Origin of the sequence: Vagococcus elongatus, from assembly GCF_003987645.1 — a bacterium.
Taxonomy (GTDB): domain Bacteria; phylum Bacillota; class Bacilli; order Lactobacillales; family Vagococcaceae; genus Vagococcus_A; species Vagococcus_A elongatus.
Genome location: NZ_NGKA01000009.1, coordinates 57,672 through 112,762 on the forward strand (window position 1 = coordinate 57,672; position 55,091 = coordinate 112,762).

Annotated in this window: 68 protein-coding genes and 1 other annotated feature (1 of these 69 only partly in view); of the genes, 58 read left to right on the top strand and 10 right to left on the bottom strand. The window is 40.7% G+C overall.

Annotation, left to right across the window (positions count from 1 at the left end):
• Positions 1–185 carry the end of an FAD:protein FMN transferase gene (locus CBF29_RS07170; RefSeq protein WP_126808957.1) on the top strand. The gene continues 913 nt to the left of window position 1, outside the view, so the window shows 185 of its 1,098 coding nt (coding positions 914–1,098); the start codon falls outside the window, past its left edge; its stop codon occupies positions 183–185.
• A gap of 12 nt (positions 186–197) precedes the next feature.
• Entirely contained in the window at positions 198–1,145 is a 948-nt protein-coding gene (menA, locus tag CBF29_RS07175; protein ID WP_126808959.1) for a 1,4-dihydroxy-2-naphthoate polyprenyltransferase, read from the top strand.
• Between the two features lie 53 nt (positions 1,146–1,198).
• On the opposite strand, the gene CBF29_RS07180 is transcribed toward menA, so the two are convergent.
• From CBF29_RS07180 to CBF29_RS07195, 4 genes are all read right to left on the bottom strand, one after another.
• On the bottom strand, positions 1,199–2,170 hold the full coding sequence (locus tag CBF29_RS07180; protein ID WP_126808962.1) for a biotin--[acetyl-CoA-carboxylase] ligase: 972 nt from the start codon (positions 2,168–2,170) through the stop codon (positions 1,199–1,201).
• Positions 2,171–2,593: 423 nt separating this feature from the next.
• Positions 2,594–3,394 (bottom strand): ABC transporter ATP-binding protein, encoded by an 801-nt coding sequence (locus CBF29_RS07185; protein WP_126808966.1) that lies wholly within the window; start codon positions 3,392–3,394, stop codon positions 2,594–2,596.
• On the bottom strand, positions 3,395–4,330 hold the full coding sequence (locus CBF29_RS07190) for an ABC transporter permease (RefSeq protein ID WP_245987297.1): 936 nt from the start codon (positions 4,328–4,330) through the stop codon (positions 3,395–3,397).
• A 32-nt stretch (positions 4,331–4,362) separates the two neighbouring features.
• Positions 4,363–5,349 carry an ABC transporter substrate-binding protein gene (locus tag CBF29_RS07195; RefSeq protein ID WP_126808973.1) on the bottom strand — a complete coding sequence of 329 codons (987 nt, stop codon included), beginning with the start codon at positions 5,347–5,349 and terminating at the stop codon, positions 4,363–4,365.
• Positions 5,350–5,967: 618 nt separating this feature from the next.
• Here CBF29_RS07195 and CBF29_RS07200 point away from each other — a divergent pair.
• From CBF29_RS07200 to CBF29_RS07255, 12 genes are all read left to right on the top strand, one after another.
• Positions 5,968–6,660 (top strand): MerR family transcriptional regulator, encoded by a 693-nt coding sequence (locus CBF29_RS07200; RefSeq protein ID WP_211334258.1) that lies wholly within the window; start codon positions 5,968–5,970, stop codon positions 6,658–6,660.
• A 168-nt stretch (positions 6,661–6,828) separates the two neighbouring features.
• Complete coding sequence (locus tag CBF29_RS07205) at positions 6,829–7,848, top strand: LacI family DNA-binding transcriptional regulator (protein WP_126809146.1); 1,020 nt, start codon at positions 6,829–6,831, stop codon at positions 7,846–7,848.
• Positions 7,849–7,979: 131 nt separating this feature from the next.
• Complete coding sequence (locus tag CBF29_RS07210; RefSeq protein WP_126808976.1) at positions 7,980–9,281, top strand: pyrimidine-nucleoside phosphorylase; 1,302 nt, start codon at positions 7,980–7,982, stop codon at positions 9,279–9,281.
• Positions 9,282–9,310: 29 nt separating this feature from the next.
• Positions 9,311–9,706, top strand: a complete 396-nt coding sequence (locus CBF29_RS07215; RefSeq protein WP_126808980.1) for a cytidine deaminase — start codon at positions 9,311–9,313, stop codon at positions 9,704–9,706.
• Positions 9,707–9,782: 76 nt separating this feature from the next.
• A complete protein-coding gene (locus CBF29_RS07220; protein WP_126808982.1) occupies positions 9,783–10,877 on the top strand; it encodes a BMP family lipoprotein in 1,095 nt (364 codons plus the stop codon).
• A gap of 69 nt (positions 10,878–10,946) precedes the next feature.
• Positions 10,947–12,497, top strand: a complete 1,551-nt coding sequence (locus CBF29_RS07225; protein ID WP_425469891.1) for an ABC transporter ATP-binding protein — start codon at positions 10,947–10,949, stop codon at positions 12,495–12,497.
• Positions 12,487–13,545 (top strand): ABC transporter permease, encoded by a 1,059-nt coding sequence (locus CBF29_RS07230; RefSeq protein ID WP_170170019.1) that lies wholly within the window; start codon positions 12,487–12,489, stop codon positions 13,543–13,545. The genes CBF29_RS07225 and CBF29_RS07230 overlap by 11 nt, the downstream gene beginning before the upstream one ends.
• A 2-nt stretch (positions 13,546–13,547) precedes the next feature.
• Positions 13,548–14,510 (top strand): ABC transporter permease, encoded by a 963-nt coding sequence (locus CBF29_RS07235; protein ID WP_126808992.1) that lies wholly within the window; start codon positions 13,548–13,550, stop codon positions 14,508–14,510.
• Between the two features lie 97 nt (positions 14,511–14,607).
• Positions 14,608–15,780, top strand: a complete 1,173-nt coding sequence (deoB, locus tag CBF29_RS07240) for a phosphopentomutase (protein WP_126808995.1) — start codon at positions 14,608–14,610, stop codon at positions 15,778–15,780.
• Between the two features lie 16 nt (positions 15,781–15,796).
• Positions 15,797–16,618, top strand: a complete 822-nt coding sequence (locus CBF29_RS07245) for a purine-nucleoside phosphorylase (RefSeq protein WP_126808997.1) — start codon at positions 15,797–15,799, stop codon at positions 16,616–16,618.
• 19 nt (positions 16,619–16,637) lie between these two features.
• Positions 16,638–17,345, top strand: a complete 708-nt coding sequence (gene deoD, locus CBF29_RS07250) for a purine-nucleoside phosphorylase (RefSeq protein WP_126809000.1) — start codon at positions 16,638–16,640, stop codon at positions 17,343–17,345.
• A gap of 111 nt (positions 17,346–17,456) precedes the next feature.
• Positions 17,457–18,626, top strand: coding sequence for an iron-containing alcohol dehydrogenase (locus CBF29_RS07255; protein ID WP_126809002.1), 1,170 nt, complete (start codon positions 17,457–17,459; stop codon positions 18,624–18,626).
• Between the two features lie 106 nt (positions 18,627–18,732).
• On the opposite strand, the gene gpmA is transcribed toward CBF29_RS07255, so the two are convergent.
• Together gpmA and rpiA are read right to left on the bottom strand one after the other, a co-directional pair.
• Complete coding sequence (gpmA, locus tag CBF29_RS07260) at positions 18,733–19,419, bottom strand: 2,3-diphosphoglycerate-dependent phosphoglycerate mutase (RefSeq protein WP_126809005.1); 687 nt, start codon at positions 19,417–19,419, stop codon at positions 18,733–18,735.
• Positions 19,420–19,443: 24 nt separating this feature from the next.
• On the bottom strand, positions 19,444–20,121 hold the full coding sequence (gene rpiA / locus CBF29_RS07265) for a ribose-5-phosphate isomerase RpiA (protein ID WP_126809008.1): 678 nt from the start codon (positions 20,119–20,121) through the stop codon (positions 19,444–19,446).
• A 379-nt stretch (positions 20,122–20,500) separates the two neighbouring features.
• Between rpiA and rpsL the strand changes: the two genes are divergently transcribed.
• From rpsL to CBF29_RS07470, 40 genes are all read left to right on the top strand, one after another.
• Complete coding sequence (gene rpsL / locus CBF29_RS07275) at positions 20,501–20,920, top strand: 30S ribosomal protein S12 (protein ID WP_126809014.1); 420 nt, start codon at positions 20,501–20,503, stop codon at positions 20,918–20,920.
• A 59-nt stretch (positions 20,921–20,979) separates the two neighbouring features.
• Complete coding sequence (gene rpsG / locus CBF29_RS07280; RefSeq protein ID WP_126809018.1) at positions 20,980–21,450, top strand: 30S ribosomal protein S7; 471 nt, start codon at positions 20,980–20,982, stop codon at positions 21,448–21,450.
• Positions 21,451–21,550: 100 nt separating this feature from the next.
• Complete coding sequence (gene fusA, locus CBF29_RS07285) at positions 21,551–23,641, top strand: elongation factor G (protein WP_126809020.1); 2,091 nt, start codon at positions 21,551–21,553, stop codon at positions 23,639–23,641.
• A gap of 120 nt (positions 23,642–23,761) precedes the next feature.
• Positions 23,762–24,949, top strand: coding sequence for an elongation factor Tu (tuf, locus tag CBF29_RS07290; protein WP_126809024.1), 1,188 nt, complete (start codon positions 23,762–23,764; stop codon positions 24,947–24,949).
• Between the two features lie 632 nt (positions 24,950–25,581).
• Complete coding sequence (gene rpsJ / locus CBF29_RS07295) at positions 25,582–25,890, top strand: 30S ribosomal protein S10 (protein ID WP_126809027.1); 309 nt, start codon at positions 25,582–25,584, stop codon at positions 25,888–25,890.
• Positions 25,891–25,916: 26 nt separating this feature from the next.
• Complete coding sequence (gene rplC, locus CBF29_RS07300) at positions 25,917–26,549, top strand: 50S ribosomal protein L3 (RefSeq protein ID WP_126809030.1); 633 nt, start codon at positions 25,917–25,919, stop codon at positions 26,547–26,549.
• Between the two features lie 26 nt (positions 26,550–26,575).
• Entirely contained in the window at positions 26,576–27,199 is a 624-nt protein-coding gene (gene rplD, locus CBF29_RS07305; RefSeq protein WP_126809033.1) for a 50S ribosomal protein L4, read from the top strand.
• Entirely contained in the window at positions 27,199–27,486 is a 288-nt protein-coding gene (locus tag CBF29_RS07310; RefSeq protein ID WP_126809036.1) for a 50S ribosomal protein L23, read from the top strand. Before rplD ends, CBF29_RS07310 begins: the two co-directional genes overlap by 1 nt.
• 42 nt (positions 27,487–27,528) lie before the next feature.
• Positions 27,529–28,359 carry a 50S ribosomal protein L2 gene (gene rplB, locus CBF29_RS07315; RefSeq protein WP_126809040.1) on the top strand — a complete coding sequence of 277 codons (831 nt, stop codon included), beginning with the start codon at positions 27,529–27,531 and terminating at the stop codon, positions 28,357–28,359.
• 40 nt (positions 28,360–28,399) lie between these two features.
• Positions 28,400–28,678, top strand: a complete 279-nt coding sequence (gene rpsS, locus CBF29_RS07320) for a 30S ribosomal protein S19 (RefSeq protein ID WP_126809042.1) — start codon at positions 28,400–28,402, stop codon at positions 28,676–28,678.
• Positions 28,679–28,700: 22 nt separating this feature from the next.
• Positions 28,701–29,048 (top strand): 50S ribosomal protein L22, encoded by a 348-nt coding sequence (rplV, locus tag CBF29_RS07325; RefSeq protein WP_126809045.1) that lies wholly within the window; start codon positions 28,701–28,703, stop codon positions 29,046–29,048.
• 13 nt (positions 29,049–29,061) lie between these two features.
• Positions 29,062–29,718, top strand: a complete 657-nt coding sequence (gene rpsC, locus CBF29_RS07330) for a 30S ribosomal protein S3 (protein ID WP_126809048.1) — start codon at positions 29,062–29,064, stop codon at positions 29,716–29,718.
• 2 nt (positions 29,719–29,720) lie between these two features.
• Positions 29,721–30,155, top strand: a complete 435-nt coding sequence (gene rplP, locus CBF29_RS07335; RefSeq protein WP_126809052.1) for a 50S ribosomal protein L16 — start codon at positions 29,721–29,723, stop codon at positions 30,153–30,155.
• Positions 30,145–30,333, top strand: a complete 189-nt coding sequence (gene rpmC, locus CBF29_RS07340) for a 50S ribosomal protein L29 (RefSeq protein ID WP_126809054.1) — start codon at positions 30,145–30,147, stop codon at positions 30,331–30,333. The genes rplP and rpmC overlap by 11 nt, the downstream gene beginning before the upstream one ends.
• A gap of 21 nt (positions 30,334–30,354) precedes the next feature.
• Positions 30,355–30,618, top strand: a complete 264-nt coding sequence (rpsQ, locus tag CBF29_RS07345; RefSeq protein WP_126809057.1) for a 30S ribosomal protein S17 — start codon at positions 30,355–30,357, stop codon at positions 30,616–30,618.
• A 51-nt stretch (positions 30,619–30,669) separates the two neighbouring features.
• Positions 30,670–31,038 carry a 50S ribosomal protein L14 gene (rplN, locus tag CBF29_RS07350; RefSeq protein ID WP_126809060.1) on the top strand — a complete coding sequence of 123 codons (369 nt, stop codon included), beginning with the start codon at positions 30,670–30,672 and terminating at the stop codon, positions 31,036–31,038.
• Positions 31,039–31,070: 32 nt separating this feature from the next.
• Entirely contained in the window at positions 31,071–31,382 is a 312-nt protein-coding gene (rplX, locus tag CBF29_RS07355; protein WP_126809062.1) for a 50S ribosomal protein L24, read from the top strand.
• A gap of 28 nt (positions 31,383–31,410) precedes the next feature.
• A complete protein-coding gene (rplE, locus tag CBF29_RS07360) occupies positions 31,411–31,950 on the top strand; it encodes a 50S ribosomal protein L5 (RefSeq protein ID WP_126809065.1) in 540 nt (179 codons plus the stop codon).
• Positions 31,951–31,968: 18 nt separating this feature from the next.
• A complete protein-coding gene (locus tag CBF29_RS07365; protein ID WP_125943957.1) occupies positions 31,969–32,154 on the top strand; it encodes a type Z 30S ribosomal protein S14 in 186 nt (61 codons plus the stop codon).
• A gap of 96 nt (positions 32,155–32,250) precedes the next feature.
• The gene (gene rpsH, locus CBF29_RS07370; protein ID WP_126809069.1) at positions 32,251–32,649 is read left to right on the top strand and encodes a 30S ribosomal protein S8; all 399 of its coding nucleotides are present in this window, start codon (positions 32,251–32,253) and stop codon (positions 32,647–32,649) included.
• 29 nt (positions 32,650–32,678) lie between these two features.
• Entirely contained in the window at positions 32,679–33,215 is a 537-nt protein-coding gene (rplF, locus tag CBF29_RS07375; RefSeq protein ID WP_126809073.1) for a 50S ribosomal protein L6, read from the top strand.
• 36 nt (positions 33,216–33,251) lie between these two features.
• On the top strand, positions 33,252–33,608 hold the full coding sequence (rplR, locus tag CBF29_RS07380; protein WP_126809076.1) for a 50S ribosomal protein L18: 357 nt from the start codon (positions 33,252–33,254) through the stop codon (positions 33,606–33,608).
• Positions 33,609–33,628: 20 nt separating this feature from the next.
• Positions 33,629–34,129: a 30S ribosomal protein S5 gene (rpsE, locus tag CBF29_RS07385; protein WP_126809080.1), complete on the top strand. Its 501-nt coding sequence runs from the start codon at positions 33,629–33,631 to the stop codon at positions 34,127–34,129.
• A gap of 15 nt (positions 34,130–34,144) precedes the next feature.
• Positions 34,145–34,324: a 50S ribosomal protein L30 gene (gene rpmD / locus CBF29_RS07390; protein ID WP_126809082.1), complete on the top strand. Its 180-nt coding sequence runs from the start codon at positions 34,145–34,147 to the stop codon at positions 34,322–34,324.
• A 39-nt stretch (positions 34,325–34,363) separates the two neighbouring features.
• Positions 34,364–34,804: a 50S ribosomal protein L15 gene (gene rplO / locus CBF29_RS07395; RefSeq protein ID WP_126809085.1), complete on the top strand. Its 441-nt coding sequence runs from the start codon at positions 34,364–34,366 to the stop codon at positions 34,802–34,804.
• Positions 34,804–36,102, top strand: a complete 1,299-nt coding sequence (secY, locus tag CBF29_RS07400; RefSeq protein ID WP_126809087.1) for a preprotein translocase subunit SecY — start codon at positions 34,804–34,806, stop codon at positions 36,100–36,102. Before rplO ends, secY begins: the two co-directional genes overlap by 1 nt.
• Positions 36,103–36,166: 64 nt before the next feature.
• Entirely contained in the window at positions 36,167–36,817 is a 651-nt protein-coding gene (locus CBF29_RS07405; protein WP_126809091.1) for an adenylate kinase, read from the top strand.
• Between the two features lie 205 nt (positions 36,818–37,022).
• The gene (gene infA / locus CBF29_RS07410; protein ID WP_126809095.1) at positions 37,023–37,241 is read left to right on the top strand and encodes a translation initiation factor IF-1; all 219 of its coding nucleotides are present in this window, start codon (positions 37,023–37,025) and stop codon (positions 37,239–37,241) included.
• A gap of 32 nt (positions 37,242–37,273) precedes the next feature.
• Positions 37,274–37,387 (top strand): 50S ribosomal protein L36, encoded by a 114-nt coding sequence (rpmJ, locus tag CBF29_RS07415; protein ID WP_009488082.1) that lies wholly within the window; start codon positions 37,274–37,276, stop codon positions 37,385–37,387.
• 17 nt (positions 37,388–37,404) lie between these two features.
• Complete coding sequence (gene rpsM, locus CBF29_RS07420; protein WP_126809098.1) at positions 37,405–37,770, top strand: 30S ribosomal protein S13; 366 nt, start codon at positions 37,405–37,407, stop codon at positions 37,768–37,770.
• Between the two features lie 27 nt (positions 37,771–37,797).
• Complete coding sequence (gene rpsK, locus CBF29_RS07425; RefSeq protein ID WP_126809101.1) at positions 37,798–38,187, top strand: 30S ribosomal protein S11; 390 nt, start codon at positions 37,798–37,800, stop codon at positions 38,185–38,187.
• Between the two features lie 81 nt (positions 38,188–38,268).
• Positions 38,269–39,207, top strand: a complete 939-nt coding sequence (locus CBF29_RS07430) for a DNA-directed RNA polymerase subunit alpha (protein ID WP_126809104.1) — start codon at positions 38,269–38,271, stop codon at positions 39,205–39,207.
• A 91-nt stretch (positions 39,208–39,298) separates the two neighbouring features.
• Entirely contained in the window at positions 39,299–39,679 is a 381-nt protein-coding gene (gene rplQ / locus CBF29_RS07435) for a 50S ribosomal protein L17 (RefSeq protein ID WP_126809107.1), read from the top strand.
• Positions 39,680–40,142: 463 nt separating this feature from the next.
• A complete protein-coding gene (locus CBF29_RS07440) occupies positions 40,143–40,982 on the top strand; it encodes an energy-coupling factor ABC transporter ATP-binding protein (protein ID WP_126809110.1) in 840 nt (279 codons plus the stop codon).
• Positions 40,958–41,821: an energy-coupling factor ABC transporter ATP-binding protein gene (locus CBF29_RS07445; RefSeq protein WP_126809112.1), complete on the top strand. Its 864-nt coding sequence runs from the start codon at positions 40,958–40,960 to the stop codon at positions 41,819–41,821. The genes CBF29_RS07440 and CBF29_RS07445 overlap by 25 nt, the downstream gene beginning before the upstream one ends.
• Entirely contained in the window at positions 41,818–42,615 is a 798-nt protein-coding gene (locus CBF29_RS07450) for an energy-coupling factor transporter transmembrane component T family protein (RefSeq protein ID WP_126809115.1), read from the top strand. The genes CBF29_RS07445 and CBF29_RS07450 overlap by 4 nt, the downstream gene beginning before the upstream one ends.
• 116 nt (positions 42,616–42,731) lie before the next feature.
• Positions 42,732–43,505 (top strand): tRNA pseudouridine(38-40) synthase TruA, encoded by a 774-nt coding sequence (gene truA / locus CBF29_RS07455; protein WP_126809118.1) that lies wholly within the window; start codon positions 42,732–42,734, stop codon positions 43,503–43,505.
• Between the two features lie 136 nt (positions 43,506–43,641).
• Positions 43,642–44,070 (top strand): 50S ribosomal protein L13, encoded by a 429-nt coding sequence (rplM, locus tag CBF29_RS07460; protein WP_342775197.1) that lies wholly within the window; start codon positions 43,642–43,644, stop codon positions 44,068–44,070.
• A 13-nt stretch (positions 44,071–44,083) separates the two neighbouring features.
• Positions 44,084–44,476, top strand: coding sequence for a 30S ribosomal protein S9 (gene rpsI, locus CBF29_RS07465; RefSeq protein ID WP_126809124.1), 393 nt, complete (start codon positions 44,084–44,086; stop codon positions 44,474–44,476).
• A 412-nt stretch (positions 44,477–44,888) separates the two neighbouring features.
• The gene (locus CBF29_RS07470; RefSeq protein ID WP_126809127.1) at positions 44,889–45,941 is read left to right on the top strand and encodes a DUF6933 domain-containing protein; all 1,053 of its coding nucleotides are present in this window, start codon (positions 44,889–44,891) and stop codon (positions 45,939–45,941) included.
• 491 nt (positions 45,942–46,432) lie between these two features.
• Here the strand turns inward: CBF29_RS07470 and CBF29_RS07475 are convergent, their stop codons facing one another.
• The 3 genes from CBF29_RS07475 to CBF29_RS07485 are packed head-to-tail and all read right to left on the bottom strand — an operon-like array spanning position 46,433 to position 49,002.
• On the bottom strand, positions 46,433–47,092 hold the full coding sequence (locus CBF29_RS07475) for a methionine ABC transporter permease (RefSeq protein ID WP_126809129.1): 660 nt from the start codon (positions 47,090–47,092) through the stop codon (positions 46,433–46,435).
• Between the two features lie 12 nt (positions 47,093–47,104).
• On the bottom strand, positions 47,105–48,121 hold the full coding sequence (locus tag CBF29_RS07480; protein ID WP_126809131.1) for a methionine ABC transporter ATP-binding protein: 1,017 nt from the start codon (positions 48,119–48,121) through the stop codon (positions 47,105–47,107).
• A gap of 26 nt (positions 48,122–48,147) precedes the next feature.
• The gene (locus tag CBF29_RS07485) at positions 48,148–49,002 is read right to left on the bottom strand and encodes a MetQ/NlpA family ABC transporter substrate-binding protein (protein WP_126809133.1); all 855 of its coding nucleotides are present in this window, start codon (positions 49,000–49,002) and stop codon (positions 48,148–48,150) included.
• A gap of 54 nt (positions 49,003–49,056) precedes the next feature.
• Positions 49,057–49,307 (bottom strand) — a binding site (T-box leader).
• A gap of 423 nt (positions 49,308–49,730) precedes the next feature.
• Here CBF29_RS07485 and CBF29_RS07490 point away from each other — a divergent pair.
• The gene (locus CBF29_RS07490; RefSeq protein ID WP_126809136.1) at positions 49,731–50,735 is read left to right on the top strand and encodes a DUF1002 domain-containing protein; all 1,005 of its coding nucleotides are present in this window, start codon (positions 49,731–49,733) and stop codon (positions 50,733–50,735) included.
• Positions 50,736–51,214: 479 nt separating this feature from the next.
• Here CBF29_RS07490 and CBF29_RS14120 read toward each other — a convergent pair whose 3' ends face one another.
• The gene (locus CBF29_RS14120; RefSeq protein ID WP_126809138.1) at positions 51,215–52,474 is read right to left on the bottom strand and encodes an LPXTG cell wall anchor domain-containing protein; all 1,260 of its coding nucleotides are present in this window, start codon (positions 52,472–52,474) and stop codon (positions 51,215–51,217) included.
• Between the two features lie 1,026 nt (positions 52,475–53,500).
• On the opposite strand from CBF29_RS14120, the gene mnmH reads away from it, so the two are divergent.
• The 3 genes from mnmH to CBF29_RS14250 all read left to right on the top strand — a co-directional run.
• Positions 53,501–54,541, top strand: a complete 1,041-nt coding sequence (gene mnmH, locus CBF29_RS07500; RefSeq protein WP_126809140.1) for a tRNA 2-selenouridine(34) synthase MnmH — start codon at positions 53,501–53,503, stop codon at positions 54,539–54,541.
• 250 nt (positions 54,542–54,791) lie between these two features.
• On the top strand, positions 54,792–54,992 hold the full coding sequence (locus tag CBF29_RS07505) for a transposase (RefSeq protein WP_126809141.1): 201 nt from the start codon (positions 54,792–54,794) through the stop codon (positions 54,990–54,992).
• Between the two features lie 17 nt (positions 54,993–55,009).
• On the top strand, positions 55,010–55,091 hold an 82-nt coding region (locus tag CBF29_RS14250), incomplete at its 3' end, for a hypothetical protein (RefSeq protein ID WP_425469892.1).

Below are 55,091 nucleotides of genomic sequence, written 5' to 3' on the forward strand. Positions count from 1 at the left end.
CCACAGTAGTGTTCTCCATGGGTGTGGCAAAGGGTATGGCATTTGTGGAAGACCTAGATCAGACAGAAGCAGTCTTTGTGACAAAAGACGATGAAATTTATGTGAGCAGCGGTCTGAAAGAATCCTTTAAACTCAATGAAGAGGCGCGCTACACATTGAAAGAGATAGAAAATAGAAACAATTAAAAGGGGAATGTCATGACAGTCAGTGTTTTTTTAAAATTAGTGGAAATCCAAACCAAGCTAGCCAGCTTATTTCCTTTTATTATTGGGGTATTATTTTCGATGTATTATTTTGGGGAAGTCAAATGGCTGAATACCTTAATCTTTTTTTTAGGAATGATTGTGTTTGATATGACCACAACAGCGATTAATAACTACATGGATTACAGAAAGGCTAAAAATACCGACTATAAATATGAAACGAATATTGTGGGAAAAGCTGGTTTATCTGACAAAACAGTTATCCGTTTGATTTTTTCCATGCTGGCTTTTGCAGCAGTGGTTGGTATTTATTTAACGGTTGAAACAGGTTGGCTGATGCTGCTGATGGGCGGTGTCTGCTGTTTTATCGGGATTTTTTACACCTTTGGTCCCGTGCCCTTATCCCGAATGCCTTTAGGAGAAGTTTTCAGCGGGTTTACGATGGGGCTAGGTATTTTTCTCATGACTATTTATGTGAATACTTTTGATCAATATTTTTTCTTTTTGACGTTGGATAACTGGGTCTTTAAGCTCTACGGGGACCTGACAAAAATAATTCCTGTTTTTTGGGCGTCCCTGCCCATGGTGTTCACCATCGCCAATATTATGCTGGCTAATAATTTATGTGATTTAGACGAGGACGTTTCTAATCATCGTTACACTCTGCCGTTTTATATCGGAAGAAAAAAGGGAATCCTTTTGTTTAACTGGCTGATGTACGGCTGCTACGTCACTGTTTTGATTGGAGTCCTGTTTAAAATATACCATCCGGTGATGCTGATCGTTTTTGCGAGCTTGCCTCTGATTATTAAAAATGTTAAAACCTTTAGCAAAAAGCAAGTCAAAAGCGAAACTTTTTCTATTTCTATAAAAAATCTGGTGATATTTAATGTGTCACAAATCGTTGGCTTGCTTTTGAGTATTTTAATTACTGCTAAATAATTAAAGAAAAAATCCCGTAGAACAGTTCTTTTTGTTCCCGGGATTTTATTGGTTTATGTGATGGATGACAAACTGATTTCTCCAGAAGAAAGGGCTACTTCCCCACCAGTATCCAGGGTAACAATCAATTCTCCTGTATTGCCGATCGCTTTGGCAACACCTCTGCAGATTTTCCCCTGCTGTTTAAAGGTCACTTGTTTACCCAAGACAAAGGAACGCTGGCGATACTCTGTCAGAAAATTTTGCTCTTTGTCTTGCAGCATGTCAAAGAACTGGTTTAAAAATTCGGCAATCAGCTGATTACGTGTGATTTCCGGCTGTTCAGTAAATAATGATCCGACTTTCTCCTGCAGTTCTGTGGGGATTGCAGCCGGACTCATTAGAAAATTAAGTCCTACGCCTATGACAATCGAAGTGATAGACTGTGTTTCGAAGTCTGTGGTAGCTTCTGAAAGAATGCCGGCAATTTTTTTATTTTGATAGTACAAGTCATTTACCCATTTGATTTGGCAGTTTTTTTCAGTCTTTTTTTCAATAGCAGCGGCTAAGGCTGCGGCGGATAATATCGTATAGGACGGCAGTTCGTTAAATTTTTTTTGAACATTTAGGAGTAAGCTAAAATAAATTCCCTTTTCCGCATTAGAAATAAAGTCCCGACCGAAACGTCCCCGTCCTTTTGTCTGATTTTCCGCAATGAGCAGCACAGGCTGATCCACACCGTCAATACTTGCTTTTTTCAACAGGTCATTGGTTGAGGTGACTTCTTTTTCTACTTGGATAGTTAATTGCGGGACATGTGTACCGATATTTTTAAGTATCTCACTGGCCAAAATTGTGTCGCTAGGCAAATAGACATACCCCACATTAGGCAAGCTTTCGATAAGATGGCCTTCTTTTTTTAACGTTTGGATAGCTTTCCAGACGGCCGTTCGCGAGACGTTTAATTTTTTTCCTAACACTTCTCCTGACAGCGGTTGTTCAGCTTGTTTTAAAAAAATAGCCAATAATTTTTCTTTTGTAGTCATCACGATGGTCTCCCTGTTTGATTGATTATTTTCAGTATAACAAATTCTTTCCTTTCTGACTAAATTGAATGTCACCGGCGTAAATGATAAAGACTGTCAGAAAATTTTATAATACGCCCTAATATTGTTGCAATCAATGTAATAAAGGAGTGGGATATCCTTGGCTGGTGGCTTATAGCCTCGAAGATATTCTTGTTTGCATTAGTTGTTATGGGCTATTCTTTTTATGAAAGTATTAAAACGAAAAAATCAACCAAGTTTCAAAAATAGATTTACGACTATCAGATGAAAATATTAAAAAGTTGAACCAATAAAACAAACAGCTGGTACTCATGAGTATCAGCTGTTTGTTTTATTCATATATCATCTCATATGCTAGTGATATAAACCTTAAATCAATTTTTGGCTTGTTTTTTGATAAAATCACAGCAGCAAAGAATCATCGCTGACTTGACTGCCGCTTTTCTTGTGGAACAGTTCCAGCAAATCAGGCACCGTCAGTTGATTTTTTTCTTCATTGGCTAAATCAACGACGATCTGTCCTTGGTGGAGCATAATCAGCCGGTTGCCGTACCTGATGGCATCTTCCATATTATGGGTGACCATGAAAGCCGTCAGATTTTGTTCGGAGATGATTTTTTCAGTCAATTCCATCACCAAGAGAGATGTTTTCGGGTCTAAGGCGGCAGAATGCTCGTCCAGCAAAAGCAGTTCAGGACGGACAATCGTCGCCATCAGCAAAGTGATCGCCTGTCTTTGCCCCCCTGAGAGCAAACCAATTTCAGTTTGCAATCTGTTTTCTAATCCTAAGCCCAACGTTGCCAGCTGTTCTTTGAAAAATTTTCGTTGTTGTTTCTTTACCCCTTTGGAGAAACCTCTGGATTGTCCCCGTTTCATGGCAATAGCGAGATTTTCTTCCACCGTCAGTCTGACAGCCGTCCCCATTCGCGGGTCCTGAAAGACTCGGCTGATTTTATCTGAGCGCTTCATCACATTTTGTTTTGTGATATCTTGTCCATTCAACAAAATCGACCCGGAAGTAATAGGAAAACTTCCCGCCACACTGTTGAGCAAGGTAGACTTTCCGGCGCCGTTTCCTCCGATGATAGAAATAAAATCTCCCTCACGTATATCCAAATTGATTCCTTTTAAGACGTGATTTTCATCCACAGTCCCTTTACCAAAATAATGTTGAAGATTTTTAATCGATAAAATAGTCTTCATTTACAAAACGCCCCCTTTGCGTTTTTTCGGTTGTCGCTTGCTGTTGCTTTGCAATTTTTTCTGAACCAGCGGAAAGGACAAGGCCACAACCAAAATGACCGCTGAGAAAAACTTGTTGTCATTGGCTTCGATTGGCAATTCTAAAATCAAGGCCAGAATAAAACGATAGATAATTGCACCAAGCACAACAGAAAACATCCGGTACAGAAGAGGCTGTTTTGAAAATAACACTTCAGAAATAATGATGGCAGCCAACCCGATGACGATAGTCCCGATACCAGAAGAAATATCAGCATAACCGTTGTTTTGAGCAATCAATGAACCGCTCAAGGCAATCATGCCGTTTGCGATCATATAGCCCAAAATTTTTGTAAAATCGGTGTTGATGCCATTAGCCTGACTCATTTCAATGTTGTCTCCCGTAGAAATAATTGACAGGCCGATTTCTGTTCGAAAGAAAGTATATAAAAGTCCGATGACCAAAAGGACAGTCACTAAGCCGATAATAATCACGACAGTATTACTGGTAAAGTTAAACTCATCCATAAAGTTGAAAATTGTCTGTTTTCCCAACAACGCCTGATTAGGTTTTTTACCCATGACTCGGGAATTGATAGAGTAAAGTCCGGTCATCGTGATGATTCCGGCTAATAATGCCGGGATTTTAAGTTTCGTATGGATAATCCCTGAAACTAGACCCGCCAGCATGCCGCCGAAGACAGCCCCGATAGTAGCAACAATCGGAGGCAAATCAGACATGATCAACGCAGCGGTAATAGCCCCGCCTAAAGGAAACGACCCTTCTGTTGTCAAATCGGCCACATCAAGAATTCGGTAAGTGACAAAGATACCCACAGCTAACAGGGACCACATCAGTCCCTCGGCGATGGAAAAAGAGGCGATTGAAAAAAGATTAGTAAAAAAATTTGCTATCATGTTCGTCATCCTTGCTTGTATGTTTTTAACACTTATTCAGGTGCAACGATTTTATCTGGATCGATCCCGATCGCCTCGGCTACCTCTTTGTTAACTTCTAATTTTAAATCGTCAGAAGTTTCTACTGGAATTTCTCCCGGCTTAGCATCACCTTTTAAGATTTTTGCGGCAATTCTTGCTGTTTGTTTGCCAAGGGAATGGTAATCAATTCCGAAGGTTGCCAAACCGCCATCCTGAACCATCTCTACTGATCCTGCCACTACGGGAGTTTTTGTTTCCTCAGTTACTTTTTTCACCACAGGCATGGCACTGGCAAACGTATTATCTGTCGGAATATAAATACCGTCAACATCTTTAGCTAAACTATTTGTAACCTGCTGGACATCATTGGTACTGGTGGCAGTTAATTCTTTGACTTTGATATTTTTGCTTTCCAGATATTCTTTCGCAAGATTTGCCTGAAGCAGTGAATTAGCTTCCCCGGCATTATACATGATACCGATTTTTTCCGGATTATCAATCACACTCAATAGTAAATCAATCTGTTTTTCGATAGGTACCATGTCAGAAGTACCGGTTAAATTTCCGCCGGGAGCTTCGTTTGATTCTACAAGTTGGGCTTCTACTAAGTCGGTCACCGCTGTTACGACGATTGGGATATCAGTCGTTTCATTTAGTAAAGCTTGAGCCGCAGGTGTTGCTATGCCCACCAGCAAGTCTACTTTTTCCTTCACCAGCTTTTGACTCATCGTTTTCAGCTGATCTTGTGCTCCCTGAGCATTTTGATAATCAAATGTAACATCAGTGATGCCTTCTTCTTCTAATCCTTCTTGAAATCCTGCATAGGCAGCATCAAGCGATCCATGCTCTACTTGTTGAAGCACACCAATTGTCATTTGGGCGCCCTCTTTTTTGGAGCCGTCTCCCGCCGCCGGGTCATCATTTTGATTTTTACAGGCCGCTAAACTTAAAACAGCTAGAGAAGCCACCAATCCTAACATCATTTTCTTCATTTTCATTTGTCTTTCCTCCATTTTCTGATTTGGGAACAAAAAAACCATTTAGAAATTTCTAAATGGTTGTCAGGTTACTAAAAGTAGATCAATTTATTCTAGCAAATCCGTTTATCACCACTTAGATTATTTCATCCCATGTGGCCGTTTTGCTCATACAAAATGCTTTAGCCATCATAGATACATGTCAGTTTGTATCCATGAGTGCATGTCTACAAACTCTATCTAAAAAAGCTAAAGTAAAAGTTACTCGTATTCAGTTGTGAACGTTTTGCTTTGATCATTATAAAAAACCTCCGCACAAATGAATTGTTATTAGTATAGTCCAACCAGCCAAAAAAAGTCAAGTGCTATTTAGAAAATTCTGACAATTAATAGCAGTGTTATAATTGACGTGAAACCTTAATCAAGTCAAGGAATGAACTTTTCCTGTAGGACATCATCACATGTAACGTTACTGGCCTCATGAACGGATGGTACGATGCCGTACCTGTAAACATTGTGATACAAGAAGAGACAGAGTATACAAGTACAATAGGAAAACGAGTGCAACTGATGTAAACTTGTCTTACCTAGAAAAAATATGATGAAATGCTTGACTCTCCCCTTTGAGGAGGGGTGATAATGGCGTTGAAAGGAGGAATAATGGATTCACTTTATACAGTAAGTCAAGTAGCAAAAAGAACGGGTGTAACAGTTAAGACACTCCACTACTATCAAAAAATTAAACTACTATTACCTTCTAAAATCGGCGAAAATGGGTATCGTTATTATTCTGAAAGTGATATTAAATTTCTTCAAGAAATACTTTTATATAGGACAATGGGATTTTCATTAAAAGATATCAAAACAATACTTTCAACAGATGATTATTCAACAAGAATTCAAAGATTAGAACATCAGTTGTCAATACTTAATGATTCTATTGCAAAGACGAAGGTGATGATTAACACGGTCAATGCTTCATTATCAGCAGAAAGGAAGGGATTACAGATGAAGCATAAAGAAATGTTTGAAGGTGTGGATAAACAAGATGACTCAATCCACAGAACAATGCAAAATTTAACTATTATTTTTAGCAAACTGTTTACTTTAGTATTTTTCATTTTAGGAATAGCCTTAACGATTGTTTACGCTAGGGCAATAGTGATTAATAAACCAATATTTGGAACAGGTTCAGGTGGGACAGTAGTTAGTGTGTTTTTTGTAATTATTGGTATAGCATGTTTCTTAATTTCAGGCTACAATCTTTTCTTCGTCAGAACTAAAGACATGCTTAACGTGGTAAACAAAAAATACATTAAGAAAAATGAATAGGCTGGTCTAAAAACGGTATGGGAACATACTGTTTTTCTTTACACTTTAGGTCTCACATCATTGACAAGTTTACATATTTAGAAAATTCTGATAATTGATTTTTTGGATACAAACAAAAAGGAATATGATATGATTTTAAATAAGAGAATGGTTTTGGAGGGGATGGCTTTGAAAATCACGATAAGGGACATTGCCGAAGCAGCAGGTGTATCTACTACCACCGTTTCGCAAATTTTAAATAATAAAGGCAGTCGTTTCAGCGAAGAAACAAGGGCAAAGGTAATGGAAACAGTCAAAAAATTCAACTATCAGCCGGATTTTTTTGCACAAAACATGATTACTAAAAAGTCGAAAACCATTGGCATGATCGTTCCCGATGTGACTGACTTCTTTTTTTCAAAGCTCATTGAAGGTGTGGAAGCTTACTTGAATTCTTTTGGCTACATGATGTTGTTGTGCAACACCAGTCACGATAAGTTGCTGGAAGAAAAATATTTTGAAGAGTTGCTGCGCCGTTCGGTAGAAGGCATCATTATTGCCACGCCGAATATGTTGAACGACACTATCACCAAACATCCTAAAGTACAGGGAAAAAAAGTCCCGTTGCTTTTAATGGATTTGGGAAAAAACCCTCGTAATGAAGGCAAACTGCTTGTAGAAGAGTACCAGGGAGTCTATGATGCCACAAAATATTTAATTGATAACGGGCACCGAACCATCGCCTTTTTGCGTGAAGTTGGCGACTATTATCAGTTGTCGGAAAGAATTACGGGTTTTTTAAATTGTTTGGAAGACTACGGGATTGAAGAGGACGATCGTTTGATTGAAAGCAGTCCGTTAGATATTCAGGGAGGTTATCAAGGAGCTAATCGGCTGCTTGAAAAAAACATTCCTTTTACAGCTTTAGTATGCACTAATGACCAAATGGCAATCGGTGCGTATCAGGCAATTACTGAGGCAGGTTTAAAGGTACCTGACGATATTTCAGTCATCGGCTTTGACGGTCTTGAGATTACCCGCTACATGTCCCCGGCTTTGACTACGGTTTACCAGCCGATTTATGATGTGGGGTATACGGCAGGCGAATTTATCATCGGCGCCATTGAAAAACCAGCGTCCAAAATTCCAAATAAAACATTTCCTACTAAGCTTTTGATTAGAGATTCTGTAAAACAATTGACTGACTGAGAGTGTCATGTTAGAATTTTATGGAAGCGGTTTTAATTGGTTGTTGTGATCGGTAAAACGTTTTACTTATTTACTTTTTTACCTTTTATTGCAATTTAGTTATAATATGAGTACCACAGGGGGATTAAAAAATGAGAATGGTGGACCTGATTGAAAAAAAGAAAAACGGAGTCAATTTATCCAAAAATGAGATTGAATTTATCATTGGAGGATACACGGAAGGGTCGATTCCCGACTATCAAATGAGTGCTTTTTTGATGAGTGTTTATTTTCAAGATATGACGGATGAAGAGATTACTTACTTGACTCTTGCAATGGCAAATTCTGGAGATATGATTGACTTGTCTTCAATTCACGGCATAAAAGTCGACAAGCACTCTACTGGGGGTGTGGGGGATACAACGACGATTGTTTTAGCGCCTTTAGTTGCCAGTGTGGGTGTCCCGGTGGCTAAAATGTCTGGCCGAGGGTTAGGACATACAGGGGGCACGATCGATAAACTGGAAGCTATTCCTGATTTTCAAGTGGAGATTCCTAATGAACGTTTTATCCAGTTGGTGAATGAAACCAAAGTGGCTGTGACGGGGCAGTCTGGAGATCTTGCACCGGCAGACAAAAAAATGTATGCTTTGCGTGATGTGACAGCTACTGTCGATTCGATTCCTCTGATTGCCAGTTCGATTATGAGTAAAAAAATTGCGTCAGGAGCAGATGCCATCGTACTGGATGTGACCACAGGCGAGGGAGCGTTCATGAAAAATCTCGAAGATGCGAAACGTTTGGCACAAACCATGGTGAGCATCGGCAACTTGGCGGGCAGGAAAACAATGGCAGTCATCTCTGATATGTCTCAGCCTCTGGGTAATGCAGTGGGTAATACACTTGAAATTATTGAAGCCATTGAAACATTAAAAGGTCGCGGCCCTAAAGATTTGAAAGAGATGGTGTATGTCCTTGGCAGTCAGATGGTCGTCTTGGCAGGCAAAGCGGCTTCTCTTGATGAAGCCAAAATCTTGCTGGAGGATGCGTTAGCTTCGGGTAAAGCACTGGAAAAATTTAGAGAGATGATTACTAATCAGGGCGGAGATGCTGCTGTCATCGACGATTATAGCCGATTTGGCAATGCAAAATTTGTGATTGATTTGCCGGCCAAAGCTTCAGGTTACGTGCATCATATCCATGCTGAAAATGTGGGAATCGCGGCTATGCTTTTAGGAGCCGGGCGTCAAACAAAGGAGGACTCAATCGATTATAATGTCGGAGTAGTCCTTCATAAAAAGGTTGGCGAGGCAGTAGCAACAGGAGAGTCTTTAGTGACTATTTACGCCAACACAGAGCCGATTGATGAAGTCAAAGAGATGCTGTATCAAAACATAGCCATTGGAGATAAAGCAGTGGAACCTGTTTTGATCCGTGGTATTATTACAGAATAGTCAAATTAAAATTGAAGGGAATCAGTTTAATGAGTGAAAAATCTGAGTGGATAGAAATAGCTCAAAAGGTTTATGAGAAAGCTTATGTTCCTTATTCTCATTTTCCTGTGGGTGCTTGTTTAGTAACAGAAGGCGGGGAGATTTATACCGGTGTTAATATCGAAAATGCTTCTTACGGTTTATCTAACTGCGCCGAAAGGACAGCCATCTTCAAGGCGGTATCAGAAGGTGAGCATAACTTTAAACACATCGTCGTTGCTGCTAATACGGACGACCCAGTGTCGCCCTGCGGCGCTTGCCGTCAAGTATTGGTAGAGTTTTGTGAACCTTCCATGGGAGTCACTCTGGTAAACAGAAAAGGCGACATCAAAGAGACGACCATAGGGGAATTATTGCCTTATTCGTTCACAGAAAAACAGTTGTAACAGGCAGTTGCTATTATGATTTAATCGGCTTTTTAAAAAGCTGTTAAATAAAAAAATATTAGGGGGCTTTAAAGAGATGAAGACATCTAAAAAGTTTGGATTAAGTTTGCTAACACTGGGATTGACCGTGGCACTTGCAGCATGTGGCGGAGGCGGCGGAGACACTAAGTCGACCGACGATGCTAAAAAAGAGGATACAGGTAAAGATGATTTTTCAGCTGCACTTGTAACTGACTTGGGTGGCGTGGATGACAAATCATTTAACCAGTCAGCTTGGGAAGGACTTCAAGCATGGGGTGACGAGAACGGCAAGGAAAAAGGTGTGGGCGGCTACAATTATTTTCAGTCTGACTCTGATGCGGATTTTGAACTAAACTTAAACAGTGCCATTGATGACGGCTACAATATTATTTTTGGTGTTGGATTTAAATTGCAGCCTGCTGTAAAAGAAATCGCTGAGGCTAATGCAGATACAGAATTTGTTATTGTGGATGAAACGATTGAAGGACTAGATAATGTAGCCTCTGTTTTGTTTAAAGACCATGAAGCTTCATATTTAGCTGGTATTGCTGCAGCTAAAGCAACAAAAACTAACAAAGTAGGTTTCGTTGGAGGTATGGAAGGGGCAGTTATCGGCCGATTCCAAGCTGGATTCGAAGCTGGTGTCGCTTCTGTTGATGAAGATATCAAAGTAGACGTGAAATATGTTGGTTCATTTGGAGATGCGGCTAAAGGAAAATCAATTGCTGCAGCTATGTATCAAAGTGGTGTAGACGTTATTTTCCATGCGTCAGGCGACACAGGACAAGGCGTATTTTCTGAAGCTATCGACTTGATGAATACAAATCCTGAAAATCCAGTATGGGTTATCGGTGTAGACCGAGATCAAGAAGATGAAGGTGCCTATGATGGAGGCAACGTAACATTGACTTCTACACTTAAAGGTGTGGGAACAGCTGTACAAGATATCGCAAACAAAGCACTTAAAGGGGAATTCCCTGGCGGCGAAATCATGAACTATGGTTTGGCTGAAGAAGGGGTCGACTTGACTGCTGGACAATTAGATGACGTCAATCCAGACATCAAACAATTAGTTGAAGATGCTAAAAAAGGTATCATTGACGGAACAATCGAAGTACCAGATGCACCAGAAAAACCAGATGCACAATAAATATATGTAAATAATGACCGAAATAGTTAGGAAGTGAAAAGAGTGGAAGAATCGCATTATGTGATTGAGATGGAAAATATCACGAAAGCATTTGGAACTTTCAAAGCGAACGATAATGTCAATTTGAAAGTTAAAAAAGGTGAAATCCATGCACTGCTGGGAGAAAATGGCGCAGGGAAGTCCACCTTGATGAATATTTTGTCTGGCTTGCTTGAACCAACTTCCGGTACGATTCGTATTCATGGAAAAGAAGTGGATATTGCTAATCCGACGATTGCTAATAAATTGGGAATCGGAATGGTTCATCAGCATTTTATGTTAATCGATAATTTTACGATTGCTGAAAATATTATTTTAGGAAGCGAACCTACAAATGCCGGAGTGATCGATCGAAAAAAAGCTCTTAAAGAAATAACCGCTGTTTCAGATAGATATGGATTTAAAATCGACCCTTCCGCATTAATCAGTAACATCTCCGTAGGTATGCAGCAACGGGTAGAAATTATCAAAACTCTTTACCGGGGGGCTGATTTGCTGATTTTTGACGAGCCTACCGCTGTTTTGACTCCTCAAGAAATTGAGGAATTGATCGAAATCATGCATGGGCTGGTGGCTGAAGGGAAATCTATCATCGTCATTACACATAAATTAGATGAAATCAAAGCAGTAGCAGACCGCTGTACAGTTATTCGTCGAGGAAAGAGTATCGATACTGTCAATGTGGCAGATGTCTCTCCTCAAGAACTGGCAGATTTAATGGTTGGTCGTTCGGTGTCGTTTAAGACACCGAAAGGCCCTGCTGCACCTACACACCCAGTGCTGAAAATCAAAGACTTGGTTGTAAAAGAAAATCGCGGATTGGATGCAGTAAAAGACTTAACCTTAGAAGTCCGGGCAGGTGAGATAGTCGGGGTTGCAGGAATCGACGGCAACGGCCAAAGTGAATTGCTGCAGGCTATCACCGGGATGCGAAAGGTAGAAAGCGGCACTGTTGAAATCAACGGTAAAGATGCTACTAATAACAGACCGAGAGAAATCACGGAAAACAGCACGGCGCATGTGCCTGAGGATCGTCAAAAATATGGTCTGGTTTTGCCGATGACAGTGTCAGAAAACTTGGCAATTCAAACTTATTATAAAGCACCTCTTAGTAAAAGCGGCTTTTTAAATTATAAGAGCATCAATCAGCACGCCAGAGAACTGATTGAAGAGTTTGACGTGCGTACGTCAAGTGAACTAGTACCGGCGAGTGCTCTTTCTGGAGGAAATCAGCAAAAAGCTATTATTGCCCGTGAGATTGACCGGGACCCGGATTTGCTGATAGTGGCACAGCCGACTCGGGGACTGGACGTTGGTGCGATTGAATACATACATAAGCGGTTGATTGAACAAAGGGATCGTGGTAAAGGTGTTTTATGTGTGAGTTTTGAGTTAGATGAGATTTTAAATATTTCTGATAGGATTGCGGTCATGTTTGATGGGCGGATTGTGGGAATCGTAGACCCTCAAGAAACAAATGAACAAGAGTTAGGATTATTGATGGCAGGTGTGCCATTGGCAGAAGCACGGCAGGAATTAAGTCAGACTGTGGCACAGGAAGGAGCTGGGGTTGATGAATAATAGTTCAAGAATCAAGGCGCTTGCAGTTCCTGTTGTTTCAGTTCTGGCAGGTTTAATTTTGGGAGCTGTCATCATGGTCGTTTCCGGTTATAGTCCGGTAGAAGGTTATCAGGCAATGTTGCGGGGAGCTTTTGGACGGACATACAATATTGGGGAAGTTTTTCGTTCAGCGACTCCCTTGATTTTAACAGGGTTAGGATTTTCAGTTGCTAGTACGGCTGGTTTCTTTAATATCGGTTTGGCCGGGCAAGCGCTCGCCGGATGGATTTCCGCTATTTGGCTGGCGTTGACTTTTCCGGATTTGCCTAAAATCATTTTAGTTCCTTTATGTATCGTCATCGGTGCATTAGCTGGCGCTCTATGGGCCGGGATAGCTGGTTTTTTCAAAGCTCAGTTTGGTACCAGTGAAGTGATTGTGACCATCATGTTAAACTATACTATTTTGTATATCAGCAATCATTTAGTTCGTTATGTTTTGACAGATAATAAAGACGCCACACCTAAAATCAGTGAAAATGCCTCCTTACGTACAGAATTTTTACGTAATTTGTCCGGCGGTTCCAGATTGAATATGGGCTTGTTTTTGGCGCTAATCATGATTGTCGTTATCTGGATTTTCATGAAGAAGACAACGGTCGGTTTTGAAATGCGTGCGGTGGGGATGAACCCTTTTGCTTCAGAGTACGCAGGCATGAGTGCCAAGAAAAACATTGTTTTGGCAATGATGATTTCAGGGGCGTTGGCTGGTTTAGGCGGCGTTGTGGAAGGTCTGGGAACTTTTGAAAACTTGTATATTTTAGATGCAGCACCTGCCATAGGGTTTGACGGCATGGCCGTCTCATTACTTGGCGGAGGAAATCCAATCGGCATTCTTTTGTCGGCTATTTTGTTCGGAACCTTAAAAACTGGCGGATTGAAGATGTCAAGTGTGGATATTCCTAATGAAATCGTAGATGTGGTGGTTGCTTCCATCATCTTCTTCATCGGTATCAGTTTTGCCATCCGCTATATTATGGATAAGTTTAGTCCGAAGAAGGGAGAGGTATAATTATGGAAGGAATTGTTGGAATCTTAGCAATGATCGTTTCTTCTTCATTAGTTTACTCTGCTCCTTTGATTTTCACAGCTTTGGGCGGTACTTTTTCTGAACGAAGCGGAATTGTGAACGTAGGGTTGGAAGGAATCATGACCATCGGTGCTTTTAGTGCTGCGGTGTTTAACCTGAATACAGTACATATATTCGGTGCAGCCACACCTTGGGTCGCCATGATATTTGGCGGATTAGTCGGCATGCTTTTTTCCTTAATTCATGCTGTGGCCACGATTAATTTGAGAGCCGACCATATTGTCAGCGGAACAGTGATCAATTTGATGGCTCCGGGACTGACAGTATTTCTAACGAAACAGTTATTTGACGGTAAAGGTCAGACTGAAATTATCCGGCAACGGTTTGGTAAATTCAGTTTTCCGATTTTAAAGGATATTCCTGTTCTAGGTGATATTTTCTTTAAAAATACGTCTGCGCCTGCGTATGTCGCAATTTTAGTCGCAATTTTGGCATACTTTATCATTTTTAAAACGAAATTTGGATTGCGGCTGCGTTCTGTGGGAGAAAATCCTCAGGCAGCAGATACTCTTGGCGTCAATGTCTATGCCATGAAATATGCGGGAGTATTGATTTCAGGTTTATTGGGAGGGATCGGCGGAGCCATTGTGGTGCAGGCAATCTCTGGTCAATTTTCCGTTTCAACGATTGCAGGTCAAGGATTTATTTCCATGGCAGCGATGATTTTCGGGAAGTGGAATCCTATCGGTGTTATGGGAGCGGCAATTTTCTTTGGTGTCTCTCAAAGTCTGGCCATTATTGGCAAACAGATTCCGTTTCTTGCCAGTCTGCCGGAAGTCTATCTGCAGGCGGCACCGTATGTCTTGACGATTATCGTGCTGGTAGTGTTCATTGGAAAATCCCAAGGACCTAAGGCAGGCGGTAAAACATATATCAAATCTAAATAATATTTGAACGTGCCAAGCAACTTTTTTATAAAAATAGAGAAGCTGCTTATGGCACGTTTGTTATAAGAAAATTTTTCGATAGAAAGAAGGCCGTGAGATGTTTAAACGTGTACATTTAGTTGTGATGGATTCAGTGGGGATCGGCGAGGCGCCCGATGCGGCAAAATTTGGTGACGTAGGCAGTCATACTTTGGGACATATTGCTGAGACAGTCGGACTGCGTCTGCCTAACTTGGAACGTTTAGGTCTTGGGATGATAGCCCCGCTTAAAGGTGTCGCAGCAATAGAAGACCATAAAGGTTACGTGACAAAACTAGAAGAGGTTTCTGTTGGAAAAGATACGATGACGGGACATTGGGAAATCATGGGATTGAATATTCAAACACCGTTCCGGGTTTTCCCCCAAGGATTTCCCCAAGAACTGCTGGATAAAATTTCTGAATTTTCCGGGCGGGGAATTATTGCAGGAGCTAACAAACCGTACAGCGGTACAGCTGTCATTGACGACTTTGGAGAGGAACAGATGAAAACAGGGGATTTGATTATTTACACTTCAGCAGACCCTGTTCTCCAAATTGCCGCTCATGAGGACATCATTCCTCTGGAAGAATTGTATCGAATTTGCGAGTATACTCGAGAAATTACTAAAGATGATCCTTATATGATTGGGCGTATCATCGCCCGTCCTTACGTGGGAGAGCCGGGGAATTTCACACGAACAGCTAATCGGCATGACTATGCCCTTGACCCTTTTGGAAAAACTGTTTTGGATAATTTAAAAGATGGCGGTAAAGAAGTAATCGCTGTTGGGAAAATCAATGATATTTTTAACGGTCAGGGGATCACAGACTTTGTTCGTACCTCTTCCAATATGGATGGGGTAGACAAGCTGATCGATGTCATTAAAAGAGATTTCGAAGGGTTGAGCTTTACCAATCTAGTCGATTTTGATGCGTTGTTTGGGCATCGTCGTAATACTGCCGGGTATGCTCAGGCATTAGAAGAATTTGACAGTCGTTTGCCTGAAATCATGGCTGCCATGTCAGAGAACGATTTATTGCTTATCACTGCTGATCATGGGAATGACCCTACCTTTAAGGGGACGGATCATACAAGAGAGTACGTGCCTTTGATAGCTTACAGTAAACAATTTGAGGGCCAAGGAGCATTGGCTCAAGGGAATTTTGCTGATATCTCCGCAACCATTGCACAAAATTTTCATGTCCCTGCAACTGAAAATGGTGTCAGTTTCTTGAATGACTTGAAATAATGAAAGGGAAAAATCAATGACAAAAAATTTAAGTGAACGATTAAAAGAAACAGCTGCTTTTATTCAATCCAAAGGCGTTAAAGAAGTAGAATTTGGTTTGATACTTGGTTCTGGCTTGGGAGAATTAGCGGAAGAAATTGCTGATTCCATCGTTATACCCTATGAGGAGATCCCAAATTTCCCGGTATCAACAGTCACAGGGCATGCCGGCCAACTGGTCTACGGTAGCTTGTCCGGTAAAAAAGTGCTGGCGATGCAAGGACGTTTCCATTATTATGAAGGGCATAGTATGGGGACGGTGACATTTCCAGTTCGTGTGATGAAAGCTTTGTCTGCCCATTCGATCATTGTAACGAATGCAGCAGGAGGAGTGAACACATCCTTCGTTCCGGGGAATTTAATGCTGATCACAGATCAAATTAATTTTACCGGGGATAATCCACTGATTGGAGAAAATGATGAGGACTTAGGCCCCCGTTTTCCTGATATGTCAGAAGCTTATGATAAAGCTTATGGAAAAACAGCTCGTGAAGTTGCTGCAGAATTAAAAATCACCTTGCAGCAAGGGGTCTATATGGGATATTCTGGACCAACTTATGAAACACCTGCAGAAATCCGGATGTCTCGGGCGATGGGAGCCGATGCCGTAGGGATGTCTACAGTGCCGGAAGTGATTGTGGCCCGTCACGGGGGGATGCGAGTTTTAGGTATCACTTGTGTCACCAACTTGGCTGCCGGGATGCAGGCGAATCTAAATCACGATGAGGTCGTGGAAACAACGGAACGAGTCAAAGAAGATTTTAAATCATTAGTCAAAGAAACCTTGAAGAGATTGTAGAAAAGGAGCGGAGTTTATTATGAGCGTACATATCGGTGCTGAAAAAGGGGAAATCGCAGATAAAATTTTACTGCCGGGAGATCCTTTGAGAGCCAAATATATTGCCGAAAATTTTTTAGATAATCCTCAGTTGTATAATGAAGTTCGGGGAATGCTGGGATATACAGGAACGTATCAAGGCGTGCCGGTTTCTGTTCAGGGAACGGGCATGGGCATCCCGTCAGCGGCTATTTATGTGACGGAGTTGATCCGGGAGTATGACGTAAAGAAATTGATTCGTGTGGGGACATGCGGTTCGATTCAAAAGGACGTTCATGTTCGCGACTTGGTTTTGGCGCAGGCGGCAGCTACGTCATCAGCGGTTATCCGTAATGACTTTCCTAAACATGACTTTCCTCAAATTGCTGATTTCAACTTGCTGATAAAAGCTTATGAGCTGGCAGTGGCAAAAGGTTTTAATATTCATGTGGGAAATGTATTGTCAGACGATGTTTTTTACAAAGACAGCATGGACGATGTTTTTCGTCTGGGAGATCACGGAGTGTTGGGTATTGAGATGGAGGCTGCGATTATTTATTATTTGGCTGCCAAACATCATGTTCAGGCGCTGGCATTGATGACAGTAAGTGATCATATCATCACTGGAGAAGAAACGTCTGCAGAAGAACGTCAAAAAACATTTGATGAGATGATGATTGTGGCATTGGAAACGATTATTCAGGACTAGTCTAAGCATCTGGGTTGCCCCAGATGCTTTTTTTTATCGTTAGCCAAGACGGAGGCAGTCATAGTATAATGATGATATGAGTTGTCAGTATTATCAAGGAGGTAGTGTGGAATGGAAAATTTTCAGTTTTATGCACCGACAAAAATTTTTTTTGGCGAGGAGCAGCTGAACAACTTACCGGATATTTTGCAGGAGTTTGGCGAGAAAGTGCTGCTTGTTTACGGTGGCGGGAGCATCAAGCGCAACGGGTTATATGATGCTGTTCTAAAATTATCAGAAGACGTGTTTGAAATTCAAGAGTTGTCTGGTGTGGAGCCTAACCCTCGGATCGAAACGGTCCGCAAAGGTGTCGCTCTTTGCCGTGAGAAAAAAGTAGATGTGATCTTAGCGGTAGGTGGGGGCTCGACGATTGACTGTGCCAAAGCGATTGCCGCCGGTGTTTTTTATGAGGGGGACCCTTGGGATTTTACCAGCGACAGCAGTCTGATTACAAAGGCTTTGCCGCTAGTCAGTGTTTTGACCTTGGCAGCGACAGGTTCGGAGATGAATTCAGGAGCGGTCATCAGTGACATGGCAAAAAATGAAAAATTATCTCTGGGGAACTCGTTAACGATTCCAAAGGCATCCATTTTGGATCCCACCTATACGTTTACGGTACCTGAGTATCAAACCGCCGCAGGTTCTGCGGATATTATGAGTCATTTAATCGAAAATTACTTTAAACAAACAAGAGGGGCAGAAGTGCAAGACCGACTGGCGGAAGGGTTGATGCGCACGGTATTACAATACACGCCTATAGCTTTGAAGACTCCTGACAACTATGAAGCACGGGCCAATCTGATGTGGGCAAGTTCCCTAGGTTTGAACGGTTTGACCGGTCGGGGAAAAGGCGGTTCGTGGTCCTGTCACGCCATCGAACACGAACTCAGCGCCTTTTATGATATTACTCATGGTGTGGGACTGGCCATTATTACCCCACGCTGGATGGAGCATATTTTAAGTGAGCAAACAGTTGAGAAGTTCGTATCTTTTGCAGTCAATGTGATGGGTCTATCCTTGATAGATGATCGTTTCGCCTTAGCAAGGGAAGGCATCCGCTGCCTGAAAAATCATTTTACTTCGTGGGGAATTCCAATGACATTAGTTGATGTGGGAATTGATGGAGAAAAGCTTGAGTTAATGGCAAACAAAGCGGTGGAACATAATACTCTTGATAAAGCTTATGTTCCGCTTTATGCAGAGGATGTTCTCAGCATTTTGAAAGCCAGCTTAAATGATTAGGCCTCTTTAGGTTTTCAGTATTATCTTTATGAATGTTTCTGCGGAGACAATAAAAACTGCTGTGCCGGGTAAGGTTGACCGGCACAGCAGTTTTTTGATATGGGAATTATAAATAATATTTAGTAGAGAAGCTTAAATCATCCTTTAATTCATAAACGAGAGGTTTTCCAGTAGGGATTTCGAATTTTAAAATTTCTTCGTCTGTCATATCTTCCAGATATTTCGCTAAGGAACGCAAGGAGTTTCCGTGGGCGACGACCAATACGCTTTTGTTTTCCAGTAAAGAAGGAGCAATGTGATCTTCCCAATAGGGCAGTGTCCGTTCCAAAGTGACCTTCAAACTCTCCCCTCTAGGTATGATATGAGAATCCAGATGTTGATATTTTGCTTCTTTTGTCGATGAGCGTTTGTCCTCATCAGCTAATAACGGCGGTAAAATATCATAGGAGCGGCGCCACAACAGCACTTGTTCATCGCCGTATTGTTCGGCAGTTTCTGCTTTATTTAATCCTTGAAGAGCACCATAGTGTCTTTCGTTAAGACGCCAAGATTTTTCTTCTGGCAGCCAGAGCTGGTCGATTTCTTCCATGACAATGTGGGCGGTTTTGATGGCACGTTTTAACAAAGAGGTATAGACGATATCAAATGTAAGTCCCGCATCTTTTAGTTTTCTGCCTGCATCTGCAGCCTCCGTCAGTCCCTGTTCGCTTAAAGGAACATCTGTCCAACCAGTGAATTTGTTCTCTAGGTTCCATTTGCTTTGCCCGTGACGAATAAATACTAACGTCTTCATTTATATTTACCTCCGTAAAAAAATTTAATCCCGAACCTGAATGGTTTCGACCCCTTCTGGATGGCCCACAATAACAGTGGACACCGTATCAAGAAACAGTCCGTGCTCTACGACACCGGCTTGCTTGATCAGCCAATCAGCAAGTTGGTGAGGGTGTTCGATTTTTCCGATATGCAAATCGATAATATAGTTTTGGCTGTCAGTTTGTATGATTGTACCGTTGTCATCTCTTCTTAATATAGGATGGAGATTTTTTTCTGCGAATAAATTTAATAATTGCGTTGAGCCGTATGGGATGACTTCTACCGGTAGTGGAAAGGCCCCAAGATAGTCGACCATTTTTGATTCATCCACGATCCAGATATTTTTCTTTGAACTTTCTGCCACGATTTTTTCGAATAAAAGTGCGGCACCTCCGCCTTTGATTCCTTGATAATCCTTGCTTATTTCATCTGCGCCATCAATGGTGACATCCACATGAGTCACATCATCAATGCTTTTCAAAGGGATATTTAAAGCAAGTGCCTGCTTTTCTGTTGCCTTTGACGTGGTCACGCCGATCACCTTTAAATTTTCCTCATTTACTCGGCGGCCGATTTCTTCTACCATATAATAGGCAGTCGAGCCGGTTCCCAATCCCACGATCATGCCGTCTTCGACATATTTAGCAGCTTCAATGCCGACCAATTGTTTTAAATTCATTTATTCCACTCTCTCCTTTAACTTTCTGCTACTATTTTATCGTTGTTTGTCAAAAAAAGATAGAGGAAACTGTTTGGGGGTAATTATCTTTCTTAAATAGATAAAAAGGTTTCATGGCATAAAATGTGTCCGGAAATTCCTCAGTAAAAATTCTTAAAAAAAGTGACAGCTGATGATTGACAGTTTTTTTTAATTGTGATAAGCTTTTAAAGGTGCTTTATGTACAGGTTTCTATTTCGAATAGACGTTCTGACTGTTCAGAAAAAGCATTTTACACGGTAATTGTCATTGCAAGAGAACTTGCATTCTTTTTTATCGTAAAAAATGAACCACCAGGATGTGTGGTACTAGAAAGACAGCTAGGGAAGGAGGAAAAAGGATGCCAACAATTAACCAATTGATTCGTAAATCTCGTAAATCAAAACCAACTAAATCTGGCTCACCAGCATTGGGTAAAGGCTATAATAGTTTGAAAAAGTCTCATACAGACACTAACTCTCCTCAAAAACGCGGAGTATGTACACGTGTAGGTACGATGACACCTAAAAAACCAAACTCAGCTCTACGTAAATTTGCTCGTGTTCGTTTGTCAAATAATATTGAGGTGACTGCTTATATCCCTGGGATTGGGCATAACCTTCAAGAACATAGTGTGGTACTGATTCGCGGCGGACGTGTGAAAGACTTGCCAGGGGTACGTTATCATATCGTTCGTGGAGCGCTTGATACTGCGGGTGTGACTGATCGCCAACAAAGTCGTTCTAAGTATGGTGCGAAAAAACCTAAAGCAAAAAAATAAACAGCTAACTGAAATATTAAAAATACATGGAATAAGAATTTTTGGAAGGAGGAATTTGAATGCCTCGAAAAGGTCCTGTTGCAAAACGTGAAGTTTTACCAGATCCTATTTATCAATCAAAAGATGTTACCAGATTAATCAACCGTGTCATGGTTGACGGAAAACGTGGTACGGCATCAAATATCATCTATAGTGCTTTTGATATCATTAAAGAATCTACAGGAAACGATCCATTGGAAGTGTTTATGCAGGCAATGGATAATGTGAAACCTGATTTAGAAGTAAAAGCTCGCCGTGTAGGTGGCTCAAACTATCAAGTGCCGGTTGAGGTTCGTCCAGAACGTCAAATCACTCTAGCTTTACGTTGGATCGTAAGTTATTCACGCAATCGCGGAGAACATACGATGGAACAACGTCTGGCAAAAGAATTGATGGATGCTGCTAACAATACAGGCGCTTCAGTTAAGAAACGTGAAGACACTCATAAAATGGCAGAAGCTAACAGAGCATTTGCTCACTACCGTTGGTAAAATCCTCTATGGCTTTTCATTTTATTTGCGAAAAGTCCGCTGCAGTCATGCAGCATGATTAGAAATAGCAGTAGTTAAATTAAGAGAGGAGAAATTTAGAATGCCTAGAGAATTTTCGTTGGAAAAAACTCGTAACATTGGTATTATGGCCCATATCGATGCTGGTAAAACGACCACAACCGAACGTATTTTATACTATACCGGTAAAATCCATAAAATAGGAGAGACTCATGATGGAGCTTCTCAAATGGACTGGATGGAGCAGGAGCAAGAGCGTGGTATTACAATCACCTCTGCTGCTACAACAGCTCAGTGGAAAGGGCATCGTATAAATATTATTGATACACCAGGACACGTGGACTTTACAGTTGAAGTAGAACGTTCACTACGCGTGTTGGACGGTGCAGTAACGGTATTGGATGCTCAATCAGGTGTTGAACCGCAAACAGAAACAGTTTGGCGTCAAGCAACGACTTATGGTGTGCCTCGAATCGTATTCATTAATAAAATGGATAAAGTCGGCGCAGACTTCTTATACTCAGTAGGGACTTTGCATGATCGCTTGCAAGCGAATGCTCACCCAGTTCAATTGCCAATCGGTGCAGAAGACGATTTTGTCGGCATCATTGATTTGATTGAAATGGAAGCAACTATGTACGGTAACGACTTGGGAACAGAAAACACTATTGGCCCAATCCCAGCTGAGCACGAAGAACTAGCTCAAGAATGGCGTGAAAAATTAGTGGAAGCTGTAGCTGAAACTGATGAAGACTTGATGATGAAGTACTTAGAAGGGGAAGAAATTTCAAAAGATGAGTTGAAAGCGGCGATTCGTCGTGCAACTATCGCAGTTGAATTTTACCCTGTGTTCTGTGGGACAGCCTTCAAAAACAAAGGTGTTCAGCTGTTGTTGGACGGTGCGATTGATTATTTACCAGCACCAATCGACATTGCAGCTATTACAGGAATTAATCCTGATACAGAAGAAGAAGAAGAACGTGCATCTTCTGATGAAGAACCATTTTCAGCGCTAGCATTTAAAGTAATGACTGACCCGTTTGTTGGACGTTTGACATTCTTCCGTGTGTACTCAGGAGTCTTACAGTCTGGTTCATATGTTAAAAATGCAACAAAAGGCAAACGTGAACGTGTTGGACGTATCTTGCAGATGCACGCTAACACACGTAAAGAAATTACAGAAGTTTACGCTGGAGATATCGCTGCAGCTGTTGGATTGAAAGATACAACAACTGGAGATTCATTGTGTGACGAGAAACATCCGATCATCCTTGAATCAATGGAATTTCCTGAGCCGGTTATCGAAGTGGCAATTGAGCCTAAATCGAAAGCTGACCAAGATAAAATGGGAATTGCGTTGCAAAAACTTTCAGAAGAAGACCCAACGTTCCGTGCATCAACAAATGCTGAAACTGGCGAAACAATTATTGCCGGTATGGGAGAACTTCACTTAGATGTTCTTGTAGACCGGATGCGTCGTGAGTTTAAAGTTGAAGCAAACGTGGGAGCACCTCAAGTATCTTACCGTGAAACATTTAGAGCCCCTCTTACTCAAGCTGAAGGTAAATTTATCCGTCAGTCTGGTGGTAAAGGTCAATATGGACACGTTTGGATCGAATTCACACCAAATGAAGAAGGTGCCGGATTTGAATTTGAGAATGCGATTGTTGGGGGAGTTGTTCCTCGAGAATATATCCCAGCAGTTGAAGCTGGACTTGGAGCAGCAATGGAGAACGGTATTTTAGCTGGTTATCCTTTAGTGGATATCAAAGCTAAATTATATGACGGTTCTTACCATGATGTTGACTCAAGTGAGACTGCTTTCCGTGTTGCTGCCTCTATGGCTTTGCGCGCGGCATCTAAAAAAGCTAATCCTGTGATTTTGGAACCAATCATGGCTGTAGAAGTTGTGATTCCAGAAGATTATCTTGGAGATATCATGGGACATGTCACTGCTCGTCGTGGACGGGTTGAGGGTATGGAAGCTCGCAGCGGCGGTACTCAAGTCGTTAAAGCAATGGTACCACTATCTGAAATGTTTGGTTACGCAACAACCTTGCGTTCAGCCACTCAAGGACGCGGTGTCTTTACAATGGTATTCGACCATTACGAAGATGTTCCTAAGTCTATTCAGGAAGAAATTATCAAAAAACATGGCGGCTCTGCTGAATAAACATTAAGACTGTTCATTTTGTAGAAAATCATGTAAACTAACAGTGAGATTAACCCCCGGCATTGTGCCGGGAGATTTATCAAAAATATTAATTATATTTTCTAGGAGGATTATTTTAAAATGGCTAAAGAAAAATTTGACCGTTCTAAACCACACGTAAATATTGGTACAATCGGACACGTTGACCATGGTAAAACAACATTATCAGCTGCTATTGCAACTGTATTATCAAAAGCTTTGGGCGGAGAAGCTAAAGGCTACGACGAAATCGACAACGCTCCAGAAGAAAAAGAACGTGGAATCACAATCAGCACGTCTCATATCGAATATGAAACTGCTAACCGTCACTATGCTCACGTTGACTGCCCAGGACACGCGGACTACGTTAAAAACATGATCACTGGTGCTGCTCAAATGGACGGCGCTATCTTAGTTGTATCAGCTGCTGATGGTCCAATGCCACAAACTCGCGAGCACATCCTATTGTCTCGTAACGTTGGTGTACCATACATCGTTGTTTTCTTAAACAAAATGGATATGGTTGACGACGAAGAATTATTAGAATTAGTTGAAATGGAAGTTCGTGACCTATTATCAGAGTATGACTTCCCAGGAGACGATACTCCAATCGTTGCAGGTTCAGCTTTGAAAGCATTAGAAGGCGATGCTGACTACGAACAAAAAATCTTGGATTTGATGGCTGAAGTAGATGCTTACATTCCAACACCAGAACGTGACACTGACAAACCATTCATGATGCCTGTTGAGGACGTATTCTCAATCACAGGTCGTGGAACAGTTGCTACAGGCCGTGTTGAACGTGGATCTGTTAAAGTCGGTGACGAAGTTGAAGTCATCGGTATTGCTGAAGAAACAAGCAAAACAACTGTTACAGGTGTAGAAATGTTCCGTAAATTATTGGATTATGCAGAAGCTGGAGACAACATCGGAGCATTGCTTCGTGGAGTATCTCGTGACGATATCCAACGTGGACAAGTATTAGCAAAACCAGGAACAATTACGCCACATACTAAGTTTAATGCTGAAGTTTATGTATTGAGTAAAGAAGAAGGCGGACGTCATACACCGTTCTTCGGAAACTACCGTCCTCAATTCTACTTCCGTACAACTGACGTGACAGGTGTTATCGAATTGCCAGAAGGAACTGAAATGGTTATGCCTGGCGACAACGTAACAATCGACGTTGAATTAATCCACCCAATCGCTATTGAAGAAGGAACTCGCTTCTCAATTCGTGAAGGCGGACGTACAGTAGGATCTGGAGTAGTATCTACTATTCTTAGTTAATTGTAAGTTGTAAAATATAAAAGGTGCAAACAACATGAAAATGGTGCTTGCATCTTTTTTTATCTGAAAATCCTTTGGTTAAATAATTATTGAGAGTTGCTATGAAATCAAGTGTGCACGAAAATATATCTTTGATATATTTTTATACTTGAGGCTATGAGATACCAATTAAAAAAATTGTCTAATAAGAATTTAATTGGGGAAGAACTCACTAGCTTGATGAGACCAATTTTTTATTAAAACAAAACCAGGGCCTTTGTTTTGACAAATATAAAAGAATGACTACAATAAGTTATTGTCTATATATAGAAGAAAGTATCTTTTCCCCTGTTTTTTTGAAAAGAAGAGTCACTTATTTAATGTATAGAAATTTTTTTTGTTAAACCTCACGATACATCAGGAAAAAAGTAGTTTTAAAGGCTAAAAAAGCTTGCAATCACGCTTTGTATTGTGTATAATTTCAAGGGTGCTGTGTTCAGACTAACACAACACAGATGGGGGACCGGAAGAAAACCTATCAGGCTGGGAAACGAAAGGTTGCGACACGCCCGGAAGAGTTGCCATGGAAGGTCGTGGCGGATATTTTCGTGGAGCTATGTCTAATTTTTAAAATAGGCGAAGGAGGGAAAAAAATGGCAAAGCAAAAAATTCGTATTCGTTTAAAAGCGTATGAACATCGTGTTTTAGATCAGTCTGCAGAGAAAATTGTAGAAACAGCAAAGAGAACAGGAGCTGATATCTCAGGTCCGATTCCACTACCAACGGAACGTTCAGTGTATACAGTTATTCGTGCGACACATAAATACAAAGATTCACGTGAACAATTTGAAATGCGAACTCACAAACGTCTGATTGACATTGTGAACCCTACACCAAAGACAGTTGATGCTTTAATGAAGCTAGACTTGCCAAGCGGTGTAAATATTGAGATCAAACTATAAAAAAATAAGATGATGGAGGTGTACTCATGACCAAAGGAATCTTAGGAACAAAAGTAGGTATGACGCAAATTTTTACGGAAATCGGAGAACTAATTCCAGTAACAGTAATCGAAGCTGAACCAAACGTTGTTTTACAAGTTAAAACAAACGAAACAGACGGTTACGAAGCTGTGCAGCTTGGTTTTCAAAGTAAACGTGAAATTTTAGCGAACAAACCTGCGAAAGGTCATGTTGCTAAAGCAAAAGCAACTCCTAAGCGCTTCATTAAAGAGTTTAAAGATGTTGAGCTGGGAGAATACGAAGTAGGACAGGAAATAACGGTAGATGTTTTCCAAGCGGGTGACATCGTAAACGTAACAGGTACAACGAAGGGTAAAGGATACCAAGGGGTTATCAAACGCCATGGTCAAGCACGTGGGCCAATGAGCCACGGTTCTCGCTACCATCGTCGTCCTGGGTCAATGGGTCCAGTCGATCCGAATCGCGTATTTAAAAATAAAAAATTAGCCGGACAAATGGGTGGCGATCGTGTCACTATCCAAAACTTGGAAGTTGTGCGGGTAGATCCTGAGAAAAATGTTATCTTGATCAAAGGTAATGTGCCAGGTTCTAAAAAATCGTTAGTTCAAATTCAGCAGTCAGCAAAAGCTGCTAAATAATTGTCGAAGAGAGGAGGAACTAAGGAATGACAACTGTAGCATTATTTAAACAAGATGGTACAAAAAATGGTGAAGTAGAATTAAACGAGTCCATTTTCGGTATCGAACCAAATGAAAGTGTCGTATTTGATGCAATTATTATGCAACGTGCTTCTCTGAGACAAGGAACACATGCAGTCAAAAATCGCAGTGCGGTTCGCGGCGGTGGTCGCAAACCATGGCGTCAAAAAGGAACAGGCCGTGCCCGTCAAGGGTCAATTCGTTCACCACAATGGCGTGGAGGAGGCATTGTTTTTGGACCAACACCACGTTCATACGGCTACAAACTTCCTAGAAAAGTTCGTCGATTAGCAATTCGTTCAGTATTATCTGAGAAAGTTGCTCAAAATAATTTGGTAGTAGTAGATGCATTGACATTTGATGCACCTAAAACAAAAGACTTCAAAGAGGTTTTATCTAACTTGGACGTCACAGCCAAAGTGTTGTTAGTACTAGAAGACGGCAATGATTTCGCAGCGTTATCAGCTCGTAATCTGCCAAATGTTTCTATCGTATCAGCTGGAAATGTCAGTGTGTTGGATGTTGTATCCAATGATAAAATGCTGATGACTCAAGCTGCCCTTACTCAATTAGAGGAGGTGCTTGCATAATGGAATTATTTGATGTCATTAAAAAGCCGGTTATCACTGAGGAATCCATGTTGGCAATGGACGAGAAAAAATATACGTTTGACGTAGATACTCGTGCCAATAAAACATTAGTTAAACAAGCGGTTGAAGCAGCGTTTGATGTGAAAGTTAAAAATGTTAACATCATGAATGTTAAACCTAAATTAAAACGGATGGGTCGTTACGCCGGATATACAAACAAACGTCGTAAAGCAATTGTGACTCTGACAGAAGATTCGAAAGAAATTCAAATATTTGACGGCGAATAGCCTCAAGTAAGCTACTCATTTTTAAAGTAGGAGGGAATATACGTGGCGATTAGAAAGTATAAACCAACCACGAATGGTCGTCGTAATATGACATCCCTTGATTTTTCTGAAATCACAACAACTAAACCAGAAAAATCTTTATTGCAATCAGCAAAAAACAATGCTGGCCGTAATAACATGGGACGTATTACTGTACGCCATCAAGGTGGTGGACATAAACGTCAATATCGTTTGATCGACTTCAAACGTAATAAAGACAATATCGTAGCGACAGTCAAAACGATCGAATATGATCCAAACAGAACAGCGAATATCGCTTTGATTCACTATGAAGATGGTGTGAAAGGTTACATCCTTGCGCCAAAAGGTTTGCAAGTTGGAGATAAAGTTGTCTCTGGAACAGATGCAGACATTAAGCTGGGAAATACATTACCGCTTGAAAACATTCCAGTTGGTACAGTAGTTCACAACATTGAAATGAAACCAGGTAAAGGCGGACAATTGATTCGTTCTGCTGGAACTAAAGCACAAGTTTTAGGTAAAGAGGGCAAATATGTTTTAGTTCGTTTGAACTCAGGCGAAGTTCGCATGATTTTGGGAACTTGCCGTGCAACTGTCGGTGCAGTAGGTAATGAACAGCATGAGTTAATCAATGTTGGTAAAGCTGGACGCAGTCGTTGGTTGAGAAAACGCCCAACAGTGCGTGGTAGTGTTATGAACCCTAATGATCACCCACATGGTGGTGGGGAAGGTAAGGCACCAATCGGTATGCCATCACCAATGACACCATGGGGCAAACCAACATTAGGTTATAAGACTCGTAAGAAATCCAAAAATGATAAATTAATCGTTCGTCGTCGTAAAACGAAATAAAATGATTTAATCAATCGCGAATTTTGAGAGGAGGTTCACCATGGGTCGCAGTTTGAAGAAGGGTCCTTTTTGTGACGATCATCTGATGAAGAAAGTATTGGAGCAAAAAGACCTATCAAAGAAAAAAGTAATCAAGACATGGTCACGCCGTTCTACAATTTTCCCAAATTTTGTAGGTTATACTATTGCAGTATATGATGGCAGAAAACATGTTCCAGTATATATTCAAGAAGATATGGTTGGGCATAAATTAGGTGAATTTGCACCAACAAGAACATTCCGTGGTCACTCAGGTGATGACAAAAAAACAGGTCGTTAATTATTGAGGGGAGGAATTGCAGATGACTGAACAAATTACTTCAGCAAGAGCAACTGCCAATACAGTTCGCACTTCACCTCGTAAAGCACGTTTAGTAATTGACTTGATTAGAGGTAAAAGTGTGGCGGAAGCAATTTCAATTTTGAAATACACGCCAAATAAAGCAGCGACATTGATTGAAAAAGTATTGATGTCAGCAGTAGCGAATGCAGAAAACAATTATGATTTAGATGTTGAGAATTTGGTAGTATCTGAAGCATTTGTGAACGAAGGACCAACGATGAAACGTTTCCGTCCGCGTGCCAAAGGATCAGCTTCACCAATCAACAAAAGAACAAGTCATATTACAGTAGTAGTGACTGAGAAATAAGGAGGGACAATCAGTGGGTCAAAAAGTAAATCCAACGGGTCTACGTGTCGGAATCATCCGCGGCTGGGATGCTAAATGGTATGCTGAAAAAGAGTATGCTGAATACTTGCATGAAGACTTGAGAATTCGCAAATATATCGCGAAGAACCTTGCTGATGCCGCAGTTTCAACAGTTGAAATCGAACGTGCCGCTAACCGCGTTAACGTGTCGATCCATACAGCTAAACCAGGTATGGTAATTGGTAAAGGCGGATCAGAGGTTGAAAAATTACGTAAAAAGTTAAATGCACTAACTGGTAAAAGAGTGCATATCAACATTATAGAAATTAAAAAACCTGATTTGGATGCTAAACTAGTCGGTGAAGGAATTGCACGACAACTGGAAAATCGTGTGGCTTTCCGCCGTGCTCAAAAACAAGCGATCCAACGGACAATGAGAGCTGGCGCTCAAGGAATCAAAACATTGGTTTCTGGACGTTTGAACGGAGCAGACATTGCAAGATCAGAAGGCTATTCAGAAGGAACAGTGCCACTTCATACCTTACGTGCAGACATTGACTATGCGTGGGAAGAAGCAGATACAACATACGGAAAACTAGGAGTTAAAGTGTGGATTTATCGCGGAGAAATCCTTCCAGAAGCGAAAAACACTGAGAAAGGAGGGAAATAAACATGTTAGTACCTAAACGTGTTAAATATCGTCGTGAGTTTCGAGGTAAAATGCGCGGTGAAGCCAAAGGCGGCAAAGATGTTTCTTTTGGTGAATACGGCTTGCAAGCCTTAGATTCTCAATGGATCACAAACAGACAGATTGAAGCGGCTCGTATTGCGATGACTCGTTATATGAAACGTGGCGGGAAAGTATGGATCAAAATTTTCCCTCATAAATCTTATACAGCCAAAGCCATCGGAGTTCGTATGGGTTCTGGTAAAGGGGCACCTGAAGGATGGGTAGCACCTGTTAAACGAGGAAAAATCATGTTTGAAATTGCTGGTGTTGATGAAGCGACTGCTCGCGAAGCATTGCGTCTGGCTGCACACAAACTGCCGGTAAGAAGCAAATTTGTAAAACGTGAAGAAATGGGTGGTGAATCGAATGAAAGTTAATGAAATCAAAGAACTAACCACTGCCGAAATGCTTGAAAAAGAAAAGGAATTTAAAGAAGAATTATTCAACTTGAGATTCCAACTGGCTACAGGTCAACTTGAAGATACGTCACGTATTAAGAAAGTACGTCAATCGATTGCCCGCATCAAAACAGTTTTGCGAGCACAAGAAAAGTAATAATGGAAGGAGGCCATACGTATGACTGAAAGAAATGAGCGTAAAGTTTACCAAGGACGTGTTATTTCAGACAAAATGGACAAAACCATTACAGTTGTTGTTGAAACAAGAAAGACACATAAAGTTTATGGTAAACGAGTAAAATATTCTAAGAAATACAAAGCACACGATGAAAATAATGTTGCTAAAACAGGCGATATCGTGAAAATTATGGAAACTCGTCCATTATCCGCTACTAAACGTTTTCGTTTGTTAGAGGTTGTAGAAGAAGCAGTTATCATCTAAGCGAGATTTTCCTATAGATTGTAAGTTGAAATCTGAAAGGAGGATACTATAGTGATCCAAACAGAAAGTCGTTTAAAAGTGGCTGACAACTCAGGTGCAAGAGAAGTTTTAGCAATTAAAGTACTTGGCGGTTCCGGTCGTAACAACGCAAACATTGGTGATGTGATTGTTGCTTCGGTTAAACAAGCAACGCCAGGCGGAGTTGTTAAAAAAGGTGATATTGTCAAAGCTGTTATTGTAAGGACAAAATCAGGAGCTCGTCGTCCGGACGGTTCATATATCAAATTTGATGAAAATGCATGTGTGATTATCCGGGATGATAAGAGTCCGCGTGGTACTCGTATCTTTGGACCGGTTGCTCGTGAATTGCGTGATAGCAACTTCATGAAAATCATTTCATTAGCACCAGAAGTATTATAATTTATAGCTATCCAAAGGAGGTGCGAGACAAAATGTTCGTTAAAAAAGGCGATAAAGTGAAAGTTCTTACTGGAAAAGATAAGGACAAAGAAGGCATTGTATTAACTGTATTTCCTAAAAATAACCGTGTCATCGTTGAAGGGGTCAATATGGTGAAAAAGCACCAGAAGCCTAGCGCTGCTGCTCCTCAGGGAGGCATCGTTGAAACTGAAAGTGCCATCCATGCATCTAACGTGATGGTTGTTGATCCATCAACTGGAGAACCAACAAGAGTTGGGCATAAAGTGGTTGACGGGAAAAAAGTTCGTGTGTCTAAAAAAACTGGTGAAGTTTTAGATAAGTAGAAGTATCGAAAGGAGGGACCAACGGAAAATGAACCGCCTGAAAGAAAAATACCTTAATGAAGTTACTCCGTCTTTAGTGGAGAAATTTAATTATAAATCTGTTATGCAAGCACCTAAGGTTGAGAAAATCGTAATCAACATGGGTGTGGGTGACGCTGTATCTAATGCTAAGAACTTAGATAAGGCTGTCGAAGAATTAACACTGATATCAGGACAAAAACCTGTAATCACAAAGGCAAGAAAATCAATTGCTGGCTTTAGATTGCGTGAAGGCATGCCTATTGGCTGTAAAGTAACCTTGCGCGGCGAAAGAATGTATGAATTCTTGGATAAACTAGTCAATGTTTCCTTACCTCGTGTGCGAGATTTCCATGGTGCCAGCAAAAAATCATTTGATGGACGCGGAAATTACACTTTGGGAGTGAAAGAACAATTAATATTCCCAGAAGTTGATTACGATTTAGTCGATAAAGTGCGTGGAATGGATATAGTTATCGTGACTACTGCTAAGACTGATGAAGAATCTCGTGAATTGTTATCATTACTTGGAATGCCATTCCAAAAATAATTAAAGGAGGCGAACTACGTGGCTAAAAAATCAATGATTGCTAAAAACAAACGTCCGGCAAAATTCTCCACACAAGAATATACTCGCTGTGAACGTTGTGGTCGTCCACATTCAGTTTATCGTAAATTTAAACTTTGCCGTATTTGCTTCCGCGAACTTGCCCATAAGGGACAAATTCCCGGCGTGAAGAAAGCAAGCTGGTAAACTTAATCCTAAGTGAAGGATCTCTATCCTAGAAAGTCTATTTTTAAGGCATAGCGGATACCGGATCTAAAAGTAGAGAAGGAGGTACATAATTCAATGGTCATGACAGATCCAATTGCAGATTTTCTAACACGCATTCGTAATGCAAACATGGTAAAACATGAAATGCTAGAAGTACCTGCATCAAAAATTAAACATGATATCGCAAATATCCTTAAAAACGAAGGATTCATCCGCGATGTTGAATATATTGAAGATGATAAGCAAGGCATCATTCGGGTTTTCATGAAATACGGACGTAATGACGAACGTGTTATCACAAACTTAAAACGTATTTCTAAACCGGGACTTAGAGCCTACGTAAAAGCTGAAGAAGTGCCAAAAGTATTAAATGGACTTGGCATAGCGATTATTTCTACTTCTGAAGGTGTCATCACAGACAAAGAAGCTAGGGAGCGCAATGTCGGCGGAGAAGTATTAGCTTACGTTTGGTAATTGCAAGAAAGTATAAGGAGGTGTCTTGAGTGAGCCGTATTGGTAAGAAACCAATTAATGTCCCTGCAGGTGTTACTGTTACACAAAATGGGGAAAAAGTGACTGTAAAAGGTCCTAATGGAGAATTGACTCGTGAATTTGTTGCGAACATTGCCATTAAGATTGAAGAAAATGAAATAACTTTGACACGTGAAAACGATGAAAAAGAAAGCCGTTCATTGCATGGTACGATGCGTTCTAATTTGGATAACATGATCACAGGTGTGAGCAAAGGGTTTGAAAAACAACTTGAGCTGATTGGGGTCGGATACCGTGCCCAAATGCAAGGTAAAAAACTTGTGCTTAATGTTGGCTATTCTCATCCAGTAGAATTCGAATCACCTGAAGGAATTACAATCGAAGTTCCAACAAACACACAAGTGATTGTAAAGGGTGCAAACAAGGAACATGTTGGTGAATTGGCAGCAAATATTCGCGGCGTACGCCCACCAGAGCCATATAAAGGCAAAGGAATTCGCTATGTTGGTGAATATGTAAGACGTAAAGAAGGTAAGACCGGTAAGTAGGTCTTGCAACTAAAATAAACTATTGAGGTGACAATTGTGATTTCAAAACCAGATAAAAACACAACGCGTCAGAAAAGACATAAACGCGTGCGTAAAAATCTTTCTGGTACTGCTGAGTGCCCACGCTTAAATGTATTTCGTTCAAATACAAACATCTACGCTCAATTGATTGATGACGTAGCGGGTGTGACGCTAGCAAGTGCCTCTACCTTAGATAAAGAAATTTCAGGTGGAAATAAAACTGAACAAGCTGCTGCAGTTGGTGCATTAGTTGCCAAACGCGCAGTTGACAAAGGATACAAAGAAGTAGTCTTTGACCGTGGTGGTTACCTTTACCATGGCCGTGTGGCAGCATTGGCTGAAGCAGCACGTGAAAACGGACTAGAATTTTAAGAAAAGGAGGAATACCATTCATGGCTTATATCGATCCAAAAGGATTTGAACTAGAAGACCGTGTTGTTGCTATCAACCGTGTAACTAAAGTTGTCAAAGGCGGCCGTCGTCTGCGTTTTGCTGCTTTAGTTGTAGTGGGTGACAGAAATGGACACGTTGGCTTCGGTACAGGTAAAGCGCAAGAAGTACCTGAAGCGATTCGTAAAGCAATTGAAAATGCAAAGAAAAATCTAATTGAAGTACCAATGGTAGGTTCAACCGTTCCTCATGAAGTCATTGGTGTTTATAGCGGAGGCCGTACATTGATCAAACCGGCAGTTGCGGGTTCAGGAGTTGCCGCTGGGGGACCAGTTCGTGCCGTCTTGGAGCTTGCTGGTGTTGCTGACGTGACTAGCAAGTCGCTAGGATGTAACACACCGATCAACGTTATTCGTGCGACGATGGAAGGTCTATCTCGTTTGAAACGTGTTGAAGAAGTGGCTGAACTTCGTGGCAAAACTGTAGAAGAAATTTTAGGATAAAAGGAGGACTATATAATGTCTCAAGTGAAAATCACATTGAAACGCAGCGTTATCGGACGTCCTCAAAACCAAAAAGATACAGTTAAAGCACTAGGCTTAGGCAAACTGAACAGTTTTGTTATCAAACCAGAGAATGAAGCTATTCAAGGAATGATTAACACTGTATCACATTTAGTGGACGTTGAAAAAGTTTAATACAACTAATTAGACTAATAAAGAGGAGGTGCCGATAGTATGAAGCTTAATGAGTTACAACCCTCAGAAGGATCAAGACATGTGCGTAATCGGGTTGGACGCGGAACATCATCCGGAAATGGTAAAACAGCCGGTAGAGGACAAAAAGGACAAAAATCTCGCTCAGGCGGTGGTGTGCGCTTAGGCTTTGAAGGTGGACAAACACCATTGTTCCAAAGATTGCCAAAACGTGGATTTACCAACATCAACCGCAAAGAGTATGCTGTGGTCAACTTGGACGTGTTAGAGAAATTCGAGAACGGTACAGAAGTAACACCAGCATTGCTTATTGAGTCTGGCATGATTAAAGACGAAAAAGCAGGGATCAAAGTCTTAGCAAATGGTGCATTAACTAAAAAATTAACAGTGAAAGCTGCTAAATTTTCAAAAAGTGCGCAAGAAGCTATTGAATCAGCTGGCGGTTCAATCGAGGTGATCTAATGTTTAGACTATTGAAAGATGCGTTCAAAGTAAAAGATATTCGTAATCGTATTTTCTTTACGCTTTTTATCTTGTTCGCTTTTCGTTTAGGAGCTCATATATCAGTTCCTGGAGTCAATGTAAAAGCATTAGCGGCACTTAGTGAAAATCCGTTGTTTAGTATGATCAATACGGTCAGCGGTAGTGCGATGCAAAACTTCTCATTGTTTGCAATGGGGGTTTCGCCATACATTACCTCGTCTATTGTCATTCAACTATTACAAATGGACATTGTGCCAAAATTCGTTGAATGGTCCAAGCAGGGAGAAGTCGGGCGTCGAAAATTAAATCAGGCCACACGTTATTTGACATTAGGATTGGGTTTCATGCAGTCCATTGCCTTAACAACGGGATTTAATCAATATGCAGGTCAAAGCTTCCTATATGATACAGGCATAAAAACCTACATCACTATTGGAATTATTTTAACCTCAGGAACCATGCTTTTGACTTGGCTGGGAGAGCAAATTTCAGAAAAAGGCATCGGAAATGGTGTTTCCATGATCATCTTTGCCGGGATTATTTCAAGATTACCTTCGGGGATCGTGAGCCTAGTAGAAGATAGATTTATCAACATCAGATCTGAGGATCTTTGGAAATCTGCAATTTTTACCCTTGTATTGCTGATCGCAGTTTTTGCCATTATTACGTTTGTGACGTATTTTAATCAGGCAGAGCGTAAAATACCGATCCAATATACGAAAAGAGTGGCAGGTGCTCCTCAGAGCAGCTACTTACCGTTGAAAGTCAACGCAGCAGGAGTTATTCCAGTGATTTTTGCCAGTTCGATTATTACGACACCAGGTCAAATTTTGCAATTCGTTGCAAAAAATCACAGCGCATCAGGCTGGTATCAAATACTAAAGGAAATTTTTGATTATTCAACGCCGCTGGGAGGCACGTTGTACGCCGTCCTGATTATAGCGTTCACCTTTTTCTATGCTTTTGTTCAGGTCAATCCTGAAAAAGTCGCAGAAAATTTACAAAAACAAGGAAGTTATATTCCAAGTGTACGTCCAGGAAAAGGAACAGAAGACTATATTTCAAGTGTATTGCTGCATTTGAGTGTGGCGGGTTCATTATTCCTGACAGCAGTAGCCATCTTGCCAATCATCGCGCAAAATCTGTTCGACCTTCCAATAGCCATTGGCTTAGGGGGAACTAGTTTATTGATTGCGATAGGTGTGGCTTTGGAAACTGCAAAACAATTAGAAGGCTTACTGATGAAGCGTAAGTACACAGGCTTTATCGCTGAGTAAGAGCATGTGTTGGAGGAGTTGACCTTCAGCACTACTCTCGAACTTGCTAGGAGGATAAACCAATATGAATCTTATTATAATGGGTTTACCAGGAGCTGGAAAAGGCACTCAGGCAGAAAGAATCATTGATGCTTATCATATTCCACAGATTTCGACTGGGGATATGTTTCGAGAAGCAATGAAAAATCAAACTGCCCTAGGTGTGGAAGCGAAGACTTATATTGATAAAGGCGAGCTTGTTCCAGACGATGTGACCAATGGTATTGTGAAGGAGCGTCTCAATCAAAAAGATACCGACAAAGGCTTTTTGCTGGACGGTTTTCCACGGACTATTGACCAAAGTAACGCTTTGGAAGAAATAATGTCAGACTTAGGCAAAAAAATTGATGCTGTCATCAACATTCATGTGGAAGAAAATATTTTAATAGACCGTTTAGCTGGTCGCTTTATTTGTAAAGATTGCGGAGCTACTTATCACAAGCTGAATCATCCGCCAAAAGTTGAAGGAACCTGTGACCGCTGCGGCGGACATGACTTCTATCAGCGGGAGGATGACAAGCCGGAGATCGTAAAAAATCGTTTGGCAGTCAATGTCAGAGATAGTGCCCCGATTATTGAATACTATAAAGAAAAAGGTCTTCTGCATACAATCGACGGAAATCGCGAGATAGATGCTGTATTCAAAGATGTGCAAAAAATCATCAACAGTCTCTAAAACTTCAAGCCAAGAAAGTAACTGTTATACTTGTGGCTCTGTTTTTAACACACAGTGATGTCGTTAAATGCCCTGCGAGTCCACTTTTAATTAAAGTGACTTTATGTTATAATTGGCAGGTTGAGGCGTTATAAATCAAGGCCAGAGTGCCGGAGCGGTTTTTATCGTACGATGATGACAAACAAGTAATAAGGAGGTACTCAAAATGGCAAAAGAAGATGTGATTGAAATTGAAGGAACAGTTGTTGATACTTTGCCGAATGCGATGTTTAAAGTAGAATTAGAAAATGGCCATGAAGTGTTAGCTCACGTATCCGGGAAAATCAGAATGCACTACATTCGAATTCTTCCAGGAGACAGGGTGACAGTTGAATTGTCTCCCTATGATTTAACTAGAGGTCGTATCACTTATCGCTTTAAATAGTGCACTCCGTAAAATCAAGGAGGTATAATATTATGAAAGTAAGACCATCAGTAAAACCAATTTGTGAAAAATGCAAAGTGATTCGCCGAAAAGGTCGGGTTATGGTTATTTGCGAAAATCCAAAACATAAACAACGCCAAGGATAATAGGAGGTGTAGCATAAATGGCTCGTATTGCAGGAGTAGATATTCCTCGTGATAAACGCGTGGTTATTTCACTTACATATATTTTCGGTATCGGAAAAAACACTGCTCAAAAAGTGTTGGCTGATGCTGGAGTTTCAGAAGACATTCGTGTTCGAGAATTAACAAATGATCAATTAGATAAAATCCGTGCAGAAGTAGATAAACTTAAAATCGAAGGTGATTTGCGCCGTGAAGTGAACTTGAACATCAAACGTTTGATGGAAATTGGTTCATACCGTGGTATCCGTCATCGTCGTGGGTTACCTACACGCGGACAAAACACAAAAAACAATGCACGTACTCGTAAAGGCCCAGCTCGTGCTATCGCTGGCAAGAAAAAATAAATCACTTGTGAAGGAGGTTAGAACTTCATGGTAGCAAAGAAAGTTAGCAAAAAACGTCGTGTGAAAAAGAATATTGAAACGGGCATAGCTCATATTCATTCTACTTTTAATAACTCGATCGTAATGATTACAGATGTTCATGGAAATGCCATTTCATGGTCGTCTGCAGGCGCTTTAGGTTTCAAAGGTAGTAAAAAATCAACGCCATTTGCAGCCCAAATGGCAGCTGAGGCAGCGGCTAAAACTGCGATGGAACATGGACTAAAATCTGTTGATGTAACAGTTAAAGGCCCAGGTTCAGGTCGTGAAGCTGCAATTCGTTCATTACAAGCAACAGGGTTAGAAGTGACAGCGATTCGTGACGTCACTCCAGTTCCTCATAATGGATGCCGCCCTCCAAAACGCCGTCGTGTTTAATGCGCGTCTTTCATTTTGAGTTTAAGCTTAAATGCGTCATTGAACGTGACACTTTTCGTTTTGAAAGGGGTATAGATAAGAATGATTGAATTTGAAAAACCACGGATCACAAAAATTGATGAGGATAGAGATTATGGCAAGTTCGTCATTGAACCGCTTGAAAGAGGTTATGGGACTACTTTAGGTAATTCTCTTCGTCGTATTTTACTTTCTTCACTACCGGGGGCAGCGATTACCAGCCTGCAGATTGATGGTGTTCTTCATGAATTTTCCACTGTTAAAGGTGTAAAAGAAGATGTAACACAAATCATTTTGAACATTAAAGGCTTGGCAATGAAGCTCTACAGTGAAGAGGAAAAATCCCTTGAAATAGATGTTACTGGACCTGCAATCGTCACTGCGGGTGATATCATTGTAGACAGTGATGTTGAAATTTTGAACAAAGATTTATATATCTGCAATGTTGCAGAAGGCGCATCTTTGCATGCCAGACTGGTTGTAAAACCTGGTCGAGGTTATGTGCAAGCTGATGACAATAAACACGAAGATATGCCGATTGGTGTTTTGCCAGTTGATTCGATTTATACACCGGTTCGCCGAGTGAATTATCAAGTGGAAAATACACGTGTCGGTCGTCGTGATGACTTTGACAAACTGACGTTAGAAGTATGGACAGACGGCTCTATCATGCCTCAAGAATCCATCAGTTTGGCTGCCAAAATATTGACCGAGCATCTGGACATTTTTGTCAACCTGACAGATGAAGCAAAAAATGCTGAAATCATGGTTGAAAAAGAAGAAACACAAAAAGAAAAAATGCTCGAAATGACTATTGAAGAGTTGGACCTTTCAGTTCGTTCATACAACTGCTTGAAGAGAGCAGGTATCAACACTGTACAGGAATTGACTAATAAGTCTGAGGCAGAAATGATCAAAGTGCGTAATTTGGGACGTAAATCATTAGATGAAGTCAAATTCAAATTAAGCGAATTGGAATTGGCCTTGCGTCAAGATGACTAAAAATTTTAATTAAACAGACCGCTATTTCAAACATAAGTTAGTTTTAGAATAGAGGAGATTAAACCTTTTATAGATAAAGGAGGGAATTAACATGAGTTATCGTAAATTAGGTCGTACAAGTAGTCAGCGTAAAGCGATGTTAAGAGATTTGACTACAGACTTGATAATCAATGAAAAGATCGTAACGACTGAAGCACGTGCGAAAGAAGTACGTTCAACAGCGGAAAAAATGATCACTTTAGGTAAGCGTGGAGATTTGCATGCTCGTCGTCGTGCAGCATCATTTGTTAGAAATGAAATTGCAGACGTGAGAGAAGAAAACGAAGAAATCGTCATTGAAACAGCTTTACAAAAACTGTTTGACGATATTGCTCCTCGTTATGCTGAGCGTAACGGCGGGTACACACGTATTTTAAAAACAGAACCACGCCGCGGTGATGCCGCTCAAATGGTTATTTTAGAACTTGTCTAATAAAAAAACTATACCATCACTTTATTGATGATTTATTTAGAGTGTTATGATGTTGGAATGAGGCTCATCTTCATTTCCTAGTCTAGCTCGTGGTGGCTACTCTCCGACTTCCTTTTTAGGAGTTGGAGAGGCAGCGCTCATCATATGAAGTGTTTTTTTGTATGTTTTTTTAGATTTTCGGTTGTTGTTCTATCTGTCCGTCGTTCGTCTTTGATAAGAATTACGAAGGGGAAAAATTGCCCGTCTGGTGTAAGTCAGGGACTATTTTTAGTAAACCTGAGTTTAAAGCGTTTTATCAGTTGTCGAATTGTTTATTTCGTTGAATTTTTTCTTGATTTTTGTTACTGTTAATGGTGTGATGTTAGATAATGAATTTATGTTAAGCTAACAAGGTGTAGCTTCTTTTTTTTACCATTTTTTGTATATAATAAAGACAAGAATTTTTATAAATAGTGAGGCTAATATGAAACCAATTATAAAGTTAGAAAACGTTAGTTATACTTATCAGCAGGATGGCGGCCGGCCGGCCTTAAAAAATGTCAGTTTGGATGTTTATCCGGGGGAATGGTTAGCCATCATCGGTCATAATGGCTCGGGGAAATCAACTCTAGCAAAGACAATCAACGGCTTATTGGTTCCTCAGGAGGGCAGTGTTGAAGTGGCAGGTCTGTCGATGAATGAGGAAAATGTCTGGGAGATCCGCAGAAAAATCGGTATGGTATTCCAAAATCCTGATAATCAGTTTGTGGGCGCAACAGTGGAAGATGACGTGGCTTTCGGGTTGGAAAACCAAGGGGTGCCAAGAGACGAGATGTTAAAAATCGTCAAAGACTCACTGGAGCAAGTGCGCATGTGGGAATTTTTTGATAAAGAACCTGTGCGCTTGTCTGGCGGACAAAAACAGCGGGTGGCTATCGCCGGTGTTGTGGCGTTAAGTCCAGATGTAATCATTTTGGATGAGGCAACAAGTATGCTGGATCCTAAAGGACGTTTAGAAGTGATTTCCACGATTCAAAAGTTGCGTGAAGAGAAAAAATTAACAGTGATTTCAATCACCCATGATATCGACGAAGCAGCAAATGCAACACGTGTTTTGGTTATTCGTCAGGGAGAAGTTTACCGGGACGGTTTGCCTCAAGAGATTTTTTCTTCCGGTGAAGAATTAGTCGACATGGGATTAGATTTGCCTTTTCCGGAAAAATTAAAGTTGGAGATGGCCAGACAAGGCTTGCAAGTACCTGAGGAATATATGTCAGAAGAAAGGATGATTGATTGGCTATGGACATCCAGTTTGAAAAAGTAGGATTTATATATCAGCCAAACACTCCTTTTCAGCAGCGGGCGTTGTCGGATATCGATCTCACGATAACATCCGGCTCTTATACGGCGATTGTCGGGCATACGGGCAGCGGCAAATCTACGTTGCTGCAACATTTAAACGCATTGGTCAAGCCTACAGAAGGAATTGTGAGAATTGGGGACCGAGTGATCACACCTGAAACAAGCAATAAAAATTTGAAAGATATCCGTCAGAAGGTGGGGATTGTCTTTCAGTTTCCTGAAGCGCAATTGTTTGAAGAAACAGTGGCGAAAGATATCGGGTTTGGTCCGAAAAATTTTGGCAGAGGCGAAGCTGAAATTGAAAAAATTGTTAAAGATGTGCTTGGCTTGGTCGGTTTGGATGAAAGTTATCTCCAGCGTTCGCCTTTTGAACTCTCAGGGGGGCAGATGCGTCGTGTGGCGATTGCCGGTGTCTTAGCCATGCAGCCTTCAGTTCTTGTTTTGGATGAGCCTACGGCGGGCTTGGACCCACAAGGACGGCAAGAGATGCTGGAGATGTTTGACCGTCTTCATAAAGAACGGGGAATGACGGTTGTTTTAGTCACTCACATGATGGATGACGTGGCTGATTATGCAGATTACGTGATTGTTTTGGCTAAAGGGAAAGTTATCAGACAAGGGGAACCTAGAGAGGTGTTTTCCAATATAGATTGGTTGGAAGAAAAACAGCTGGGGGTACCCAAGGCCACACGTTTTGCAAATAGTTTACGTGAAAAGGGAATGGTATTTGAGAAGATGCCGTTGACGACAAAGGAACTGGTGGCAGAGTTGAAAAAGTATGAAGCAGGTGATCTGAAATGATGAATAAGCTGATACTTGGCCGTTATATACCCGGAGATTCACTGGTTCATCGGTTGGATCCGCGGGCGAAGCTGGTAAGCAGTTTTTACTTTATCGGCATCATTTTTCTGTGTAATAATCTGCCTTCTTTTGCGGTAATGGGGGCATTTACCATTTTTGCCATCCTCCTGTCAAAAGTCAATCTTTCGTTTTTTCTAAAAGGTGTGCGTCCGTTGATTTGGCTGATTTTATTTACAGTGATTTTGCAATTATTCTTTACGCAAGGCGGGCAAGTTTATTGGAGTTGGGGGATTATTTCCATCACAGAGTCTGGTGTGATGAATGCTTTTTATATTTTTTGCAGATTTGTATTGATCATTTTCATGTCTACTCTGCTAACGTTGACCACACCGCCCTTGTCTTTGTCTGATGCTATCGAATCACTTTTAAGGCCGCTTAAGGCGGTAAAATTTCCTGCACATGAGATTTCACTGATGCTGTCGATTGCTTTGCGTTTTGTTCCAACGCTAATGGATGAGACGGAAAAAATCATGAATGCCCAACGTGCTCGGGGAGTGGATTTTGGCGAAGGCAATTTGATGGATAAAATGCGGGCGATTGTTCCGTTGTTGATTCCGTTGTTTGTCAGCAGTTTTAATCGGGCAGAAGAATTGGCGACGGCTATGGAGGCCCGCGGGTATCAAGGGGGAGAAGGCCGAACCAAGTATCGCCAATTAAAGTGGCGCTTGAAGGATTCTTTGTGTATTCTCTCTTATGTGGCGCTGACATTTGCTTTGTTATGGGCAAGAAATTAGACTAGAATAAGAAGCGATCTGTTGTGAGCGGCTCTTAAACGTGGTAAGTAGAATGAAACGTTAAAGACTAGAGTCCTTTCGGTAGATGCGCTTTTTTATGTGAAAAGAGGGAGAAAATGGTCAGATATAAGGCAGTGATTGCTTATGATGGGACGAATTACAGCGGTTTTCAGACACAGGAAAACGGGCATACTGTCCAAGCGGAATTAGAACAGACATTAAAAAAATTAAACAGCAGTCAAAGAGTGTTGATCCATGCTTCAGGAAGAACAGATGCAGGAGTTCATGCGTGGGGGCAAGTAATTCATTTTGATTTGCCCCAAGAGCGGGAGTTGGAAAAACTGCGACATGCGCTTGATACACAGACGCCTGCCGATATTGCTGTTCGCTCAGTTGAAAAAGTCGCAGATGATTTTCATGCACGATATGATGCGGTAGAAAAAACCTATCATTACCGCTTGGATATCTCTCGTCCGCGAGTCCCCTTTAAACGCTACTATGCGGCCTTTTATCCCTACACGGGTGTGCTGGATGTGGAGCTGATGAGACGCAGCATGGCTGACTTAGTAGGGACCCATGATTTCACCGCCTTTTGTGCTGCAGGAAGTTCGGTAGAAAATCGTGTGCGGACCATTGTTGAAGCTGGGCTAACGTTAGATGAAGACAATCAGGAACTGCTGTTTGTTTTTAGAGGCACGGGCTTTTTGTATAAAATGGTTCGTATTCTGGTGGGAACTTTGATGAAGGTGGGGCAAGGGAGATTACCGGTCGATACGATTGAAAAAGCTCTTGAAACAGGGGATAAGAAATTTGTGGGGCCAACAGCTCATCCAGAAGGGTTGTATTTAATGGAAGTCAAATATGATAAAAATAATCGGGCAGAGGGGTAAAAAACATTGACTTTATGCCATTTAAGGGGTATTATGGTTAATGGTATTGTTTGCCCCACGATGAGCCCCGGAAACTTATTGTGTTTGTCAAACATTTAGATGAAAATTGGAGGAAAAACAAGTGCGTACAACATATATGGCCAAAACTGGCGAAGTAGAGCGTAAATGGTACGTAGTAGATGCAACGGATGTCCCAATGGGTCGTCTTTCAACAATCGTTGCTTCTGTTCTGCGTGGTAAAAATAAACCAACATTCACTCCTCATGTGGATACAGGTGATTTTGTCATTGTCATCAACGCTGACAAGATTAAATTAACAGGTAATAAAGCAAGTGATAAGATGTATCACCATCATACAGGTTTCCCAGGCGGTTTGAAGTCTGTCTCAGCTGGTGAATTGCGGGAGAAAAATTCTCGTCGTTTAGTTGAAACATCAATCAAAGGGATGCTTCCTAAAAATACTTTGGGACGCCAGCAGTTGTCTAAATTGCATGTGTACGGTGGAGCGGAACATCCACACGCAGCACAGCAACCAGAAGTTTTAGACATTACAAACCTAATTTAAGGAGGGAAATTCATTGGCTAAAGTACAATATTTCGGCACAGGCCGTCGTAAAAGATCAGTTGCTCGCGTGCGTTTAGTACCGGGAACTGGAAGAATCATTATGAATAATAAAAATATTGAAGAGTATATTCCACATGCTGACTTGCGTGAAGTGGTTAACCAACCATTTGCTGCAACTGCAACAAAAGGTGCGTACGACGTATTAGTTAACGTTCATGGCGGAGGCTACACTGGACAAGCAGGAGCGACTCGTCACGGGATAGCTCGTGCGTTGCTTGAAGTTGATCCAGACTTCCGTGCGCCATTAAAACAAGCTGGTTTGCTGACACGTGACTCACGTATGGTTGAGCGTAAAAAACCAGGTAAGAAGAAAGCTCGTAAGAGTTCACAATTCTCAAAACGTTAATCAACTCCTTGTTGTATCAACGTTTACAGATGTTTTTTGGTCTTGGTTGGTCTTGTTAAGGGTCAATCAGACAAAGAACTTAATAGACTTAAAGCATCAGCATCTTGCTGGTGCTTTTTTTTGCTCTTTGTCAAATAGGACTGACAAGTAAGCACCAAAATGCTTAGTAGCTCTTAATCGGTCATGAGCGGAATTTCGTGGCTAAAGCTCAATGAAAAAATATTGAGAAATTGAGCAAGTGACTTTTCAGATTGTAACATAAAGTGAATTATGCTGCTCCATTAGAGACCTACGAAAGTAGCTAAAGTCGTCTTAAAAAATTTGACACATGGGATTATGAGCTATCTATTCTCTTCTAATAGTCTTTAAGTTATAATCTAGATTAGAAAGCTTTGATAGGGAGAGGGAAAATGTGATTATAAATCCTACTAAAAAAACGCAGCCGCTTTTTTCAGCATTATCAAAGGTAGAAAACGCATCTTTGGCGAAGTTGTTTTCTCAACGTAATCCATTTTTTTCGTGGGAAGCTAATTATTATAATGAAAATCGCAAGAAAATTTTGGTGTTGGTCAACGGACTGACGTTAGCTCCAGTTGTTTTAGCGGATATCAATGCCAAAAATAAAAAAGAATTGGCAGTTTACATCCGTGAGGGAATCCATGAAGTGTTTAAGCAGGCAGGGGTGTCATCTCAAAAAATCAAGCGATATTTTGAACTGGCTGGAGAAATTCAGGTCAATAAAGGGTTCGATCGTTCGCTTATTTCTGTAACCAATATGTTTATCCGTATGGCTCAGGGAACAAGAATCAAAGATCCTGCAATCGTTCAAAAGGAACTGATAAATTGGCTATTAGAAGTCCCGATCAGCACTATTGATTATGCCTCTCCTCAAAAAGCTATCCTCCAAGCATTTGAAGGGGAACTCGTCATTCATCCTGTTAGTGAGGCGGATATTGACCAGCAAAAAGATAAAATACAGCATACGGCCACTCAGACTTGGAAGGACTTTAGTCATTGGAAAAAGTATGAAAGCTATGATTGGTTCGAGGGTTATGAAAAAATTGCTGAAGAAATTATAGAAAATAACCAGCTTGTACTTGAAGGGTTTCAACGCTATTTGAAGGATGGACTAGGACTTAGTGATAAAGTTGTGCGAAGACATTTGGGAAATGTTCAGTTTTTCATTGATGAGTATTTGTTGTATTATGGACTGCACACCCCCATCACTGATTTTTATGATGTGGGAGGTTTTTTGGCTGATTTTTTCCCAAGGAAAGCTTTGTGGGCAAGTGCGTCTGAAATCAAAAGTTCGGGTACTGCTTTGAAAAAATTCTATACGTTTTTATCTGTGGTTGGGGTTATCGATCAAGCTCAGCTCAAGGAGGTTAAAGAGATTATTTCAGAAGGAATAGAAGTGGGGCTGGACACTCTAGAGATGATGGATAATTTCGAAGATTTTTTTTAGAAAATTTTAGTTTATACAAAAAAACTACTAGGTTGTAAAAGTATTAATGATGGGTTTGCAACTTGCAGTATTTGATTATGCTTAGGTTGAAAGTCTAGAATTGTTTTTACGTTCGCTTTTGCTGTTTATTTTCAGAACTGCGAAGTCACCTATGAGGACCAGCACTAGAAAACATTGGACTCAAAACGCGTCAAACAATGTTTCGTCGAAGATCAAGCACAGTTGCTACTCTGCTTGATCTTTCTTTATATGCTTTGAAAACCACCTGCTATGCGGGTGGTTCCGGAGAGCTTTCAGCCGCAGAGTAAACCTCCAGTTCTCACTGGAGGTTATGATTGGATGGTATTCCGTAATAATGGGAAATCGGGATAAATTTTTCTTCAATCGTTTTTATAAAAATACAAAGACATCCCACTGATAAAATGATGCCGCTTAAAACTATCATTCAATCAAGTAGGATGTCTCTTATGAATTATCATATTAAAAAATGGCTATTTCACAAAATGGTTTGCTAACCGGTCGCCGGCCCACTGAATAAGCTGGACGATTATCACTAAGATAACGATAACGGCAATTAAGACACCTGTCTCGTAGCGGTTATACCCAAATTGAATCGCTAAATCACCAATCCCGCCAGCACCAATAGTCCCCACCATGGCCGAATAGCCTAATAAACTGATAATCGTCAACACAACACCACGAATCAGCGCCGGCAGACTTTCTGGAATCAGGACATCTTTAACAATCAGTGCGGTATTCCCGCCAGCAGCTACTGCGGCTTCAATCACCCCTGCATTCACTTCTGAAAATGCTCCCTCTGCAATCCGGGCGTAAAAAGGGATGGCTGCAATAGACAAAGCGATGGCACCGCCAGTTGGTGTGTACGGGTCCTTGATCAACCAAGTGATGGGAACTAGCAAGACCACCAATAGAATCAAAAAAGGCAATGAGCGGATAGCATTGACAATAAAACCGGAAATTTGATTGATGAGTGGCTGTTTGTAAAAGTATTCGTGATTCGTCAAAAACAATCCTAAGCCGATGATGGTTCCGAATAAAACTCCGATAACTGTTGCAACAGAAACCATATAAAATGTATCTACTAAAGAGCTTAGAAGATATTGTTGCAAAATTTCAATTGTTTCTTCCATAAAAAGCACCTCCTATTGCCTCAAATCCCTTAAACTGTATACATTTTGTTCTAATTTTTGAACAGCTTGCTCCAATTGACTTTCTGAACCAGTGACGTAGACGAGCAAAATACCTATCATATCATTTCGAATGTATTCGATTTTCCCATGAATAATGCTGATAAATACATCATAGGTTTTGGAAACTTCTGAAATCAAAGGGTCTAGCGTGTGACCGCCCTGATAACGGAGTTCTAACAATTTCCCATTCGCCAAAGTGGGTGTCATTTCTTCTGGAATAGCTAAATTGAAAAATCGGCCTACCAGTTTGCGGGTGATTTCCTTTTGTGGATTTGCGAAAATGTCAAATGTGTTCCCCAATTCCACAATGAGACCATTTTCCATTACAGCCATTCGATGAAACAACCGTTTCGCTACTTCCAGTTCATGAGTGATGAATATAATGGTCAGTCCCATTTCACGGTTGATTTTTTCAAGAATCTTTAAAATTTCTTCAGTAGTTTCCACATCTAAAGCACTCGTTGCCTCATCACAAAGTAAAATCTCAGGATTATTTGCTAATGCTCTTGCAATACCAACGCGCTGCTTTTGACCACCGGATAAATTATTGGGATAAGCATCTTTTTTGTCTCTCAAATCAACTAAACTCAACAGCTCATCAATTCGCTCTTGGCGTTTTTCTTTGGGATAGCCGCTAGCTTTTAAAGAAAACTCAATGTTCTGAAAAATGGTTCTGTTTTCAATCAGGTTGAAGTGCTGAAAAATCATGCCGATTTTTTGTCGGACTTTTCTAAGTTCTGCACCTTTTAAGCCGGTGATTTCTTTCCCGTCAATCAAGATTTGACCTTCTGTAGGCTGCTGCAGTAAATTAAGCGTTCGAACAAGAGTGCTTTTTCCGGCACCGCTTAAACCGACGATGCCAAAAATTTCACCTGCTTCCACCTTAAAAGAAACATTTTTTACAGCAGAAATAGTCTGCTTTGGTGTTTGGAAATCAACGGACAGATTTTTTACTTCGATAGTGCTCATAAAATTCCTCCATCAATCTTTTTTTGTTATTCGCTCCAAAATTCCGGTTTACTGAAATCTTTAAACGAAGATTCTGCAATGGCATCTTTGAATTCTTGGCTTTCTAGCACTTCTTTTACTGCTTGAGCAAAATCAGAATCTGCGGCGTCTGTAGTGACAACAAAGACATTTTTATAATCTTCTGCTAAATCTTCCAGTGCTAAAGCGTCTGCAGGATCTAATTTCGCTGCCCATGAAAAGTTCCCGGGAACTAAAGCGGTGGTCACAGTGTCCTGAGAACGTACTAGTTGAGCAGCTTCCAATGTTTTGAACTCCAGCTTTTTAGGATTCTCTGCAATATCATCCACAGTAGCCTTAGCCACATTTACATCTTCCTTTAAAGTAATCAGCTGATTGACTTCCAGCAACAGTAACGCCCGTGCCAGATTAGAAGCGTCGTTAGGAATAGAAATAATATCTCCGTCTTTCAAATCTTCCAAGCTGTCGATTTTCTTTGAATAAATTCCCATGCCCAGTGTAGGCACTATTTGCAATGCGGTCAAATTTAAATCGTTGTCCGTTGCGAATTGTTCCAAGTAGGCAGTATGCTGGAAAAGGTTTCCGTCTATTTGGCCTTTATCCAAGGCTTTGTTCGGTTGAACATAATCATTAAATACTTTGGTCGTCAGAGTATAGCCGGAATTTTTTTCTTCCAGTAAGGGTGATATCACGTCTGTTACCATATCGCCATAGGGCCCTGGTGCTACACCGATGACTTTTTCTTCAACAGATTTGGTGTCTCCCTCGTTCTTTGCTTCCTTGTTTTGTGTGCCACAAGCAGCTAGTGCTGTCACTATTACACTGCTTAAAATGGCTAAAACTACTTTTTTCCTTACGTTCATACAATCTCCTCCTACTTTTTTATTTGGCAGTAAACAAAAAAAGCCCTCATCCCATAAAAGGACGAGAGCATAGCTTCGTGTTACCACCTTAATTTGTTTGGTTTTTACAAACCAAACCTCTATGATACAGAATCTAGCGATTCGATACCAGCATGCTGTAACGGGCAGCCCGTTGTCCGCTTATTTTGTGACTCGCAGACACTTGCTCAAAGACCATCTTCCAAACCACTGGCTTTGCTCCATCTCACCAACAGGAGCTCTCTTGGAAAGCAGTAAATTTGTACTCTTCTTTTCATAGCGTTTTAAAGTTAATTAAGGATATGATAGCTGATGAAAAGTGTCTTGTCAAACTTTTTTTAACGGAAGTGATGGCATAGTATGGATAAATCGTAAGTGGTGGCAGTGAAATACAGGAAAAAGGCAATTTAAAACTGTCGGTTTTACTACGTTTTTTCTGTTTTTTTAGTCCGTAGGAAATGGAAGCTCAAGGCGAGAAAAAATACGCGAGAAAGAGAGGGTCTAACCGATCAACGAAATTAAATCAAACTATGCTGCATTAGCGAGGAGGTACGTACTTAACATTCTTAATCTACGGAACGCCCCCACCTATAATTCAACTGCTGACTTTCAAACTATTTCATAAGAAAATCTTAGAATTATCTTAAATAGTACTAAGGACTGATAGTCATCCTGTCATCATGTTGTATAATCACTTCAGGAGGGATAATATGAAATCTATGAAAAACCTTTTAATCAGCGGGGCATTGGCAGCAGGTTTGCTGTTTAATACTAGCGTTGCATCAGCAGCCGACAATCAAACAAAGGCAAAAAATGAAGGCTGGGACGTCCCAAGTGCGGCTTTAGGTAACGGCTTAACCAGTGATGAGCGCCTTAAAACTCTGGAACTTTTGGGTGTTAAAGAAAATGACTCTTTCAATGAATTTACCGTGAACGGTGATGATCTTGTAAAATATGTAACGGATGTACCGGAATTTACTAGTGCGTCATTGGCATACAGTAGTGCCTTTATTGTACGGACCAAAGATAATTCAGGAGTCAATGTTGAAATCGTGACGCCAAAAAACATTACGGCGCGGACGGAAGCTAATTACCGGAATGCGGCGATTACTTCAGGAGTTTATGATGCAGACATTAGAATCGCCAGCGTGCGCGTGATGGACGGCAGTGGTGCCTTGGCAGGTATCTACAAAATATATGACGAAGTAGACCCGGCTGCCAGCGAGGCAGAAAAACAGGAACGTGCCGCCAGCCGTGATGTTGCTCAAAAAGAAAGTGCTGTGACAGCTGAAATTACTCGGGCAAACGAAGGGGAAGAAAACTTTTCAGATGAAAATCTAGCAGTGGCGATGGCTGATATCAAGCTGGAGTTGCAAAAAATTAATGAAAAGCTGGATAAACTCAGCGAAGCCGAAGTGAGACAGGAAATCACTCAAATCGTTCAGGTAGAACTTCAAAATCAGGGGCTATCAGAAGTCGTAACGCCAGAACAACAGGATAAAATCGTGGACACCATGATTGCTTTCCAAAACTCTCCTTCCATTGATAACGAAAATCTTCAAACCCAGTTGGGGGAGTTAAAAGACGATATCATGAAAAACGGGCAAGAGTTCTTGGATAATGCCAAAGAAAAACTAACCAGTGAAGAAGCACAAGGCTTTTTCAGCAGCCTTTGGGATAGAATCAGCAGCTTTTTCAGTAATTTATTCAGTTAAAACTTTTATTAGAACTGAGACACAAACCTTTTCAGTAAGGATTGCGTCTCGGTTTTTTAGTGTGATAAAATGTGCCGTCACTTTAGTTTTGATAAATGTAAACCATAATTTTGTTTCTGGTTAGCAATTATATGAAACTAAGTTAAGCTTTTCAGATTTTCTATAAAAATCATTGTGTGGACTGAAGAAAAATTATTTCACAGGTAATTTTTATTTGGAGTTTGGTACATTTTCAATCATTTAAGATTTGAGTTTCAAGTGATGAAAGAACTAAGAAAAACGGAGATGGCTATTATTGATGATGATAAAAAACTAGTGAAAAGAGGGGGTTACATATAAAAAAAACGACTGTGAAAAGATGGGGGGTACCCTCTTTTCACAGCCGCAATTTTTTGTATACAGTAGAAATAATGTTGGATTATCTTTATCTCGCTCTATCTTAACAGTTGAATGGTCATTTTTTAATTATTGTGGTCACATTAATATTTTCTTTTTCGACTGATATTAGTTTTCCATAATGAGGCTCCGGTGATGGCACTCAACAATCCACCTAGGGCTGAATAGCCGATAGCAGAGGCTGCACCAGTTTGTGGCAATTTTTTGACCACAGGCTTGTTTGTTTTTTTGTCTTTTGCGATAGGAGTTGGTTTCCCATCGGGAGCTGGGGTGTCAGGTTTTTGTTCTACTGGGTCAGCAGGATTCGCAGGGTTGATAGGGTCCGCAGGGTCGATAGGATCAACAGGGTCCGCAGGATCGATAGGATCAACAGGGTCCACAGGGTCGACAGGATCCACAGGGTCGACAGGATCCACAGGGTCCACGGGATCGACAGGATCCACAGGGTCCACGGGATCAACGGGATCGACAGGGTCAACGGGATCAACGGGATCAACGGGATCCACAGGGTCCACGGGATCCACAGGGTCCACAGGATCAACCGGCTCCGCAACGAATTCGCCCCACCGTATTTCGTTTATGGAGTCGCTGCCTAAGCCGCTATTCAAGATGATGATATTCGTCCCATCTTCAGCTTTCACTACAGTAATAGTATATTTTAAAATAATTGTCTGATTGCCATTTTTTTCCTGAACGAAAAGAGTGAATTCTCCAGCTGGCACACTTCCCTCGGCAACGATGGTCCAATCTTTATTATCTTGAATTTTGAGAGTAATACTCCAATCTTCCCCGCTAAACATTTTTGTTTGAGCTCCTTGACCATTTGATGTATGTTTTGGCAAACCGTCAGCATCAGACACATTCCCCCAGCCGTTTCCAACTTGCACACCTTCTGATTTTTCGAAATTAACACTAGTCGCTGCCACAGTGACATCCTCTACGGTTGGCTGAATGTCGTTGTTCTCAACAGTTGCTGGTTGTTCCTCGTTGGCAACATCAACCTCTGCGGGATCTGCTTCTGATGTTTCGGCCGTATGGGTTTCGGTTTCAGTCGGTGTTGGTACAGATTCAACGGGGGCAACTTCAGGGATAGATGTTTCTTGCGTCACAGTTTCTTCAGTCGCCGTTTCGATCGGCATTTCTTCGCTCGTTTCAGAGGCAAATGCTTCAGTATCATTGAAAGCAGGTATTTGGTCTTCATTGCTTAGTGTTTCAGCTGCGGCGACACCTGTATTAGCAAGCAACAAACTGACTATCAAACCTCTTGAAAGTAGGACAAGATATCTGGATTTGGGATTTTTTTTGTTAAAATTTACTGTTTTTTTAAAATTATTTTTTCTCATCATAAGAGCCTCCTCGGTTTTAAAAACGCTTTTCTTCATTGTGAAAAGTGTACGATTGATATTTTTTCTGGTATTCCCCCTTTCGCACGGGATTCCTGCGCCAGTCAACTATTAGAAAATCGTCAAAAGGTTACGGTTTTAAACACAGCAGCTTAACCAAGTGAGCGATAATCACAGGAGATATTTTTTGTTCTTGGGATTTTTTTGAGAAGAACTGATAGCTACTTTAATTTGCCCCCATTAGTGAACACCGTTCTGTCTGATTGGTAGTCAGAGTGAATTTACCCAAGAAAGAAGAACCGTAAAACTTTTTTAGTTATGATTTCTTTATTGTTAAAAGAGATAAAATAACACGATTTAAAATAAATTTAGTTTTATTTAATGGATTATATAGAGATTATTTATTCAAGTCAACTGATAACAACTTGTTATTAAAATAACGAATATAGTGTTGCTTCGCTGTTCTGATTATCAACAATTAGTAGCTAAAAATGGTTTTTAAAAGACAAGTAAAATAGTCAGCGTCAGCTAACTCGTAACATTTATAGTTATTTATATATTAGAAGCATTTATGATTAAATGACGATGATATTTATGGAGAAACAACCAAAAAAATAAATATTTATTGATAATATTTATAAAGAGGGATATGTTTTATGAAATTTCAAAATAAGGCAAGTATATGGGTGTATGAAGAAATAAAATAACGATTATTTGGTGAGTTGTTAATAAGTAGCTGACACCATAGAAAGGTCAGCAGCTTATAAAAAATTTAAATTTAATCATTTTTGAAGTACATACGATGAAGAGAGGTTGCAAGAGTTTGAGGAAATTTGGGATGATGATGCGATTATTTTAAAGGAAACGGAAAAGGATAATAAAAAATAAACATATAAAATTAGCAACACTCATCACGCTTGAGGAATGAGTTCATGAGGGGGAAATTTTACTAGAGAAATTTTCTTGAAATAAGCGTATGATAGACAGTAACGATGAAAATTTTAAAGTATTAGAAAGTGATGACTCATGAAACCAACGGTAACATATGAAGAAGTAATCAAGACAAGTGAAAACAAGCGTATTGGATTTGTAGATGTTCGCAGCCCCAGTGAATTTCAGAAGTCCACTATTCCCGGAGCAGTCAATATCCCCGTGTTGGATGATGACGCGCGGAAAAAAGTCGGCGAATTATATACGAATGGACAAATAGATGAAGCAAAACAGTTTGGTGTGTCTTACACCTCCCAACATCTTCCAGAGATGTTCGCTAGTTATCAAAAATTGTTGACCAATTATGATGAATTAGCCATTTTTTGCAGTCGAGGCGGAATGCGTTCCGGAACGATTTTTTCTTTGCTGAAGGCGCTTGGTCTGCCGGTAAGCCGGATAAGAGGCGGGTATAAAGCTTATCGCCAATATATTGTTCATCATTTGGACGAACAGTTAGCGAAAGCAAAATTTATCACTCTTTATGGATTTTCTGGCAGCGGAAAAACTGAGATATTACAGGATTTATCCGCTCAAGGAGCCAAAATTTTAGATATAGAAGGGTGTGCTAATCACCGGGGCTCGTTGTTGGGAAGTGTGGGCTTATCTGAACCTCATTCGCAAAAAATGTTTGAGAGTCTGTTGTTTGAAGCTGGCCGCTCATGGCAAAATGGCGAAGTTGTCTTCGTTGAAGGGGAGAGTCGGCGGATTGGGAAAGTTGTGATGCCTTCGAGTCTAGCTGATGCCATACAGCAGGGGAAGAAAATATTTATCAACGCCTCATTGGACTACCGGGTAGCGCAGATATGCCGAGAGTATGTTGACAAAGCAGAGTTGGCTGAGCTGATAGATGCACTTGATAACTTAAAAAAAGTAATCAATGAAAGTCGCGTGAGCCAATTGCAAGCACAACTAAGGGCAGGGGAGACGGAAGCAGTCATTGAAACTTTGCTGACTGCTTATTACGATCCTCGTTACAGTTATCGCAAAAAAAATTATGATTACTCGTTTACTAATCTAAACGCGCCAGACACAGCTAAGGCAATCCTCAAATGGCAGATGGAAACAAGCGGTGAGTAATAGACAATGGCAGAGTGGCGGTACATTTAATCTGTCTGTTGTTATTAAAAAGAGGCCAGCTATCGCCAATTGTAAAATTAAGCTAGACAACTAAAAAAGTCATTTGTGCTACACTCAAAATAGTGGTTGTATAATTTTTGGTGTGGATGAAGAAATTCATTCACACCTATTTTGTTATAAAAAAATAGAAACATATGAATTTTCCAGTTAGAATAAAATTGGCATCACCCATTCAGAAAGGAAAATTCATATGTCTCATCATCATCGTATCCGAACCTCATTAAATTTAGAAGATGAAAATATCACTTTTGAAAAAGAATTTTGTCAGGAGGTTGATATAAAGGGGCTTACCAGCCTGCTTTATTTTGCCACTCTTAGCTATACGCCCACTCATTGTCCCAACTGTGGGGGCATTAATGAAGTTTTTCTATCGTTAAACACGGGTTCTTAACCTCGCGGTTAAAATGGTTGAGTTCTTCCCATCAACCTACATTCATTCAATTGAAAAAACAACGCTTTTTTTGCCGTGACTGTCAAACGACTTTTGTTG

What these genes read in the sequence shown, in the direction of transcription:
- rplQ (WP_126809107.1), top strand. Translation starts at nt 39,299, where the DNA reads ATGAGTTATCGTAAATTAGGTCGTACAAGTAGTCAGCGTAAAGCGATG.
- infA (WP_126809095.1), top strand. Translation starts at nt 37,023, where the DNA reads ATGGCAAAAGAAGATGTGATTGAAATTGAAGGAACAGTTGTTGATACT.
- menA (WP_126808959.1), top strand. Translation starts at nt 198, where the DNA reads ATGACAGTCAGTGTTTTTTTAAAATTAGTGGAAATCCAAACCAAGCTA.
- deoD (WP_126809000.1), top strand. Translation starts at nt 16,638, where the DNA reads ATGAGCGTACATATCGGTGCTGAAAAAGGGGAAATCGCAGATAAAATT.
- CBF29_RS07475 (WP_126809129.1), bottom strand. Translation starts at nt 47,092, where the DNA reads ATGGAAGAAACAATTGAAATTTTGCAACAATATCTTCTAAGCTCTTTA.
- CBF29_RS07490 (WP_126809136.1), top strand. Translation starts at nt 49,731, where the DNA reads ATGAAATCTATGAAAAACCTTTTAATCAGCGGGGCATTGGCAGCAGGT.
- deoB (WP_126808995.1), top strand. Translation starts at nt 14,608, where the DNA reads ATGTTTAAACGTGTACATTTAGTTGTGATGGATTCAGTGGGGATCGGC.
- rplX (WP_126809062.1), top strand. Translation starts at nt 31,071, where the DNA reads ATGTTCGTTAAAAAAGGCGATAAAGTGAAAGTTCTTACTGGAAAAGAT.
- rpsQ (WP_126809057.1), top strand. Translation starts at nt 30,355, where the DNA reads ATGACTGAAAGAAATGAGCGTAAAGTTTACCAAGGACGTGTTATTTCA.
- CBF29_RS07480 (WP_126809131.1), bottom strand. Translation starts at nt 48,121, where the DNA reads ATGAGCACTATCGAAGTAAAAAATCTGTCCGTTGATTTCCAAACACCA.
- rpsM (WP_126809098.1), top strand. Translation starts at nt 37,405, where the DNA reads ATGGCTCGTATTGCAGGAGTAGATATTCCTCGTGATAAACGCGTGGTT.
- CBF29_RS07210 (WP_126808976.1), top strand. Translation starts at nt 7,980, where the DNA reads ATGAGAATGGTGGACCTGATTGAAAAAAAGAAAAACGGAGTCAATTTA.
- rplD (WP_126809033.1), top strand. Translation starts at nt 26,576, where the DNA reads ATGACAACTGTAGCATTATTTAAACAAGATGGTACAAAAAATGGTGAA.
- rplV (WP_126809045.1), top strand. Translation starts at nt 28,701, where the DNA reads ATGACTGAACAAATTACTTCAGCAAGAGCAACTGCCAATACAGTTCGC.
- rplE (WP_126809065.1), top strand. Translation starts at nt 31,411, where the DNA reads ATGAACCGCCTGAAAGAAAAATACCTTAATGAAGTTACTCCGTCTTTA.
- rplP (WP_126809052.1), top strand. Translation starts at nt 29,721, where the DNA reads ATGTTAGTACCTAAACGTGTTAAATATCGTCGTGAGTTTCGAGGTAAA.
- rplO (WP_126809085.1), top strand. Translation starts at nt 34,364, where the DNA reads ATGAAGCTTAATGAGTTACAACCCTCAGAAGGATCAAGACATGTGCGT.
- rpsS (WP_126809042.1), top strand. Translation starts at nt 28,400, where the DNA reads ATGGGTCGCAGTTTGAAGAAGGGTCCTTTTTGTGACGATCATCTGATG.
- fusA (WP_126809020.1), top strand. Translation starts at nt 21,551, where the DNA reads ATGCCTAGAGAATTTTCGTTGGAAAAAACTCGTAACATTGGTATTATG.
- rpsL (WP_126809014.1), top strand. Translation starts at nt 20,501, where the DNA reads ATGCCAACAATTAACCAATTGATTCGTAAATCTCGTAAATCAAAACCA.
- mnmH (WP_126809140.1), top strand. Translation starts at nt 53,501, where the DNA reads ATGAAACCAACGGTAACATATGAAGAAGTAATCAAGACAAGTGAAAAC.
- rpsK (WP_126809101.1), top strand. Translation starts at nt 37,798, where the DNA reads ATGGTAGCAAAGAAAGTTAGCAAAAAACGTCGTGTGAAAAAGAATATT.
- CBF29_RS07190 (WP_245987297.1), bottom strand. Translation starts at nt 4,330, where the DNA reads ATGATAGCAAATTTTTTTACTAATCTTTTTTCAATCGCCTCTTTTTCC.
- secY (WP_126809087.1), top strand. Translation starts at nt 34,804, where the DNA reads ATGTTTAGACTATTGAAAGATGCGTTCAAAGTAAAAGATATTCGTAAT.
- CBF29_RS07245 (WP_126808997.1), top strand. Translation starts at nt 15,797, where the DNA reads ATGACAAAAAATTTAAGTGAACGATTAAAAGAAACAGCTGCTTTTATT.
- rpsJ (WP_126809027.1), top strand. Translation starts at nt 25,582, where the DNA reads ATGGCAAAGCAAAAAATTCGTATTCGTTTAAAAGCGTATGAACATCGT.
- CBF29_RS14120 (WP_126809138.1), bottom strand. Translation starts at nt 52,474, where the DNA reads ATGAGAAAAAATAATTTTAAAAAAACAGTAAATTTTAACAAAAAAAAT.
- CBF29_RS07215 (WP_126808980.1), top strand. Translation starts at nt 9,311, where the DNA reads ATGAGTGAAAAATCTGAGTGGATAGAAATAGCTCAAAAGGTTTATGAG.
- rpsE (WP_126809080.1), top strand. Translation starts at nt 33,629, where the DNA reads ATGGCTTATATCGATCCAAAAGGATTTGAACTAGAAGACCGTGTTGTT.
- CBF29_RS07220 (WP_126808982.1), top strand. Translation starts at nt 9,783, where the DNA reads ATGAAGACATCTAAAAAGTTTGGATTAAGTTTGCTAACACTGGGATTG.
- CBF29_RS07445 (WP_126809112.1), top strand. Translation starts at nt 40,958, where the DNA reads ATGGACATCCAGTTTGAAAAAGTAGGATTTATATATCAGCCAAACACT.
- CBF29_RS07180 (WP_126808962.1), bottom strand. Translation starts at nt 2,170, where the DNA reads ATGACTACAAAAGAAAAATTATTGGCTATTTTTTTAAAACAAGCTGAA.
- CBF29_RS07195 (WP_126808973.1), bottom strand. Translation starts at nt 5,349, where the DNA reads ATGAAAATGAAGAAAATGATGTTAGGATTGGTGGCTTCTCTAGCTGTT.
- CBF29_RS07225 (WP_425469891.1), top strand. Translation starts at nt 10,947, where the DNA reads ATGGAAAATATCACGAAAGCATTTGGAACTTTCAAAGCGAACGATAAT.
- rpmJ (WP_009488082.1), top strand. Translation starts at nt 37,274, where the DNA reads ATGAAAGTAAGACCATCAGTAAAACCAATTTGTGAAAAATGCAAAGTG.
- CBF29_RS07235 (WP_126808992.1), top strand. Translation starts at nt 13,548, where the DNA reads ATGGAAGGAATTGTTGGAATCTTAGCAATGATCGTTTCTTCTTCATTA.
- CBF29_RS07200 (WP_211334258.1), top strand. Translation starts at nt 5,968, where the DNA reads ATGGCGTTGAAAGGAGGAATAATGGATTCACTTTATACAGTAAGTCAA.
- rpiA (WP_126809008.1), bottom strand. Translation starts at nt 20,121, where the DNA reads ATGAATTTAAAACAATTGGTCGGCATTGAAGCTGCTAAATATGTCGAA.
- rpsH (WP_126809069.1), top strand. Translation starts at nt 32,251, where the DNA reads ATGGTCATGACAGATCCAATTGCAGATTTTCTAACACGCATTCGTAAT.
- rpmC (WP_126809054.1), top strand. Translation starts at nt 30,145, where the DNA reads ATGAAAGTTAATGAAATCAAAGAACTAACCACTGCCGAAATGCTTGAA.
- CBF29_RS07505 (WP_126809141.1), top strand. Translation starts at nt 54,792, where the DNA reads ATGTCTCATCATCATCGTATCCGAACCTCATTAAATTTAGAAGATGAA.
- CBF29_RS07450 (WP_126809115.1), top strand. Translation starts at nt 41,818, where the DNA reads ATGATGAATAAGCTGATACTTGGCCGTTATATACCCGGAGATTCACTG.
- CBF29_RS07430 (WP_126809104.1), top strand. Translation starts at nt 38,269, where the DNA reads ATGATTGAATTTGAAAAACCACGGATCACAAAAATTGATGAGGATAGA.
- CBF29_RS07440 (WP_126809110.1), top strand. Translation starts at nt 40,143, where the DNA reads ATGAAACCAATTATAAAGTTAGAAAACGTTAGTTATACTTATCAGCAG.
- CBF29_RS07485 (WP_126809133.1), bottom strand. Translation starts at nt 49,002, where the DNA reads ATGAACGTAAGGAAAAAAGTAGTTTTAGCCATTTTAAGCAGTGTAATA.
- CBF29_RS07310 (WP_126809036.1), top strand. Translation starts at nt 27,199, where the DNA reads ATGGAATTATTTGATGTCATTAAAAAGCCGGTTATCACTGAGGAATCC.
- CBF29_RS07405 (WP_126809091.1), top strand. Translation starts at nt 36,167, where the DNA reads ATGAATCTTATTATAATGGGTTTACCAGGAGCTGGAAAAGGCACTCAG.
- rpsG (WP_126809018.1), top strand. Translation starts at nt 20,980, where the DNA reads ATGCCTCGAAAAGGTCCTGTTGCAAAACGTGAAGTTTTACCAGATCCT.
- gpmA (WP_126809005.1), bottom strand. Translation starts at nt 19,419, where the DNA reads ATGAAGACGTTAGTATTTATTCGTCACGGGCAAAGCAAATGGAACCTA.
- CBF29_RS07255 (WP_126809002.1), top strand. Translation starts at nt 17,457, where the DNA reads ATGGAAAATTTTCAGTTTTATGCACCGACAAAAATTTTTTTTGGCGAG.
- CBF29_RS07185 (WP_126808966.1), bottom strand. Translation starts at nt 3,394, where the DNA reads ATGAAGACTATTTTATCGATTAAAAATCTTCAACATTATTTTGGTAAA.
- rplC (WP_126809030.1), top strand. Translation starts at nt 25,917, where the DNA reads ATGACCAAAGGAATCTTAGGAACAAAAGTAGGTATGACGCAAATTTTT.
- rplM (WP_342775197.1), top strand. Translation starts at nt 43,642, where the DNA reads ATGGCCAAAACTGGCGAAGTAGAGCGTAAATGGTACGTAGTAGATGCA.
- truA (WP_126809118.1), top strand. Translation starts at nt 42,732, where the DNA reads ATGGTCAGATATAAGGCAGTGATTGCTTATGATGGGACGAATTACAGC.
- tuf (WP_126809024.1), top strand. Translation starts at nt 23,762, where the DNA reads ATGGCTAAAGAAAAATTTGACCGTTCTAAACCACACGTAAATATTGGT.
- rpmD (WP_126809082.1), top strand. Translation starts at nt 34,145, where the DNA reads ATGTCTCAAGTGAAAATCACATTGAAACGCAGCGTTATCGGACGTCCT.